This is a genomic window from Streptomyces sp. SID13726, assembly GCF_010548375.1.
In the GTDB taxonomy this organism is placed as follows: domain Bacteria; phylum Actinomycetota; class Actinomycetes; order Streptomycetales; family Streptomycetaceae; genus Streptomyces.
In genome coordinates this window covers 1-56,615 of sequence record NZ_JAAGLY010000037.1, presented here as the reverse complement: position 1 = coordinate 56,615, position 56,615 = coordinate 1, and the positions used below count along the sequence as shown (strand labels likewise).

At 69.5% G+C, this 56,615-nt stretch carries 54 protein-coding genes, 2 tRNA genes, 1 other RNA gene and 1 pseudogene (1 of these 58 running past the window's edge); 28 read left to right on the top strand and 30 right to left on the bottom strand.

Translation table 11 applies throughout. From position 1 onward, the window contains the following. The 4 genes and pseudogenes from G3I78_RS44355 to G3I78_RS44340 form a co-directional block, all read left to right on the top strand. Nucleotides 1-433: pseudogene (locus G3I78_RS44355) on the top strand (IS110 family transposase) (it extends 771 nt beyond the left edge of the window). 306 nt (nt 434-739) lie between these two features. Then, entirely contained in the window at nt 740-1,585 is an 846-nt protein-coding gene (locus G3I78_RS44350; protein ID WP_164435728.1) for an IS5 family transposase, read from the top strand. A 229-nt stretch (nt 1,586-1,814) separates the two neighbouring features. Beyond that, on the top strand, nt 1,815-2,654 hold the full coding sequence (locus tag G3I78_RS44345) for an IS5 family transposase (RefSeq protein ID WP_164435726.1): 840 nt from the start codon (nt 1,815-1,817) through the stop codon (nt 2,652-2,654). A gap of 289 nt (nt 2,655-2,943) precedes the next feature. Then, nucleotides 2,944-5,370, top strand: a complete 2,427-nt coding sequence (locus G3I78_RS44340; RefSeq protein WP_164435724.1) for a hypothetical protein — start codon at nt 2,944-2,946, stop codon at nt 5,368-5,370. A 139-nt stretch (nt 5,371-5,509) separates the two neighbouring features. Here G3I78_RS44340 and G3I78_RS44335 read toward each other — a convergent pair whose 3' ends face one another. The 4 genes from G3I78_RS44335 to G3I78_RS44320 all read right to left on the bottom strand — a co-directional run bounded on the left by G3I78_RS44335 (nt 5,510) and on the right by G3I78_RS44320 (nt 8,613). Continuing rightward, complete coding sequence (locus G3I78_RS44335) at nt 5,510-5,947, bottom strand: hypothetical protein (RefSeq protein WP_164435722.1); 438 nt, start codon at nt 5,945-5,947, stop codon at nt 5,510-5,512. 1,076 nt (nt 5,948-7,023) lie between these two features. Beyond that, nucleotides 7,024-7,626: a hypothetical protein gene (locus G3I78_RS44330; protein WP_164435720.1), complete on the bottom strand. Its 603-nt coding sequence runs from the start codon at nt 7,624-7,626 to the stop codon at nt 7,024-7,026. Nucleotides 7,627-7,860: 234 nt separating this feature from the next. Continuing rightward, nucleotides 7,861-8,211, bottom strand: coding sequence for a hypothetical protein (locus tag G3I78_RS44325; protein ID WP_164435718.1), 351 nt, complete (start codon nt 8,209-8,211; stop codon nt 7,861-7,863). Between the two features lie 219 nt (nt 8,212-8,430). Then, nucleotides 8,431-8,613 carry a hypothetical protein gene (locus G3I78_RS44320; protein ID WP_164435716.1) on the bottom strand — a complete coding sequence of 61 codons (183 nt, stop codon included), beginning with the start codon at nt 8,611-8,613 and terminating at the stop codon, nt 8,431-8,433. A gap of 309 nt (nt 8,614-8,922) precedes the next feature. On the opposite strand from G3I78_RS44320, the gene G3I78_RS44315 reads away from it, so the two are divergent. Next, nucleotides 8,923-9,288 carry an NUDIX domain-containing protein gene (locus G3I78_RS44315; protein WP_239158410.1) on the top strand — a complete coding sequence of 122 codons (366 nt, stop codon included), beginning with the start codon at nt 8,923-8,925 and terminating at the stop codon, nt 9,286-9,288. Between the two features lie 31 nt (nt 9,289-9,319). On the opposite strand, the gene G3I78_RS44310 is transcribed toward G3I78_RS44315, so the two are convergent. Beyond that, complete coding sequence (locus G3I78_RS44310) at nt 9,320-9,850, bottom strand: GtrA family protein (RefSeq protein ID WP_164435714.1); 531 nt, start codon at nt 9,848-9,850, stop codon at nt 9,320-9,322. Between the two features lie 128 nt (nt 9,851-9,978). After that, entirely contained in the window at nt 9,979-10,494 is a 516-nt protein-coding gene (locus G3I78_RS44305) for a MarR family transcriptional regulator (RefSeq protein WP_164435712.1), read from the bottom strand. Between the two features lie 82 nt (nt 10,495-10,576). Between G3I78_RS44305 and G3I78_RS52485 the strand changes: the two genes are divergently transcribed. From G3I78_RS52485 to G3I78_RS44265, 8 genes are all read left to right on the top strand, one after another. Continuing rightward, complete coding sequence (locus G3I78_RS52485) at nt 10,577-11,050, top strand: HGxxPAAW family protein (RefSeq protein WP_343243999.1); 474 nt, start codon at nt 10,577-10,579, stop codon at nt 11,048-11,050. Between the two features lie 124 nt (nt 11,051-11,174). Beyond that, nucleotides 11,175-12,050 carry a DUF2797 domain-containing protein gene (locus tag G3I78_RS44295; RefSeq protein WP_164435710.1) on the top strand — a complete coding sequence of 292 codons (876 nt, stop codon included), beginning with the start codon at nt 11,175-11,177 and terminating at the stop codon, nt 12,048-12,050. A 156-nt stretch (nt 12,051-12,206) separates the two neighbouring features. Continuing rightward, entirely contained in the window at nt 12,207-12,947 is a 741-nt protein-coding gene (locus tag G3I78_RS44290; protein WP_037711888.1) for a response regulator transcription factor, read from the top strand. Then, nucleotides 12,944-14,554, top strand: a complete 1,611-nt coding sequence (locus tag G3I78_RS44285) for a HAMP domain-containing sensor histidine kinase (protein ID WP_203616374.1) — start codon at nt 12,944-12,946, stop codon at nt 14,552-14,554. Before G3I78_RS44290 ends, G3I78_RS44285 begins: the two co-directional genes overlap by 4 nt. Nucleotides 14,555-14,568: 14 nt before the next feature. Further along, nucleotides 14,569-16,044, top strand: coding sequence for a bifunctional glycosyltransferase family 2/GtrA family protein (locus G3I78_RS44280; RefSeq protein ID WP_164435708.1), 1,476 nt, complete (start codon nt 14,569-14,571; stop codon nt 16,042-16,044). Next, nucleotides 16,041-18,338 (top strand): glycosyltransferase family 39 protein, encoded by a 2,298-nt coding sequence (locus G3I78_RS44275; protein ID WP_164435706.1) that lies wholly within the window; start codon nt 16,041-16,043, stop codon nt 18,336-18,338. Before G3I78_RS44280 ends, G3I78_RS44275 begins: the two co-directional genes overlap by 4 nt. 110 nt (nt 18,339-18,448) lie before the next feature. Beyond that, the gene (locus G3I78_RS44270) at nt 18,449-19,936 is read left to right on the top strand and encodes an MFS transporter (protein ID WP_164435704.1); all 1,488 of its coding nucleotides are present in this window, start codon (nt 18,449-18,451) and stop codon (nt 19,934-19,936) included. Between the two features lie 71 nt (nt 19,937-20,007). Beyond that, nucleotides 20,008-20,769, top strand: coding sequence for a TetR/AcrR family transcriptional regulator (locus G3I78_RS44265; RefSeq protein WP_164435702.1), 762 nt, complete (start codon nt 20,008-20,010; stop codon nt 20,767-20,769). Nucleotides 20,770-20,882: 113 nt separating this feature from the next. On the opposite strand, the gene G3I78_RS44260 is transcribed toward G3I78_RS44265, so the two are convergent. The 5 genes from G3I78_RS44260 to G3I78_RS44240 all read right to left on the bottom strand — a co-directional run bounded on the left by G3I78_RS44260 (nt 20,883) and on the right by G3I78_RS44240 (nt 25,822). Then, nucleotides 20,883-21,356, bottom strand: coding sequence for a PPOX class F420-dependent oxidoreductase (locus G3I78_RS44260; protein WP_164435700.1), 474 nt, complete (start codon nt 21,354-21,356; stop codon nt 20,883-20,885). 155 nt (nt 21,357-21,511) lie between these two features. Beyond that, complete coding sequence (locus G3I78_RS44255; RefSeq protein WP_164435698.1) at nt 21,512-21,889, bottom strand: methyltransferase domain-containing protein; 378 nt, start codon at nt 21,887-21,889, stop codon at nt 21,512-21,514. Then, nucleotides 21,849-22,670 (bottom strand): YceI family protein, encoded by an 822-nt coding sequence (locus G3I78_RS44250; RefSeq protein WP_164435697.1) that lies wholly within the window; start codon nt 22,668-22,670, stop codon nt 21,849-21,851. Before G3I78_RS44250 ends, G3I78_RS44255 begins: the two co-directional genes overlap by 41 nt. A gap of 97 nt (nt 22,671-22,767) precedes the next feature. After that, nucleotides 22,768-25,311, bottom strand: a complete 2,544-nt coding sequence (locus tag G3I78_RS44245; protein WP_203616373.1) for an MFS transporter — start codon at nt 25,309-25,311, stop codon at nt 22,768-22,770. 13 nt (nt 25,312-25,324) lie between these two features. Next, nucleotides 25,325-25,822, bottom strand: coding sequence for a MarR family transcriptional regulator (locus G3I78_RS44240; RefSeq protein WP_164435695.1), 498 nt, complete (start codon nt 25,820-25,822; stop codon nt 25,325-25,327). A gap of 196 nt (nt 25,823-26,018) precedes the next feature. Here G3I78_RS44240 and G3I78_RS44235 point away from each other — a divergent pair, with 196 nt between their 5' ends. Continuing rightward, nucleotides 26,019-26,222: a hypothetical protein gene (locus tag G3I78_RS44235; protein ID WP_164435693.1), complete on the top strand. Its 204-nt coding sequence runs from the start codon at nt 26,019-26,021 to the stop codon at nt 26,220-26,222. Nucleotides 26,223-26,665: 443 nt separating this feature from the next. On the opposite strand, the gene G3I78_RS44230 is transcribed toward G3I78_RS44235, so the two are convergent. The 8 genes from G3I78_RS44230 to G3I78_RS44200 form a co-directional block, all read right to left on the bottom strand. After that, on the bottom strand, nt 26,666-27,547 hold the full coding sequence (locus G3I78_RS44230; protein WP_164435691.1) for an RNA polymerase sigma factor SigF: 882 nt from the start codon (nt 27,545-27,547) through the stop codon (nt 26,666-26,668). A gap of 384 nt (nt 27,548-27,931) precedes the next feature. Then, a complete protein-coding gene (locus G3I78_RS44225) occupies nt 27,932-28,819 on the bottom strand; it encodes an RNA polymerase sigma factor SigF (protein WP_164435689.1) in 888 nt (295 codons plus the stop codon). 141 nt (nt 28,820-28,960) lie between these two features. Then, nucleotides 28,961-29,254, bottom strand: coding sequence for a Dabb family protein (locus G3I78_RS44220; protein ID WP_164435687.1), 294 nt, complete (start codon nt 29,252-29,254; stop codon nt 28,961-28,963). 16 nt (nt 29,255-29,270) lie between these two features. Further along, nucleotides 29,271-29,447, bottom strand: a complete 177-nt coding sequence (locus G3I78_RS51415; protein ID WP_280858763.1) for a hypothetical protein — start codon at nt 29,445-29,447, stop codon at nt 29,271-29,273. A 107-nt stretch (nt 29,448-29,554) separates the two neighbouring features. Further along, a tRNA-Ser gene (locus G3I78_RS44215) sits at nt 29,555-29,639 on the bottom strand. Nucleotides 29,640-29,684: 45 nt separating this feature from the next. Next, on the bottom strand, nt 29,685-30,110 hold the full coding sequence (gene tadA / locus G3I78_RS44210) for a tRNA adenosine(34) deaminase TadA (protein ID WP_239158409.1): 426 nt from the start codon (nt 30,108-30,110) through the stop codon (nt 29,685-29,687). A gap of 59 nt (nt 30,111-30,169) precedes the next feature. Continuing rightward, nucleotides 30,170-30,703 carry a hypothetical protein gene (locus G3I78_RS44205; RefSeq protein WP_164435748.1) on the bottom strand — a complete coding sequence of 178 codons (534 nt, stop codon included), beginning with the start codon at nt 30,701-30,703 and terminating at the stop codon, nt 30,170-30,172. A 314-nt stretch (nt 30,704-31,017) separates the two neighbouring features. Then, complete coding sequence (locus G3I78_RS44200) at nt 31,018-31,215, bottom strand: DUF4461 domain-containing protein (protein ID WP_164435746.1); 198 nt, start codon at nt 31,213-31,215, stop codon at nt 31,018-31,020. 129 nt (nt 31,216-31,344) lie between these two features. Between G3I78_RS44200 and upp the strand changes: the two genes are divergently transcribed. After that, on the top strand, nt 31,345-31,980 hold the full coding sequence (upp, locus tag G3I78_RS44195) for a uracil phosphoribosyltransferase (protein ID WP_164435685.1): 636 nt from the start codon (nt 31,345-31,347) through the stop codon (nt 31,978-31,980). 458 nt (nt 31,981-32,438) lie between these two features. Here the strand turns inward: upp and G3I78_RS44190 are convergent, their stop codons facing one another. Further along, the gene (locus tag G3I78_RS44190) at nt 32,439-33,053 is read right to left on the bottom strand and encodes a LytR C-terminal domain-containing protein (protein WP_164435743.1); all 615 of its coding nucleotides are present in this window, start codon (nt 33,051-33,053) and stop codon (nt 32,439-32,441) included. Nucleotides 33,054-33,176: 123 nt separating this feature from the next. Next, nucleotides 33,177-33,473 (bottom strand): type II toxin-antitoxin system VapB family antitoxin, encoded by a 297-nt coding sequence (locus G3I78_RS44185; RefSeq protein ID WP_003999914.1) that lies wholly within the window; start codon nt 33,471-33,473, stop codon nt 33,177-33,179. Nucleotides 33,474-33,643: 170 nt separating this feature from the next. Here G3I78_RS44185 and G3I78_RS44180 point away from each other — a divergent pair, with 170 nt between their 5' ends. Further along, on the top strand, nt 33,644-35,203 hold the full coding sequence (locus G3I78_RS44180) for a helicase HerA-like domain-containing protein (RefSeq protein WP_239158408.1): 1,560 nt from the start codon (nt 33,644-33,646) through the stop codon (nt 35,201-35,203). Between the two features lie 190 nt (nt 35,204-35,393). Here the strand turns inward: G3I78_RS44180 and G3I78_RS44175 are convergent, their stop codons facing one another. From G3I78_RS44175 to G3I78_RS44160, 4 genes are all read right to left on the bottom strand, one after another. Continuing rightward, nucleotides 35,394-35,714, bottom strand: a complete 321-nt coding sequence (locus G3I78_RS44175; RefSeq protein ID WP_164435681.1) for a hypothetical protein — start codon at nt 35,712-35,714, stop codon at nt 35,394-35,396. Nucleotides 35,715-36,204: 490 nt separating this feature from the next. After that, complete coding sequence (locus G3I78_RS44170) at nt 36,205-36,870, bottom strand: HdeD family acid-resistance protein (protein ID WP_164435679.1); 666 nt, start codon at nt 36,868-36,870, stop codon at nt 36,205-36,207. 110 nt (nt 36,871-36,980) lie between these two features. After that, complete coding sequence (locus G3I78_RS44165) at nt 36,981-37,568, bottom strand: HhH-GPD-type base excision DNA repair protein (protein WP_164435677.1); 588 nt, start codon at nt 37,566-37,568, stop codon at nt 36,981-36,983. A gap of 33 nt (nt 37,569-37,601) precedes the next feature. Next, nucleotides 37,602-38,339 carry a siderophore-interacting protein gene (locus G3I78_RS44160; protein WP_164435741.1) on the bottom strand — a complete coding sequence of 246 codons (738 nt, stop codon included), beginning with the start codon at nt 38,337-38,339 and terminating at the stop codon, nt 37,602-37,604. Between the two features lie 79 nt (nt 38,340-38,418). On the opposite strand from G3I78_RS44160, the gene G3I78_RS44155 reads away from it, so the two are divergent. The 5 genes from G3I78_RS44155 to G3I78_RS44135 all read left to right on the top strand — a co-directional run bounded on the left by G3I78_RS44155 (nt 38,419) and on the right by G3I78_RS44135 (nt 44,486). Next, entirely contained in the window at nt 38,419-40,626 is a 2,208-nt protein-coding gene (locus tag G3I78_RS44155; protein WP_164435675.1) for a penicillin acylase family protein, read from the top strand. Continuing rightward, nucleotides 40,626-41,240, top strand: a complete 615-nt coding sequence (locus tag G3I78_RS44150) for a GNAT family N-acetyltransferase (protein WP_164435673.1) — start codon at nt 40,626-40,628, stop codon at nt 41,238-41,240. The genes G3I78_RS44155 and G3I78_RS44150 overlap by 1 nt, the downstream gene beginning before the upstream one ends. Then, nucleotides 41,230-41,697: a cupin domain-containing protein gene (locus tag G3I78_RS44145; RefSeq protein WP_164435671.1), complete on the top strand. Its 468-nt coding sequence runs from the start codon at nt 41,230-41,232 to the stop codon at nt 41,695-41,697. Before G3I78_RS44150 ends, G3I78_RS44145 begins: the two co-directional genes overlap by 11 nt. After that, nucleotides 41,694-42,446, top strand: a complete 753-nt coding sequence (locus tag G3I78_RS44140) for a glucose 1-dehydrogenase (protein ID WP_164435669.1) — start codon at nt 41,694-41,696, stop codon at nt 42,444-42,446. The genes G3I78_RS44145 and G3I78_RS44140 overlap by 4 nt, the downstream gene beginning before the upstream one ends. 165 nt (nt 42,447-42,611) lie before the next feature. Beyond that, complete coding sequence (locus G3I78_RS44135) at nt 42,612-44,486, top strand: copper resistance protein CopC/CopD (protein ID WP_164435667.1); 1,875 nt, start codon at nt 42,612-42,614, stop codon at nt 44,484-44,486. Here G3I78_RS44135 and G3I78_RS44130 read toward each other — a convergent pair. After that, nucleotides 44,470-45,006 (bottom strand): DUF72 domain-containing protein, encoded by a 537-nt coding sequence (locus G3I78_RS44130; protein ID WP_164435665.1) that lies wholly within the window; start codon nt 45,004-45,006, stop codon nt 44,470-44,472. The two genes, G3I78_RS44135 and G3I78_RS44130, sit on opposite strands and share 17 nt — an antisense overlap. 30 nt (nt 45,007-45,036) lie before the next feature. Between G3I78_RS44130 and G3I78_RS44125 the strand changes: the two genes are divergently transcribed. After that, entirely contained in the window at nt 45,037-45,816 is a 780-nt protein-coding gene (locus G3I78_RS44125) for an SDR family oxidoreductase (protein WP_164435663.1), read from the top strand. Nucleotides 45,817-45,869: 53 nt separating this feature from the next. On the opposite strand, the gene G3I78_RS44120 is transcribed toward G3I78_RS44125, so the two are convergent. Next, complete coding sequence (locus tag G3I78_RS44120) at nt 45,870-46,601, bottom strand: DUF4232 domain-containing protein (protein ID WP_164435661.1); 732 nt, start codon at nt 46,599-46,601, stop codon at nt 45,870-45,872. 202 nt (nt 46,602-46,803) lie between these two features. On the opposite strand from G3I78_RS44120, the gene G3I78_RS44115 reads away from it, so the two are divergent. The 3 genes from G3I78_RS44115 to G3I78_RS44105 all read left to right on the top strand — a co-directional run bounded on the left by G3I78_RS44115 (nt 46,804) and on the right by G3I78_RS44105 (nt 50,949). Continuing rightward, complete coding sequence (locus G3I78_RS44115; RefSeq protein WP_164435739.1) at nt 46,804-48,561, top strand: alkaline phosphatase D family protein; 1,758 nt, start codon at nt 46,804-46,806, stop codon at nt 48,559-48,561. A 14-nt stretch (nt 48,562-48,575) separates the two neighbouring features. Then, nucleotides 48,576-50,228 carry a VCBS repeat-containing protein gene (locus G3I78_RS44110; RefSeq protein WP_164435659.1) on the top strand — a complete coding sequence of 551 codons (1,653 nt, stop codon included), beginning with the start codon at nt 48,576-48,578 and terminating at the stop codon, nt 50,226-50,228. Nucleotides 50,229-50,454: 226 nt separating this feature from the next. Beyond that, complete coding sequence (locus G3I78_RS44105; RefSeq protein ID WP_164435657.1) at nt 50,455-50,949, top strand: hypothetical protein; 495 nt, start codon at nt 50,455-50,457, stop codon at nt 50,947-50,949. Between the two features lie 26 nt (nt 50,950-50,975). Here G3I78_RS44105 and G3I78_RS44100 read toward each other — a convergent pair whose 3' ends face one another. Beyond that, complete coding sequence (locus tag G3I78_RS44100; protein ID WP_164435655.1) at nt 50,976-51,977, bottom strand: hypothetical protein; 1,002 nt, start codon at nt 51,975-51,977, stop codon at nt 50,976-50,978. A 524-nt stretch (nt 51,978-52,501) separates the two neighbouring features. Here G3I78_RS44100 and G3I78_RS44095 point away from each other — a divergent pair. After that, on the top strand, nt 52,502-53,029 hold the full coding sequence (locus G3I78_RS44095) for a hypothetical protein (protein ID WP_164435653.1): 528 nt from the start codon (nt 52,502-52,504) through the stop codon (nt 53,027-53,029). A gap of 160 nt (nt 53,030-53,189) precedes the next feature. Here G3I78_RS44095 and G3I78_RS44090 read toward each other — a convergent pair whose 3' ends face one another. Both G3I78_RS44090 and G3I78_RS44085 read right to left on the bottom strand, forming a co-directional pair. Continuing rightward, complete coding sequence (locus tag G3I78_RS44090) at nt 53,190-54,611, bottom strand: ATP-binding protein (protein WP_164435651.1); 1,422 nt, start codon at nt 54,609-54,611, stop codon at nt 53,190-53,192. Nucleotides 54,612-54,867: 256 nt separating this feature from the next. Continuing rightward, a tRNA-Ser gene (locus tag G3I78_RS44085) sits at nt 54,868-54,955 on the bottom strand. 72 nt (nt 54,956-55,027) lie between these two features. Between G3I78_RS44085 and ffs the strand changes: the two genes are divergently transcribed. Both ffs and G3I78_RS44075 read left to right on the top strand, forming a co-directional pair. Further along, nucleotides 55,028-55,126, top strand: an RNA gene (ffs, locus tag G3I78_RS44080) — signal recognition particle sRNA small type. Nucleotides 55,127-55,188: 62 nt separating this feature from the next. Beyond that, on the top strand, nt 55,189-56,615 hold a 1,427-nt coding region (locus G3I78_RS44075), incomplete at its 3' end, for a DNA polymerase III subunit gamma and tau (RefSeq protein WP_164435649.1).

Below are 56,615 nucleotides of genomic sequence, written 5' to 3'. Positions count from 1 at the left end.
CCGGCAGATCCGAGACACCTTCCGCCGCCACCCGCAAGCGGAGATCATCGAGTCAATGCCCGGTCTGGGCCCTGTACTTGGCGCCGAATTCGTTGTGGCGGCCGGCGACCTGGCGGCCTACGCCGACGCCGGCCATCTCGCTTCCGCGGCCGGGCTGGTACCCGTGCCCCGCGACTCGGGCCGCAGAACCGGCAACCTGCACCGGCCCAAGCGCTACAGCCGCCGCCTGCGACGGGTGTTCTACATGTCCGCGCAGACCAGCATCATCCGCGAAGGCCCGAACCGGGACTTCTACCTCAAGAAACGAGGCGAGGGCTGCAACCACGTCCAGGCCGTCATCGCCCTGGCCCGGCGGCGCACCAGCGTCCTGTGGGCACTACTACGCGACAACCGGGCCTTCACCAGCGCCGCGCCGACCACGCAAGCGCCTTGACTCCGTCATTGAGACTCGCTCCGCTCCCCGCGCGCGGCCCGGCCCCCGGCCGGGCCTGCGCTCCTGTCTCCGCCCCGCTCCAACCCGGCTGGCGCCCGTGCCGCGCTCCAAGCACGCAGCCGCCTGATGCCAGAGAAGGGGCACGTCGTGGCTGGGGCGGTCGGCTGCACGGCTTTAGCCACCTCCCCGGTCAGGGTCCCGCGTCGAGCAAGACCAGGGGGCCACTCGTGCTAGAGGGCGTCTGAAAAGCCGGTCAGCGGGCAAGTCACCTGGTAGCGGGGCGGTGACGTACTTTCGGGGGCTGGGGTGTGCGGGCTGCGTACCCGTTACCCGACGGATCTTTTCGATCTGGAGTGGGAGATCCTTCGTCCGCTGGTTCCGGCGGTCAAGCCCGGTGGGCGACCGGCGAAACACACGCGACGGGAGATCATCAACGCGTTGGCGTACTGGCTGCGGGCCGGCTGCGCCTGGAGGCTGCTGCCGCACGACCTGCCGCCGTGGCAGACCGTCTACCACTACTGGCGGCGATGGCAGCAAGAAGGCGTGTGGGAGCGGATGTTGACCATGCTGCGCGAACGCGAGCGGGTGCAACTCGGCCGGGATCCCACTCCCAGCGCGGCCATCGTGGACAGTCAGAGCGTGAGGGCCAGTGAGCGCGGCGGCCTGCACGGGTACGACGGCGGCAAGAAGGTCAGCGGCATCAAGCGCCACCTGCTCGTCGACACCCGCGGCACTGTCCTGGTCACCTGCGCGAGCCCGGCGAGTGTCGGTGACCGCGACGGAGCAGCAGTCCTGTTCGCCCAGGCTGCCGATGCCTTCCCGCGCCTTCGGCACGTGTGGGCGGACCAGGGCTACCGTGGCGCCGACTTTCATGCCTGGGCACGGGAAGCCACCGGCATCACCGTGCAGGTCGTACAGCGCCGCGACGGAGGGTTCCGCTCGACCTGGGCGAAGGTAGGCACACCGCCTCCGGAAGTGCCCCTCTTCGCGGTCGTCCCGCGCCGGTGGGTCGTAGAGCGGACGTTCGCCTGGCTGGGACGGTGCCGCCGCCTGTCGAAGGACTACGAGTACCTGCGCGTCTGCTCGGAGAACGCCATCTACCTCACCATGGCCATGCTCCTCGTGCGCCGCCTCGCAAGATCAACCCGCTGACCGGCTTTTCAGACGCCCTCTCACTGAGCGTTTGGTCCTGTCTCGGTCAAGTTGATGTCGTTTCCGGAGTCCTGCGACACCGGGACGGTTGGGGTTGACGGGGTAGTCGACCCGTCCGCGGCGCATGGGGATCGTTTCGCTCCGACTGCTCCTGTCTGCTCCCAACACGCCCCCGAGCGCCAGCCTTTGACCGCTGACGGGGTCAGCGTGCGTCGGCTAGTTCGCAAACATGACTGCGCACAGCCCCTATCCCAGCGACCTGTCGGACGCACGCTGGGCACTGATCGAGCCTGTCCTTACGTCCTGGCGCAACCAGCGCCGCGCCCGGGCGCTCGACATCGGCCGGCCCCCCGAACACGACCTGCGCCAGATCATGAACGCGATCCTGTACGTGGACCGCACCGGCATCCCCTGGCGTTACCTCCCACACGACTTCGCGCCGTGGGCCACGGTCTACGGGTACTTCGCCAAGTGGCAGCAGGACAACGTCTTCGAGCAGCTCACCGGCCTGCTGCGGCGACTGGTCCGCGAAGCCGAGGGCCGCGACACGGAGCCGTCTGCCTGCGTCCTGGACTCCCAGACCATCAAGACCTCTGCCAACGTGCACCTCACGGACCAGGGCACAGACGCCGGGAAACGGATCATCGGACGCAAGCGCCACCTCGGCTGCGACACCCTCGGCCTGCTTCTGACCGTGCTGGTCACCGCCGCCAACGTCTCCGACACCGCAGCCGGCGTAACCCTGCTCTCCCGCATCGCCACCGCCCACCCGCACATCACCAAGGCCTGGGTGGACGCCGGCTACCGCACCACCGCCATCGACCACGGCGCCAGCCTCGGCATCGACGTCCACCCCGTCCACCGCCCGCCCGGCACCCGCGGGTTCACCATCATCCCGAGACGGTGGACCATCGAGCGCAGCATCGGCTGGCTCATGCACCACCGACGCCTCGCCCGCGACTACGAACGCCACCCGCACCGCTCCGAAGCCATGATCCACCTCGCGATGATCGACCTCATGGCCCGCAGACTCACCGGCGAAGCCACCCCCAACTGGCGCGGAACCTGACCCGGGACCAAACACGAATCACCGGACCAAACGCTCAGTAATTGCGGTCAGGCCCAAAGCCTGCCCGAGTTGCTGGCCAGCGTACGGCCCCCTGATCATGCTCGACCCCAGACCGGGCAGGCCACCGGCCAAACCCGCTCCGCCAACCTCGTGAGGCGACTCAAGCAGCGTCGCCCCGCGCCAGGTTCAAGATCATTCTCATCAGCTGATCCGTCGTGGTTGGCATCCTTGACAACCGATACGCTTGTACAGCTAGCATCCATCCCTCCATAGTCAGGGCCGGTAAAAGTTGTCGAGCATTTATGATTCGGGTAAATCTGCTCTTGATGACCTAATTGAGTGGGCTGAAGCTAATGCAGTCGGCGATAAGCGCAACGAGGCAACCACTCGGCTCCACCTGATCGATAAGCTCCTTATCGACGTGCTTCGCTGGTCAAGGGCCAGTATCAGGGCAGAGGAGAAGGCTGGCACAGGTTGGATCGACTACGCCCTAGGTTCTCCTGCCACACAGCTCATTATCGAGGCCAAGCGCGAGGGGATTCATTTTGACCTGCCAGCAGGAGTCGGCACTGGCATTCATAAGATCGAAAATCTCATCATCGGGGACAAGGGGAAGTCCCTCAAGGATGCCCTGACGCAAGTTGCAGAGTATGCAGCGCGCAACGGTGTGGCACCAGCAGGTGTGACTAACGGACATCAGCTTGTTCTCTTCATTGCGGTCCGGATGGACGGCGTACCGCCTCTAAAGGGTAGAGCTTTGGTATTCCCTAGTCTTGCCGATATGCGAGCAGATTTTCGGCTCTTGTGGGATAACGCTTCCGCCAGCGGTGTCGATGCAAAGGTACTCCACAGTACGGTGAGCTTGCTGGAAGCGCCTCCCCCCGAGCCTCTTTCAATGCACTTGGTCAATTACCCGGGATCGAAGCGGAGAAATAGCCTGCAATCTGGGCTTGATATTTTGGGTGAACTTTTCCTGGAAGATGTCACTCGACTAGAAGAGCTACGCAAGGATTTCTTGCGCGAGTGCTATGCGTCGAGTGGTGCGCTATCTCAGTATGCTGAGGTAAGTAAGCAAATCCTCCGAACACGTTACGCCTTGCTGAGCGAAGAAGACGGGCCGGACGTATCTCCTATCGAGGGCAAGAAAGGCCTCAATCAGAACCTGACGCAAGACATGCTGGCAGCCGCAGCGGCGCGGAGGCCGATCGTGCTTCTGGGAGACGTTGGGGTGGGTAAGACAACATTCATTCAAAGGCTAGTGCACGTTGACGCTGAGGAGCTGTTCGATAAAGCGATCAGTCTCTACATTGATTTTGGCTCTTCTACAACACTCACCCGGATTGACTCACACGTAGTCGAAGAGTCCATTCGGCAATTGCGTGAAAACTATGATGCCGATATCGAAGATGCATCTTTCGTGGAAGCAGTGCATCATGGTGCGCTGAACCGGTTCGAACGGGGCGTGGTTGGACGCCTCAAAGAAATCGATCCTATCGCGTACGAGAAGGAAAAGATTAATCTTCTGCGGCGGGCGGTAGACGATCGCGCTGGCCACTTGAAGGCCAGCCTGGAGCACCTGCGATCCAATTGGCGCAGGCAGCTAGTAATCTTTCTGGACAATATCGACCAGCGGAGCAGTGAGGATCAGGAGCAGGTATTCCTCATCGCAAATGAGCTCGCGCAAACATGGCCAGCTACAGTCTTTGTCACCTTGCGGCCAGAGACTTTCTATCGATCCAGCCGAAGCGGCACTCTTTCTGGATACCAAGCGCGCGTTTTCACCATTGCTCCACCGCGAGCAGACGTAATGTTGCAGCGTCGAGTCGATTTCGCCTTGGGGCAGCTACGGGCGACGGGACGGCTGGGTTCGTTTCCAGCTAACGTGACTGTCGACAGCGAAAGCCTTAAAGTATTCCTCGAAATTCTGGCAGAGAATTTTCGATCGAACGATAACCTGCTTGCACTCATCGATAATCTCGCTGGAGGCAATATGCGCATGGCGCTGAGCTTCGTCACAGGGTTTATCGGAAGCGGGCACATTGACACCGCTAAGATGATCCGAATTTTTCAAGAGAGCGGGCGTTATACTGTACCGCTGCATGAGTTTCTTCGGGCCCTGCTCTTTGGTGACGGAGTCTACTACGACCCACAATCTTCTCCCATTGCGAATCTTTTCCGAATTACCCGGCCCGATGGTCGAGAACACTTCCTATTGCCGCTGCTTCTTAGCCAGACCCAGATTTTGGGTGAGCGAGTCGGGGATGAAGGGTATGTTTCGGCGGAAGCGCTCTTCGAGTTTGCACAGAACCTGGGCTTCGACGTCGAGCAGGTGACAAACGCGCTCGACTATGCGGTGGATAAAAGGCTTCTTGATACCGCTCCACGCCACTCAGGAGAGACTCCACGACTCCACTACAGGATCACTACCGTAGGCGCGTACACGACTCGGGTTCTGCTTGCTTATTTCGCGTATGTTGACGCGATGCTGGTTGACACGCCGATTGTTGACGAGCAGTACAGGAATCTAATCAAGGATGACCACACCTTGCCGGAGCGGGTCACTCGAAGTGAGTATTTTCGCCTCTACCTAGACAGGCAGTGGTCGAAAGTAAAGGACTCCGGATTGCCTTGGCGTTGGTCGGACACCAGCGAAAAGCTATCTGCGGATATTCGCCGAGTGGGCCGGAAGGCGGACCCGCAGGCTTGGAATTACTAAGTCAGATGATGCCGCAGCGAAACTCCGTCGTGGCATAGCCGGACAGTAGAGAGCGGGATTCAGTTTCACTGGATCCCGCTCCTTCTCGTTGTTTCACGCTGGTCGCGATAGACCTGCGATCGAGGCCATCGCCGCCCCGTCAAGACCAGGAGGGCGAGTCGTCCAGCCGCTCCAAGTTGAGCTGATAGGCATTCCTCAGCCGCGTGAAGTCGTAGAAGTCGCCCTGCGGCTCGCGCTTGACGGTCAGCAGACCCTGCGCTTCGAGCTCCTTGCGGCCCTTAGTCCATGTGTCCGACGACAGGCCGTATCGCTGACGCTTCGCCGTATGGATGTATTGCGGCTCCGAGTGTCCTCCGAGGGCATCTCTGAGGGCAAACAGTAGGGCTGTTGCCGTCGGCGACAGCTGCAAGAGCCAACCGCGCGTCCAGAACTCGACCGGCATGCCAACGTACCGGCCTTCCTCTCTGGGCTGTGTGTACACCCCTCCGTCGCCGGTGGCACTCATCAGCGTGATCGCTGAGGGCCGCCCCCACTGCGGCTGGAGGTCGATGAACTTGTTGTCCGCCAGCCACGTCAAGTTGCTGGCAACTCGCCGTGGTCCCGTTCTTGGGTCGAGTCCGAGCATCTGCGTCCAGCCGTTCGGGCCCGGCGGCCTCCGCAGGTCAAAAGGCTCTTTCGTGGCCATCATAGTGATGCACAGGTAAAGCCGGAGGCGCACCTTGCCCCCACGCCCGCCTTGGATGAGCCGAGCAAGAGGCGGAGGCCCGCCTTCACCCTCAGGCGCTATGACAAACGCCGGCGGGAACGGGATGTAGCCCCGTCTCTTCGCCCTGTCCGCCGCCCCCCGCAGGTAGCCGAGCGCCTCAGACCGACGTACACCAGGCGACACGTCTTTTGCCTTCCTGCAGGAGAAACCGGGATACCAGGGGTACCAGGGGTACCAGGGGGTTCAAGGCTTTTCTATAGATTCCGCCACAGCGGTCGGGAGACTACAGCAAGAGCGCATGACACTACAGCGCAAAGGGAAACAACCCCTTCACTACCGCAGATGTCTCCTTTACGAACGACATTCACCCCTTTTGACCTGCTGTTTTCCGCCTGCCAGCATCGTCGTCAGTCACGCAGGACATCGCAGAGCGGCCCGCCTAGATGCCGCCGCGATTCCACTGATGAGGGGATTGATACAGATTGTCCGATCACGACTCATCGCTTCGGGGCCTCTGGGCAGCGGTCATCATGCTCGGTGCGCTCGTCGTCGCAATGCTGAGCACGGCCGCTCTTTGGACGGTGGGAGCACCCGCGTACGCCTCGCTTGGGGCAGGGGGTGCCACCTTCATCGGTGTCGCCACTCTGGGATTCGCCCTCAGGAAGTTCTTGACTGAGTAACGCCCGATGGCGGCGAGGCTTTGAGCGGCCGAGGCGGGATGATGGGCATTGACGCCCGACAGCCCGCCTTCGGCTCCCCTCCTGAGGGGCCCGTGCCATTGGCGTGCCAGATTCTGCGGGAAACCACGGGGAGCAGCGGGGACTTGCCCCAGGTGCGCTCCGGGCCCTAACACCGCCCCACCACGGGTCAAGCGCAGCAATCGCCCCCAAGAAACCCAAGCTTCCCAAGCTGAGGGCCCCCGCCGCCAGCCCAGGCTCCTCGAAGAGTCAGAGAAGGTCCCGCCAGAAGGGGGCCGTCGCTCGCGGGTTCCAGCTGTCGTCGACCTCGCCCCGCGCCTCGTCGAACTCCTGGTGCATGTAGTCGGCCAGGTCCAGGCCGTAATAGATGATGTCGGTCTGCCACATCGAGAGCACCGGATGCCCGAAGCCTCCCCAGTCGGCAGGCAGGTATCGGTGGGCATACACGGGCACCATCACCGGCGCCTCCGCCAGATGACGCCGCGCCGTATCCAGTGCCGCCGTTGCGTCGGCTGGACGCTCACCCCGACCCTCGTACCAGAACGCGTTGTGCTCAACGTCGAGCAGAACACCCTCGACCGGCCAGTCGAGCTGTCGACGCAAGCTGTCCAAATCGCCGCCGCGCCACTCCGGCCAGGGCCTGGACCAGGTCTGCCCGTCCTCGGGAGGGACGTTGATCGGTAGCCCGGCCGCAAGGAATGCTCGGTGATCGTCCGCGAACTCGAAGCCGTACTCGCGCTCGATGCGCGTGAACTCGGCCTCCGTCAGCCCCGCCTCGAACTCATAGAGGCCTGTCTGCGCCAGGCGATGTGCGGCCTCCGCACCCAGCCGTACTCCCTCATTGCTGATCACCGCCGCACGCTAACGCCGACCGCAGCCAACCGTCACCAGAGTTATGCGCGGGCTCCGTCTCAGTTTCCGTCTCATTCAGCCCCGTTCACGGCCGTTCAGGCTCGACCACGAGTCGGCTGCAACCCACGAGCGGGCCGCCCATGAACGCAGGTGAACGCACCTGCACGCGCCCCAACACCCCACCACCACAGTTGGAAAGCGCGTTCGCGCCGCACGGCTCCAGCAGCTGTCTCGTTATGACGGGCCCGGTTGGGTCCGTCGGACGCCAGTGCATGCCACCAGCGCGCTGCTGTTCTCGTCGAGGAACAGCATGAAGATCCAAGATCCGTCGGCAGTGCGGATCCGGCCCAGGCGGATCGGTCGGCCATATAGGTCGAGGTGTTGTACGGCCTGGGCCAAGCCGGAGGTCTCGATGCCCTTACGAAGGGTGAGACGCAGTCGGCGCCCGTAGACCGTCGCGAGCGACTTGGATGACATCGTTCCGTCCCAGACGACGTACGAAGCGCCGGCGCAGAGTGCTGCCAGAGCCGCTGATGCCGTGTCGTCCCCACCGCTCAACAGCCGTTCGAGCTGTTCCCGTTCCATGAGCACACCCTCGGTCGGGATCCTGCTGAGCCACAACCGGTAGGGGCCGTCGCCGGACTCCAAGCCCCTCCCCATAGCCCGTATGACTTCCGATGACCGTTCTCTCCAGAGCCACGGATCAGAAGGTTGCAGCTTCGGATCCTGCCGAGTGCGCATAGACGAGAGGCCCCGGAATAGTGACTCCGGGGCCTCTCGCGGAAGTTGTGGGATCGGGACGCCTCATACCGCGCTCGCGGCCAGGCCCTGGAATGCCTGGGTCGTGCGGGGGTGGGCGATCTCGTCGAGGAGGTGGCGCCAGTCGGGGTCGGTGGTGGTGGGGTGGGCCAGGTCCCAGGCGGTGAGGAGGGGGGTGAGTTCGGTGTCGGTGGTGGTGTCGGCCGGGGTGGAGAGCAGGGGGCTCATGGGAGGTCCTTTCGGAGGGCGAGCCGGTGGGCTTGTGGCTTCTACGATCCCGCTGATCCCGGCACCGCGACATGGAGCCGTCCGGCCAATAGGGGGTGGGGCCAGCTGTACCTCCGGGGGGACGTCAGCCCTCTTGCCGTACCCCTCTGGGGCCGTGGGTGCCATGGGTGGCATGGGCGAACTGGTCGAGCGGGTGGGCGAGGACGGCCCGGTCGTCGGGGGCGTCGGGGGCGTGGAGGGGGTGAGGCCGTCGCGTGGGGCTGGTTGCATCGGGTCGCCGTCACGGTCTGCCGGGATTCCGGCAGGCGGATGCTCGTGCATCGGCGGGCGCAGGGCCTCTCGCGGTTTCCCGGGCGGTGCGACTGGCTCGTCGGCGGGGCTGTGGCGGTCGGGGAGTCGTACGAGGAGGCCGCGGTGCGGGAACTCGGTGAGGAGCGGGGGAGGGTGTTCGGGGTGCCGGTGCGGTTCCTGTTCAAGTTCCTGTGCCGGGGAGAGAGCGGTACTTACTGGCTCGGGGCGCATGAAGTCGTACTAGGCCGTGGGGTGTTCGTTCCCGATCCTGCCGAGATCGACTGGTGCGGCTGGGGCGAGGAGAGGGAGTTGGTGGCGGCTGTCGGGCATGGGGGCTTTGTGGGCGACGGGGGCGAGGCTCTTCGGCGGTATCCGGCCGGCTGAGGCGTGCCGCGGAGGACGTGCGCCCGCCGTGTCAGCAAGTGGCGCCCACGGCAACCTGGTTGAGCACCGGCCGCGGCAGGTTCAGCACCGCGACCTTCCTCGTGCCCGCACCCTTCCTCGCCCCCGCGAAGACGAACAGCCGCAGGACCAGGAAGCGGCCGATTCCCGCCAGGCCGGACGCGGTCAGGTACACCGCCTGTTCCGTGAGCATGCTCGGGGCGGACTGGACCGTGTGGAGCAGGAACATCGCGGCGCAGGTCACGACGTACGCGGCGACCGCCGAACCGGAGGACTGGAAGTGCTGGCGCCAGCCGGGGCGGCGGCCGGTGCCGAAGGTGAACAGGGCGTGCAACTCGGTGCACAGGAGTGTCGAGACCACCGTGATCAGCGCGTTCGCCACCGCCCAGGGCATCGTCATGGCCACTAGTGGCACCGCGAGGCTGGACAGCACGCCGATCCCGCCGCCGCAGACGACGAAGCGGACGAAGGAAGCGAACGGACCGGGGGCGGCCGGAGCGGACGGGGACTGAGACCGGGTCCTGTCGGTCGTCTGCGGCTCCATGGCGTGTCCTCCGGCTGGCGCGGGCTTCTGCGATCCGGCCGGACCCCGGTGGGGCGGCCGTGATCAACGATGCCGTCGCGCGCCTGGAAGAACGATGGAGTGTCCTCCCGAACCGAAGGTAGGGCTGGCTACACCCCCGGGCTACGGCGTTCCCTCCGCTCGGCCCCCTTGTCCTGCGTCCGCAGCTCCTCGATGTACGACAGCGCGAGCCCGGTCGTCCGTGTGAACCAGTCGTGCAGTACGGCGATCTCGTCCTCGGTGTAGCCCGCGAAGACGGCGTCGAGGCGGTCGTAGTACGGCTGGTACAGGGCGACGACCCGGGCGACCGCGTCGGGCACCGCGGCGGCCCGGACCCGGCGGCGGTCGGCGGGGTCGGGGACGCGGGTGACGTACCCGGCGCGTTCGAGGCGGTTGAGGATGCCGGTGACCGCGCCGGTCGTGACGTGGGCGTGCTCGGCGAGGTCGCCCGCGGTGAGGAGGTCCTCGCCGGCCTTCAGGACACAGGCGAAGCTCAGCAGGTCGGTGACGTTCAGGCCCAGCCGCTGGGCCATCTCCTGCTGGCCGAGGTGGGCGGTGGCGATGAAGAAGTCCATCGCCTCCAGTGCCTGGGCCGGAGTGGCGGCGGGGCGGGGCTCGGCGTGCATCGGAATCCTGATTTCCCTTAGCTTGTGAGAGGTTTCTGCGCTAAATTTCTTAGGACGTGAGAGACCTGGCGGAGGAGGAACTGTGAGCGCACACCAGTATGACGAGGGGCATACGGTCGCGGGCTGGACCGGTTTCGGCATCGCGGCCGTCGGGAGCGCCGTGGCGGGACTGGGCGTGTGCCTGGTGTCCGCCCCGCTGATCGCCGGCGGTCTCGCCGTCACCGCGGTGAGCGTCCTGGTGACCTGGGCCCTGCACCTGACCGGCTGGGGCAAGCCGCCGGGCCGCCGCCCCCGCGCGGAATGGGGCATGCGCGTACGGGACTCGGGCGCCCGCCAGGGCCACCCCGGGTGTGTCGGGTGCCGCCTCGCGGGGCGGGGAGCGGGGGGTTCTGGTTCTACGGCGGTGGAGGCGATGTCCGCCACGGCGCTGCCCGGCAGGACGGCGCCGGACCCGGCGGCGCCCGGCACGGCGGCGCCCGAGACGGCCGTGCCCGGCACGGCGGTGCCCGGCACGGCGGTGCAGGGGGAGCCGGTGCCCGCGGAGTCCCAGGGCTGAGCCCACCCCGCCCCGCTAGCCCGCCCCGCCCCGCCTCACCCCGTCCCGCCCCGTTGGCCCACCCCACCCCACCCCACCCACACCCCACCCCCATTGTCAGTGCCGCCCCCTAACCTCATGAGGGATGGCACAGGCATGGAAGTGCTCGGGGCTGCGGTGGTCGGCGGACGGTCCCGTGCTGCGGTGGGAAGGCGGGCGGCGCAGTGGGCTGGCCCGGGGGAAGCGCGTGGCCTTCGGGGTCGTGGAGGGGGGTGTGCGGACATGTGTGGGAGCGCGAGGGCACCCGTGCCCGGTGCGGGCCGCGGTGTCGGGGCGGAGCACGGGGGCGCGGTGCGAGGAGTGCGCGCGGCTGGACCGGGCGCACTCGGTGGCCGCCGACACCCTCGCCGACGACCCCAGGCCGTACCGGGTATATCTGGCGTGGTTCGGCCCCGGCATGGTCAAGGTCGGCATCACGGCGTATGAGCGGGGCTCGGCGCGGCTGCTGGAGCAGGGTGCCGTCTGCTTCAGCTGGCTCGGCACCGGCCCGCTGATGGCGGCCCGGCGCACCGAGGAGCTGCTGCGGGCCGCGCTCTCGGTCCCGGACCGCATCCCCTACGGCGCCAAGCGGGCCGTACGGTCCGCACTGCCGGAGTCCGCCGCCGAGCGGGCCGCCGAGATCGCCGCGCTGCACCGGCGGGCCGTGGCGCTGGCCGGCTGGCCGGAGTCCCTGGAGCGCGCGCCGTACGAACCGGTGGACCACGTCGGGGTGTTCGGCCTCGCCGGCCTGACCGCCGCCGCCGGTGAGGTGAGCGAGCTCGCCGCGGGCGGCACCGTCGGCGGCAGGCTGGTCGCGGCCGCCGGGCCCGACCTGCACCTGGAGACGGAGGGGGCGGGGATCGTCGTACTGGACACGCGGTTGATGACGGGGTGGGAGCTGGTCCCGGCCGACGGTGGGCGCACCACCGTTCCTGTGCGGGGGTTCAAGGAGGCGACGGGGGTTCAGGACGGGTTGTTCTAGGGAGCGTCGTACCAGGCGGGCGGGTTGTCCGTCCCGTCGGACAAGGACCGGACAAGGAATCGCCCAGGCGTTCCCTGAGAGGTGCCTGTGGGTTTCTCAGGAAAATCACAGACTTCCGCAAGGGTGTTCTCAGGGGGCCCCGACATGGTGTTCACCATGACCACGACCTCGCCCCAGGGGCGCACCGAACTGCTGAGGCCGGACGGGAGCCCCGTCCGAGTGCTTGTGGTGGACGACGAGCTGTCGATCACCGAACTGCTGTCCATGGCCCTGCGCTATGAGGGATGGCAGATCCGGAGTGCGGGAGACGGCACGGGTGCCGTCCAGACCGCGCGGGAGTTCCGGCCCGACGCCGTCGTCCTCGACATGATGCTGCCGGACATGGACGGGCTGACCGTCCTCGGGCGGCTGCGGCGTGAGCTGCCGGACGTGCCGGTGCTGTTCCTGACGGCGAAGGACGCCGTCGAGGACCGGATCGCCGGGCTCACCGCCGGTGGGGACGACTACGTCACCAAGCCGTTCAGCCTCGAAGAGGTCGTGGCCCGGCTGCGGGGGCTCATCCGCCGCTCCGGTGCGGCCGACCGCCGCAGCGACTCCGTGCTGGTCGTCGGTGACCTCACGCTCGACGAGGACAGCCACGAGGTCTCGCGGGCCGGGGAGAACATCCACCTCACCGCGACCGAGTTCGAACTGCTGCGGTTCCTCATGCGCAATCCCCGGCGGGTGCTCAGCAAGGCGCAGATCCTGGACCGGGTGTGGTCGTACGACTTCGGCGGCCAGGCCAACGTCGTCGAGCTCTACATCTCCTACCTGCGCCGCAAGATAGACGCGGGGCGTGAGCCGATGATCCACACCCGGCGCGGTGCCGGCTACCTGATCAAGCCCGCCGCCTCATGAGCGGGCGACGACGGCCGCGGGCGCAGAAGCGGGCAGGCAAGCAGCGCACGCTCAGGACGCGGCTCGTCGTCGCATCCGTGGTGCTGATCGCGGTGGTCTGCTCGGTGATCGGGACGGTGACCACGCTGGCGCTGCGCTCGCATCTGTACGACCAGCTCAACGGACAGGCCATCGAGGCCGGGAAGCGGCTCTCGGGCCCACCGATCGGGAAGCCGGGGAACGACGTCAACTCCTCGGCGCAGACGGACGACCGGATCGTCAGTTTCGTCAAGAACGGCCCGACCCAGCTGAAGACCGTGGCCGTGGAGCTCGCGGCGGACGGCACGGTCGCGGGGGCGGTCGTCGCCGAGCAGGAGTCCGACGACTCCAACAACTTCAAGCAGATGAAGGCCACCGAGCTGAGCGATGCCCAGCGGGCCGTGTTCACGAACCTGTCCAAGTCGGACCGGGCCACCGTGACCATCCCCGGTCTCGGCGAGTACCTCGTGAAGTACGTCCAGGGCAACAACGGCATCAACTACTACGTCGCCCTGCCCGCCGACACCGTCAACAGCACCATCAACACCCTGATCCTCGTGGAGATCAGCGTCACCGCCGCCGGCCTCGGCGCCGCCGTCATCGCCGGATACGTGCTCGTCGGACTCGCCACCCGCCCCCTGCGCAGGGTCGCCAACACCGCGACCCGGGTCTCCGAACTGCCGTTGCACACCGGCGAGGTGAACCTGAGCGAGCGGGTGCCCGAGTCGGAGTGCGATCCGCACACCGAGGTGGGACAGGTCGGGTCGGCGCTCAATCGCATGCTCGACCACGTCCACGGCGCCCTGCACGCACGGCAGCAGAGCGAGATGCGGGTACGGCAGTTCGTCGCCGACGCCAGTCACGAGCTCAGGACCCCGCTCGCCTCCATCCGCGGGTACGCCGAGCTGACCAGACGCGGCAGGGAAGAGGTCGGCCCCGACACCCGGCACGCCCTCGGCCGTATCGAGTCCGAGGCGGGCCGGATGACGCTGCTCGTGGAGGACCTGCTGCTGCTCGCGCGTCTGGACGCCGGACGGCCGCTCCAGTTCGAGCAGACCGACCTGATCCCGCTCGTCGTGGACACCATCAGCGACGCCCGCGCGGCCGGCATGGACCACAACTGGCGCCTGGACCTGCCCGACGAACCCGCCCTCGTCTCCGGTGACGCGGCCCGTCTCCAGCAGGTGCTCATCAACCTGCTCGGCAACGCCCGCAAACACACCCCGGAGGGTACGACCGTCACCGCCAGGATCCAGCGGCGCGGCCCCTGGATGTGCGTGGACGTCGAGGACAACGGCCAGGGCATCCCGTCCGAGCTGCTTCCGCACGTCTTCGAGCGGTTCGCGCGCGGTGACTCCTCGCGCTCCCGTGCCTCAGGGTCGACCGGCCTCGGCCTCGCCATCGTGCAGGCCGTCGCGACCGCGCACGGCGGCGCCGTGACCGTGGACAGCGTTCCCGGGCGCACCGTGTTCACCATGCACCTGCCCGCTCTCGGTCCCGTGACGCCGCGTCCGGCGCCCGAAACGAACTGGCAATCGCACTCACAGGCACAGCACAGCGCCGCCATATGGGTGCAACAGGGCGCTTGACCAGAGTCGTTCCCATGCGAACCGACTCTTCTCCCGGCACCCTGCCGGCGCGGGAGCACCTCCCGGCCGGCGACGCCGGTACGCCTGTCCTGGACGTAGTGATCCCCGTCTACAACGAGGAGAAGGACCTCCAGCCGTGTGTGCTGAGACTGCACGAGCACCTCAAGCGCACGTTCCCGTACGCGTTCCGCATCACCATCGCGGACAACGCGTCGACGGACACCACTCCCCTGGTGTCGCAGCGGCTGGAGGCGGAGATCCCGGAGGTCAAGGCCTTCCGGCTGGAGCAGAAGGGCCGTGGCCGGGCCCTTCGGACCGTCTGGTCCGCCTCGGACGCCCCGGTCCTCGCCTACATGGACGTGGACCTGTCCACCGACCTCAACGCCCTGCTGCCGCTGGTGGCCCCGCTCATCTCGGGCCACTCCGACCTGGCGATCGGCTCCCGGCTCGCCCGCAGCTCGCGGGTCGTACGCGGACCGAAGCGGGAGTTCATCAGCCGCGCCTACAACCTCATCCTGCGCGGCTCGCTCCAGGCCCGCTTCTCCGACGCGCAGTGCGGCTTCAAGGCCATCCGGCGTGACGTGGCGCAGGTCCTGCTGCCGCTGGTCGAGGACACCGGCTGGTTCTTCGACACCGAGATGCTGGTCATCGCCGAGCGCGCGGGCCTCCGTATCCACGAGGTGCCCGTCGACTGGGTCGACGACCCGGACTCCACCGTCCACATCGTGAAGACCGCGACCGAGGACCTGAAGGGGGTGTGGCGCGTGGGCAAGGCCCTGGCGAGCGGATCGCTGCCGCTGGACCGGATCACCCGGCCGTTCGGCGACGACCCGCGCGACCGCGAGATCCAGGACGTGCCGAAGGGGCTGGCCCGCCAGCTCGTCGGGTTCTGTGTCGTCGGCGGTCTGTCGACCCTCTTCTACCTGCTGCTCTACAGCGTCTTCCGGCAGTTCGGCGGCTCGCAGGTCGCCAACGCGCTGGCCCTGCTGGTCTCCGCGGTCGCCAACACCGCCGCCAACCGGCGGCTGACCTTCGGGGTGCGCGGCAAGGGCGGCGCGGTCCGCCACCAGGCGCAGGGCCTGGTCGTCTTCGGCATCGGCCTCGCGCTGACGTCCGGCTCGCTCGCCGCGCTCAACGCGGCCAGCAGCGACCCGGCGCACTCCACCGAACTGGCGGTCCTGGTCGCCGCCAACCTCGCGGCGACCGTGCTGCGCTTCCTGCTCTTCCGGGCCTGGGTGTTCCCCGACCGCGAGGACGACCGGCCCCGGTCGACCGTCGTCGCCACCCACACCCCGGCCGCACCGCACCAGTCGTACGGGCCGCTGCCCCAGCGTCCGACGGCGCACCAGTACGCCACGGCGCCGCAGTCGCCGTACGAGACGACCGAGTTCCGCGCCGGTGAAGCCGCGGAGCAGCGCTCCTGGAAGGACGCCACCATGCAGTTGCAGCCGGTGCGTCCGACCGACACCGACCCGAGGAACTCCCGATGACCACGCAGACCGAGCATCCGACCCAGCAGGGTCCCGGGTGGGGTCCGGCGGTGACCGTGACGGACGTGCAGGAACCCGTCGCGCCCCCGGCCCCCGAGTCCGGTGAACCCCAGCAGCCCTTCGTGCGCAGACTGTGGCGCGGCCGTCCCGAGGACCCGCGCTGGGTGCGCCCGGCGTTCTGGGGCCTGCTGGTGGCCACCGCGGCGCTCTACTTCTACAACCTGAGCGCCTCCGGGTACGCCAACTCCTTCTACTCGGCGGCCGTCCAGGCCGGCACCAAGAGCTGGAAGGCGATGTTCTTCGGCTCGCTGGACGCGGGCAACGCCATCACCGTCGACAAGCCCTCGGCGTTCCTGTGGCCGATGGAGATCGCGGCCCGGATCTTCGGCCTGAACTCCTGGACGATCCTCGGCCCCGAGGTCCTCATGGGCGTCGGCACCGTCGCGGTCGTGTACGCCTCCGTACGGCGTCGGTTCAGCCCCGGGGCCGGACTGATCGCGGGTGCGGTGCTCGCGCTCACCCCCGTCGCGGCGCTGATGTTCCGGTTCAACAACCCGGACGCGATGCTGGCCCTGCTGATGGCGCTGGCCTGCTACTTCGTCGTACGGGCCGTCGAGGACGGCAAGACGAAGTGGCTGGTGTGGGCGGGCGTCGCGATCGGCTTCGCCTTCCTCGCCAAGACCCTCCAGGCCTTCCTGATCCTGCCGGCGCTGGCCTTCGTGTACGCGGCGGTCGGCCCGCACAGGCTGAAGAAGCGGATCGGGCAACTGGCGCTCGCGACGGTCGCGTTGATCGTCTCCGGCGGCTGGTGGGTCGCGATCGTCGAGCTGTGGCCCGCCTCCTCCCGCCCCTACATCGGCGGCTCCCAGAACAACTCCTTCCTTGAACTGACCTTCGGCTACAACGGACTCGGCCGTCTCAACGGCGAGGAGACCGGCAGCGTCGGCGGCGGTGGCGGCGGGGGCGGCACCGGCCAGTGGGGCGAGACCGGCTGGAACCGGATGTTCAACTCCGAGATCGGCAGCCAGATCTCGTGGCTGCTGCCCGCCGCGCTGATCCTCCTGGTCGCGGGCCTGGTGGCCACGCGCAGGCTCAAGAGGACGTCCGTCACCCGCGGTTCGTTCCTGGTCTGGGGCGGCTCGCTGCTGATCACCCTGGTGGTGTTCAGCTTCATGGCCGGCATCTTCCACCAGTACTACACGATCGCCCTGGCCCCCTACATCGCCGCCGTGGTCGGCATGGGCGCCGGAATCCTGTGGGAGAAGCGCGCCGAGACCTGGGCCTCGCTCACCCTCGCGGCGGCGGTCGTGGCGGGCAGCGCCTGGGGGTACGTCCTCCTCAACCGCACCTCCGACTACCTGCCCTGGCTGAAGTGGCTGGTCCTCATCGGCGGCCTGGTCTCCGCGCTCGGCCTGGTCTTCGTGGCCCGGCTCGGCCGGCAGCTCGCGCTCGGCGCGGCGGCCCTGGGCATCGTGGCGGCGCTGGCCGGCCCGACGGCGTACACCCTGAGCACGGTGGACTCCGCGCACACCGGCTCGATCCCGACGGCCGGTCCGGCGGGCGCGAGCATGATGGGCGGCGGTCCCGGTGGCGGCGGCGGTCGCGGCGGCTTCGGCGGTGGCAACGGGGGTGGCAACGGCGCCGGCCCGGGCGGTCAGACGCAGCAGAACGGCAACGGGAACACGCAGGGCCAGGGCCAGCAGGGTCAGGGTCAGGGTCAGCAGGGCCAGGGCTTCCCGGGCGGCGGTGGCACGGGCGGAACCGGTGGCACCGGCGGAACTGGCGGAACCGGCGGCTTCGGAATGCCGGGCCAGAACGGCAACACCCAGGGCAACGGCAACGGCACCACCCAGAACCAGCAGGGCGGCATGCCCGGCGGCACGGGTGAGGGCGGCGGCATGGGCGGTGGCGGCGGAGTCGGCGGCCTGCTCAACGGCGCGACCGTCACCTCCGAGGCCAAGAAGCTGCTCCAGGCCGACGCGGACAAGTACACCTGGGCGGCGGCCGCGATCGGCGCCCAGAACGCGGCGAGCTACCAGCTGGCCTCCGACGAGTCCGTGATGGCGATCGGCGGCTTCAACGGCACCGACCCGTCCCCGACGCTGGCCCAGTTCAAGGAGTACGTGGCGGACGGCAAGATCCACTACTTCATCTCCAGCGGCTCGGGCGGCGGCATGGGCGGCAGCAGCAGCGGTACGTCGTCGCAGATCAGCTCGTGGGTCGAGGCCAACTTCAAGAAGGTGACGGTCGGTTCGGCCACCTTCTACGACCTCACCCAGAAGACGAGCGGCTGAGTCGGGACCGACAGGGAGGGGCGGCGACCGTCAGGGTCGCCGCCCCTCCGGCGTTCCTACGGCCGCAATGTCGTTGTACACCGTATAGGAACTGCTCTACGGTGTACGTCATGCCCGCTCCCGCACCCACAGCCGCACCCGTCTCCCAGGGCCACCCCCAGCGCTGGCTGATCCTCGGTGTCATCTGCCTCGCCCAGCTCACCGTGCTGCTCGACAACACCGTCCTGAACGTCGCCATCCCCTCGCTCACCCGCGAAGTGGGCGCCTCCACCTCCGACATCCAGTGGATGATCAACGCCTACTCACTGGTGCAGTCCGGCCTCCTGCTCACCGCGGGCAGCGCGGCCGACCGCTACGGCCGCAAGAAGCTGCTGATGGCGGGCCTGGCCCTGTTCGGCATCGGCTCCCTGGTGGCCGGCCTCGCCACCACCAGCGCCCAACTCATCGCGGCCCGCGCGGGGATGGGCGTCGGCGGCGCGCTCCTGATCACCACCACGCTCGCGGTCGTCGTCCAGATCTTCGACGACAGCGAGCGCGTGAAGGCGATCGGCCTGTGGTCGACGGTCAACTCGCTCGGTTTCGCCGTAGGACCACTGCTCGGCGGCTTCATGCTCGACCACTTCTGGTGGGGCGCGATCTTCCTCATCAACATCCCGGTCGCGCTGATCGGCCTGATCGCCGTCCTGACCCTGGTCCCCGAGTCCAAGAACCCCCAGGGCGACCGCCCCGACCTGCTCGGCGCCCTGCTCTCCACGATCGGCATGACGAGCATCGTCTACGCCATCATCTCCGGCCCGGACCACGGCTGGACCTCCTCCACCACTCTCACCTCCGCCGCGATCGGAGTCGTGGTGATGGCCGGGTTCGCGGTCTGGGAACTGCGCGTCCCGTACCCGATGCTCGACCTGCACTTCTTCCGCAACCAGCGCTTCACCGGCGCCGTCGCGGGCGCGATCCTCGTCGCCTTCGGCATGGCGGGCTCGCTCTTCCTGCTCACGCAGCACCTCCAATTCGTCCTGGGCTACGACCCGTTGGAGGCCGGACTGCGCACGGCACCCTTCGCCCTGACCATCGTCGCCCTCAACCTCACCGGGATCAGCGCGAAGCTCCTGCCCCGGGCCGGCACCCCGCTCACCATCGCCCTCGGCATGTCCTGCCTCGCGGTGGGCCTCGCCGCGATCGCCGTGCTCGGCCGGCACGGGTACGGCGGGATGCTGGCCGGCCTGGTCGTCATGGGCGCGGGCGTGGCCTTCGCGATGCCGGCCATGGCGAACGCCGTCATGAGCGCGATCCCTCCGGAGAAGGCGGGCGTGGGAGCCGGCATCAACGGCACGCTCGCGGAGTTCGGGCAGGGGCTGGGCGTTGCGGTCCTGGGCGCGGTCCTCAACTCCCGCTTCGCGGCACTGGTCTCGGTGGCGGCGGCGTCCTTGCCGGCGGCGCTGGCGGAGGCGGGGTCGGCGCAGGAACGGGCACGGATCACCGAGGCGTTCGCCTCCGGCCTGGAGACGAGCCAGTTGGTGGGGGCGGGTGCGGTGTTGCTGGGCGGGGTGGCCGCGGCGGTGCTGCTGCGGCGGGCCGAGCGGGTCGAGGGCGCCTAGAGGGTGGGGGCTTCCGCCCCTGAAGGTCCTAGCATCTGTGCTAGTGAACGGACGTTTCGGAAAGGTGCGCCATGGCTGAGGCGGGACAGCGGGGGGCTGGCCGGACCAGTGTCTGGCTGGAAGGCAAGGTGCGCCGGGGCGGGCGGAGCGGGGGACAGCCCTCCGGCCTCGACCGGGACCGCATCACTCAGGTCACCGTCCGTCTCCTGGACGCCGAGGGGCTGGCCAAGTTCTCGATGCGGCGGCTGGCAGCCGAGCTGAACGTGACCGCGATGTCCGTCTACTGGTACGTCGACACCAAGGACGACCTCCTCGAACTCGCCCTGGACGCGGCCTTCGGCGGGCTGGATCTGCCGGACCCGGAGACCGACGAGGACTGGCGGGACCAGTTGCGCACGGTGGCCGGGGAGTACCGACGCCTGCTGGTGCGGCACCCCTGGGTCTCCCCACTGGCCGGCACGTTCCTCAACATCGGCCCCAACTCCCTGGCCCTGTCCCGGATCGTGCATCGGGTCATCCGCAAGACCGGCCTGCCCGCCCACGGCATCACCGGCGCCATCTCCGCCGTCTTCCAGTTCGTCTACGGCTTCGGCACCATCGAGGGCCACTTCATCGCCCGCGCCACCCAGGCCGGCCTGACCCAGGAGTCCTACTTCCGCCACGCCATGACGACCGCGGCCCAGGCCCCCGACGCCGCCGAGATCCTCAAGGAGAACGAGGAGATCATGACGGCGAGGGGAGGCGACACGGTGGAGGAGATGCGGGACAGGGACTTCACGTTCGCGCTGGAGCTCTTGATCAAGGGAATCGAGGCGATGGTCGAACGCCCTTAGGTGCGCCCCCAGGGGCGCGAGGCTGTGCCGATATGCGGCTCCGCCGCGCGGGCGCGACCAGCCACAAAGCACCCGCACTCGCCGACGAACGAACAGCCCCCACCCCTTGGGCGTCACGCGCCCGGCGAAGCCAGCCGAGCCGGGAACCCACCGGTGGCAACCGGCCCCCACCGCTCCGGCGTGACCCGAATGATCGACTTCCCCTGCTTCACCATCGCCGCCCGGTACTCGTCCCAGTCCGGATGCTCGCCCGAGATGTTCCGGAAGTACTCCACGAGCGGCTCCACCGACTCCGGCGAGTCAATGACCTCCGCGGTCCCGTCCACCTGCACCCACGGCCCGTCCCAGTCATCGCTCAGCACGACAAGACTCACCTGAGCGTCCCGCTTCGCGTTCCGCGTCTTGGCCCGCTCCGGATACGTGGACACAACAATCCGCCCCGAGTCATCCACCCCACACGTCAACGGCGAGGCCTGCGGCGACCCGTCCCCCCGCCGCGTGAGCAGAATCGCCCGATGCCGGGGCCGCACGAAGTCCAACAACTCGTCGAGGGAAACAGCCGTATTGCTCGCGATGTTCGGTGCCATGGAATCAGCCTAGTTGGAGCGCCACGGAGTTCCACCGCACTGCGTGCACGGTCCCCAGCAGCCTCAGCCCCACCTCCGCCGCCTGCCCGACGACCTCCTCGAGAGGCACATCGAACACCGAAGGTCCGCCATCGGTTCACCGCGCCGCAGCGTGATCAGCAGGAGCCCGCCCGACCAGGCACCGCATCGCGAGATACCGCTCCGCTGGCCGCAGGTCCATCCACACCGCGGAGAGCAGAAGGACGTTGTACGGTCCCCCTCACACCGGGTATCTCCGGCAGCGAGGCCGTCCGCCAAGCCACCCCACTGCGGAGATGCGGCCGCTCCGCCACCGGCTCCACCGCATCGACTGCGAACCCCCGCCCGGCCAGCGCCGCCGCGTCCCGCCCGGTCCCCGCGCCCACGTCCAGCACCCGAGCGGGCGGATCCGGCAACAGGTCCAGCAGCGCCTCGTGCACGGTCTCGAACGAGACTGACAACGCCCTCACGCGCTCAGCCCTGCGGCAGCGATTCCCCCTGCACCGCCTGCACATCCAGCTCCACCTTGAGCGTGGTCCCGATCGCCGCGATGCCTGCCTGTACGACCTGGTTGTAGTTCATGGCGAAGTCCTCGCGCCGCAACTGCGTGGTCGCCCGGAAGGCGGCGCGGGTTCCGCCCCAGGGGTCGGCGCCGGTGCCGAGGTAGGCGAGGTCCAGGTCGACCGGTCGTACGACACCGCGCATGGACAGTTCGCCGCGCACGGTCCAGCGATCCGTGCCGGCGACCGTCAGGCCCGTGGACCGGTAGGTGATCTCCGGGTACCGCTCGACGTCCAGGAAGTCGGCGGAGCGCAGGTGCTCGTCGCGCATGGCGTTCCCCGTGTCGATGGAGGCCGCCCGGATCACCGCCTCCACGCGGGACTTGGTGACGTCGTCCGGGGCGACCTCGACGGCCGCGGTGAAGTCCGTGAAGCGGCCGTGGACGCTGGAGATGCCCAGGTGCTGGGCGACCGCGCCGACGCTGGAGTGGGCCGGGTCGACGGTCCACGGGCCGGGCGGCGGGAGTTCCGCGCCGCCGATGCGGGCCAGCGTCACCATGCCGACCTCGGCGCGCCCGCTCGCGGTGACGATCGCGCTGGACGCGGCGGGCGCGTACCCGACGGCCGTGACGATCACGGTGTACGGCCCCGGCTCCAGGAACGTGCCGTCCCGTACGGCGCCCTCCGCGTCCGCCTCGGCGCGCAGCACCTGCGTGCCGGTCATGTCGGTCACCGTGACGACCGCGTGCGACACGGCCCATCCGTCCCGGGTTCGGATCCTCGCGGTCAGTCCCATTTCACATAACTCCTCGGCTGCGAAACTGCGACCGGCCCGTGGCGGGCACACGCCTCCGCTCAGAGCGCGTGCTCCCACCACGGGCCGGGGTTCTCAACTACTCGCCGGGGTGGGCGAGTTCGATGTCGTGGCCGTCGACCGCGGGGCCGTTCACCGTCAGGGCCGTGGCCTGCGGCGGGTAGCCCGTGGCGATGACCGTGTACTCGCCGCCGTCCAGGTCGGTGAAGGCGTACGCCCCGTCCGTCCCGGTGGTGGCGGTGCCGACCACATTGCCCGCCGCGTCCACGAGGGTGACCCGCGCGTCGGCCAGCGGACCGTGCGGCGCCCGTACGACACCCTGGAGGCGGGCGCCCGAGTCGAGGTCGACCTCGATCCGGGTGACGCCGGTGCCGCCGACCTCGACGGGCAGGGCGCGCGGCCGGAACCCGGCGGCGTTCACCGCGACGGTCACCGCCCCCGGCACCAGCTCGCCGAAGGCGAACTCGCCCTGCTCACCGGTGGTCCCGGTGGCCAGCAGATCGCCCCGCACATCGGTGACGATCACCATTGCGTCCTTGACCGGCTCCCCGCTCTGCGCGGCCCGCACGAGCCCGTTCAGCCCGCTGGTACCGCTCAGGAGGACGTCGTACGCCACCGGCTCGCCGTTGACGAGCACCGTCGACGCCTGCGGCTGGAAGCCGTCCGCGGAGGCGATCAGGACGTACGACCCGACGCTGGGCGCCTCGACGGCGTAGGAGCCGTCGGCCCGCGTGACCGACCGGCCCAGCTGCCGTCCCGCGAGCGAGATCAGCGTGACCGCGGCCTGCGGCACCGGCGCGCTCTCGTTGCCGCGCACGAAGCCGCGGACCGGGATGCCGCCGGAGCCCTCACCGGACTCCTCCGGACGGGCCAGGGTGGCCACGGCGGACAGCCGCTGCGTACCCGTGCCGTCGGGAGCGACCTCGGTGTCGGAGGAGGCCGAAGCCGCCGCCCGGCTCGGAACCGTCTCGGTGACCGCTGCCTCCGCAGGGGCCTCCGCGGGGACCTCGGCCGGAGCCTCGGTCGTGGCCGCCTGCGCCAGCGCGCCCTTGGTCCTCAACGGGACCTCCTTGATGAACAGGGTGATCAGGAACGCGACGGCCGCGAGGGCACCGGCGATGAGGAACACGTCCGCGATGCCGTGGCCGTAGGAGCTCTCCATGAGGGTGCGCAGCGGCGCCGGGAGCTTGCTCAGGTCCGGGATGCTGTCGGTGGAGGAGCCGGAACCGGCCAGCGCGGCCTGGTACTTGGGGTCGAGCGCGGCGGCGCCGTCCGTGACGTAGTGCGTGATCCGGTGGGCCATGACCGCGCCGAGCGCGGAGACACCGACCGCACCGCCCAGGGACCGGAAGAAGGTGACCGTGGAGCTGGCGGAGCCGAGGTCGCTCGGGTCGACCTGGTTCTGCGTGCACAGCACCAGGTTCTGCATCATCATGCCGATGCCGAGACCCAGCAGGGCCATGAAGACGGCCATCTTCCAGTAGTCCGTGTCGTACCGGATGGTGCCCAGCAGCCCCAGCCCGGCCGTGACGAGCACGCCTCCACTCACCAGCCACGCCTTCCAGCGCCCGGTGCGGGTGATGAACTGCCCGGAGACGGTGGAGGAGACGAACAGCCCGCCGATCATCGGGATCGTCATGACGCCCGACATGGTGGGGGACTTGTCGCGGGCCAGCTGGAAGTACTGGCTGAAGAAGACCGTGCCGGTGAACATCGCGACACCGACGAACATCGAGGCCAGCGACGCCAGCGTGATGGTGCGGTTCCTGAACAGCCGCAGTGGGATGATCGGTTCGCGCGCCTTGGACTCCACGAGCACGAAGATCAGCCCGAGGGCGATCGAACCACCGACCATCGTGTACGTCTGCCACGACAGCCAGTCGTACTTGTCACCGGCGAAGGTGACCCAGACCAGCAGCAGCGAGACGGCCGCGGCGATGAAGGTCGCGCCGGCCCAGTCGACCTTGACGTCCCGCTTCACGACGGGCAGGTGCAGGGTCTTCTGGAGCACGATCAGCGCGATGACGGCGAACGGCACACCGACGTAGAAGCACCAGCGCCAGCCCAGCCAGCTGGTGTCGGTGATGACACCGCCGAGCAGCGGGCCGCCGACGGTGGCGACGGCGAAGGTCGCACCCAGGTAGCCGGAGTAACGCCCGCGCTCACGCGGGGAGATCATCGCCGCCATCACGATCTGCGCGAGGGCGGACAGACCGCCGACGCCGATGCCCTGGACGACACGGCAGGCGATCAGCATGCCCGGGTTCTGCGACAGCCCGGCGGCCATCGAACCCAGCACATAGATGACGAGGGCTATCTGGACGAGCGCCTTCTTGCTGTACAGGTCGGCGAGCTTGCCCCACAGGGGCGTGGCCGCGGTCATGGACAGCAGGGCGGCGGTGACGACCCAGGTGTAGGCGGACTGGCCGCCGCCGAGGTCGCTGATGATGTGCGGGAGCGCGTTGGTGACGATCGTGGACGACAGGATCGCCACGAACATGCCGAGCAGCAGGCCGGAGATGGCCTCCATGATCTGCCGGTGCGTCATCGGGGCGTACTCGGCGGCGGGGCCTCCCCCGTGCTTGGCGTGGGCCCGCACACCGGCTGGTGTGGTGGTTGCCATGGGCTTCCTTCTCTTACTTGGTGATCGCGGGTGTACGGGTGGTCTGTTCGAGTACCGGGGGCGGCGGCCGGTGCGGCGCGGCCCGGGAGTCGTCGAAGCTCGCCCTGAGACGGGCCATCAGCCGCGTGAGCTGGGCGACCTCTTCGTCGCTCCAGTCGGCGAGGCACTCGGCGAGCAGCTGAGTGGTCCGTCGGGACAGCTCGTCGATCTGGGCCCGGCCCGCGGGCGTCAGGCGCAGGATGCGCGAGCGCTTGTCCGCGGGGTCGGGGGAGCGCTCGATCCAGCCGCGCTCGACGACGTGGGCGACATGGCGGCTGGTGACCGACATGTCCACGGCCAGCAGCTCGGCGAGGTTGCTCATGCGCATGTCCCCGTGGCGGTCGAGCAGCGTCAGTACGGCGGCGGATCCGCTGGGGCACTCCGACGGCATCAACCGCCCGATCTCCCGCTTCACGGCGCCGAAGGCGCTGAACTGGCGGATCAGCTCCTCGTACTGCGCCTGGTCGGCCATCACACCTCCCGGTATTCGTTGCTTGGGGCAACCATGACAGAGTTTGGTTGCTACAGGCAAATAAAAAGCCGGGACCCGCGCCCAAAAACTTGGCAAAGACAAGTATTGCGAACGTAAACCCCCACGTGGGGTCCGCTGCCCCCACCGTCAGCCCCACACTTGGGCCCCGCTCCCCGATTCGCTAGGGTCTCTGGGCATGGCTGACAACCAGGGCCCCCAGGGCAACTACGACCCCGCCGGCAGCACTCAGATGTTCCGCGCGTTCGTCGACGAGGGCCCCCAGGCCCGACAGCAGCAGTCCACCCCGGCCGCGTCGAGCGGCCCCCGCATCGGCCTCATCATCGGCATCGTGGTCGCGGTGGCGATCGTGGCGGCGGTGGGTTGGCTGGCACTGAAGTAATCGAACCGGGCGCCTATGGGGGTGCCGGGTTCGGTTGTGGGGCGGGTGCGGGTGCGTTGTGGCTGGTCGCGCAGTTCCCCGCGCCCCTGGGGAGTTGCAGCTGGCCTGCGCCGATACACGCTCCCCTCGACCGCGACGCCCCACGCGCGCCGCGACGGGCCGTCAGCCGCGTACGGCGCGCAGGGGACGGGGTGGGGGGTGTCCGCCCGCAGCGGCCGGCGTCCATAACCGAGCACCTCTTCAAGAGACCGAGCCGCCGGACCGAGGACGGATACCCCCCACCCCGGCCCCGACTCACCCACTACGAGTTCGCGCTACACACGCCCCCACCGGAGCCGAGCGGGCCGCCGCAGGCATCCAGGGGCGCGGGGAACTGCGCAACAACGCCCACCCCCACCCAACCGGCACCCGCAGACGACCCCCGACCGGCAACCAGTCAACGCTCAGTCCGAGATGAGCCCTTCCCGCAACTGCGCCAACGTCCGGGTGAGCAACCGCGAGACGTGCATCTGGGAGATGCCCACCTCCTCCCCGATCTGCGACTGCGTCATGTTCGCGAAGAACCGCAACATGATGATCTGCCGCTCCCGAGGAGGCAGTTTCGCCAACAGCGGCTTCAGGGACTCCCGGTACTCCACACCCTCCAGCGCACTGTCCTCGTACCCGAGGCGGTCCGCCAGCGACCCCTCACCCCCGTCGTCCTCCGGCGCAGGCGAGTCCAGCGAAGACGCGGTGTACGCGTTCCCCACCGCCAGCCCGTCGACGACGTCCTCCTCGGACACCCCGAGCACGGACGCGAGTTCAGCCACCGTCGGCGACCGGTCCAGCTTCTGCGAGAGCTCGTCGCTGGCCTTGGTCAGCGCCAGCCGCAGCTCCTGAAGCCGCCGAGGCACCCGCACCGACCACGAGGTGTCCCGGAAGAACCGCTTGATCTCACCGACCACCGTCGGCATCGCGAACGTCGGGAACTCCACCCCCCGTTCACAGTCGAAGCGGTCGATCGCCTTGATCAGCCCGATCGTGCCGACCTGGACGATGTCCTCCATCGGCTCGTTGCGCGACCGGAACCGCGCCGCCGCGTACCGCACGAGCGGGAGGTTGAGCTCGATCAGCGTGTCCCGGACGTACGCACGCTCGGGGCTGTTCTCGTCGAGTGCGGCGAGCCGCAGGAAGAGGGAGCGGGACAGGGTGCGGGTGTCGATGGCCCCCGTGCTGGGAAGGGCCGGGGCCGGCGGGGCCTCGACAGCAGGGACGTCGACGAGCGCGGGCGCAGCCTCGCTCTTCGTGAGCGTGAGCACCTTCGAGCTGCCCTGGTCTGCGGACATGCCACCCCCTTTGGGTCGCGGGACGGTCGTGGCGAACGCTCCGTGGCGGAACGTCAGCCTTCACCTGAATACCGGAGCCGAAGGCCCGGCAAACGCGCTTCCCGCAGAATGTCACATGTCGGCAACACGCTGTAGTGACATGTCGACATGTGAGACCCGAATCCGCCCTGGATAAAGGGGGTCTGACGGTTTTTCGGCAGAGAAGTGTCGGGAACGGCGCTGGTGAGCGATTCGCTCGTGCCGGTTACTTCTCGACAGTGCTTGCGAACTGCGGTGTTCCGGAACGTGCGACCGTGCGCCCCTTATGCATCAGCCATGCCCCCGACTGCGCGACCGACTATGCGCCCGGCTATGCCCTCAGCCATGCCCCCGACTATGCCCCGACTATGCGTCGATCCGATTGGCCGACCGCAGCCGCTGGAAGCTACGCGCGAGTAGCCTCGAAACGTGCATCTGCGAGACACCGAGTTCCGCGCTGATTTGCGACTGGGTGAGATTGCTGTAGTAGCGCAGCAGCAGGATTCGCTGTTCGCGTTCGGGGAGTTGGACCAGCAGATGCCGGACCAGATCGCGGTGCTCCACGCCGTCCAGCGCCGGGTCCTCGTAGCCGAGCCGGTCGAGCAGCCCCGGCAGCCCGTCGCCCTCCTGGGCCGCCTCCAGCGAGGTGGCGTGGTACGACCGCCCGGCCTCGATGCAGGACAGCACCTCGTCCTCGCCGATGCGCAGCCGCTCGGCGATCTCGGCGGTCGTGGGGGTGCGTCCGAAGGCGGTCGTCAGGTCCTCGGTCGCGCCGTTGACCTGCACCCACAGCTCGTGCAGCCGGCGCGGTACGTGCACGGTCCGCACGTTGTCCCGGAAGTACCGCTTGATCTCGCCGACGACGGTCGGCATCGCGAACGTCGGGAACTGCACGCCCCGGTCCGGGTCGAACCGGTCGATGGCGTTGATGAGCCCGATCGTGCCGACCTGGATCACGTCCTCCATCGGCTCGTTGCGGGAGCGGAAGCGGGCGGCCGCGTAGCGCACGAGCGGGAGGTTGGCCTCGATGAGCGCCGCCCGCACCCGGTTGTGCTCCGGCGTGCCGGGCTGGAGCACCTTCAACTGGCCGAAGAGCACCTGGGTGAGCGCCCGGGTGTCGGCGCCGCGGCTGCGCGGGGCGGTGGTCGCGGGTTCGGTGGCTTCCTCGGAGGCTTCCCTGGCGGCTTCCTGGGGAGGCGCAGTACTGGCCGTCACGGTCAACGCCACCTCTTCATCGGTCAACTCATCCGTCAAAAGCGGTCATAGCATCACAAGACATGTGCACTGTGTGCAAGCACCGCATAACGTTGTGTTACACCGTGTTGAGGGGCAACTCAGGCCATAAGACGCGAAGAAGCCCCGCACCGGTTGCGGTGCGGGGCCGGTCCGTACGGCTCAGTACTCGTAGTCCGCGATCACCCAGCGGGCGAACTCCTTCCACAGCGCCACGCCCGCCTGGTGCTCCGGGTGCTCGACGTACGTCCGCAGCGCTGCCGTGTCCTCGAAGCCGGAGTTGATGGCGAAGTCGTAGGCGATGGGGCGGTCGCTGAGGTTCCAGCCGAGCTCCCAGAAGCGGATCTCGGGGATCTTGCCCTCCAGTGCGCGGAAGGCCGCGACGCCCTCCACGACACGTGGGTCGTCGCGCTCGACACCCTCGTCGAGCTTGAAGAGGACGAGATGGCGGATCATGGCGCTCCTCGGTCGGTCAGTGCGCCCCGTCGGCCAGCCAGGTGAAGAAGTCGCCCACGGCCTTGGCGGCGTCCGATATGCCCTCGAACCCTATCTGGACGTAGTCGGCGGCCTTGGCCGGGTCCGTGATGATCACGTAGAGCACGAAGACCACGAGTACATAGACGGCGATCTTCTTTCCGTTCACCGCCACCGCGGCCTCCCCCGCTTCTGGTGCTGCTGTTCCTTCTGGGGCGCGAGTGTAACGGCAGTGATCAGTACGCACGAAGGGCCCCGTCTCTCGACGGGGCCCTTCTCAAGCGGTAGCGGAGGGATTTGAACCCTCGGTGACTTGCGCCACACTCGCTTTCGAGGCGAGCTCCTTCGGCCGCTCGGACACGCTACCGAGGGAGACCTTACAGCAAGGTGGGGCGTGCTTTGAAATCGGTATTCAGCGGTCCCGGAAGAACTCCGTGAGCAGGTGGGCGCATTCGTCGGCGAGGACGCCCTCGACGACTTCGGGGCGGTGGTTGAGGCGCCGGTCGCGGACGACGTCCCAGAGGGAGCCGGCCGCGCCCGCCTTCTCGTCGCGGGCGCCGTAGACGACCCGGTCCACCCGGGACTGCACGATCGCGCCCGCGCACATCGTGCAGGGCTCCAGCGTGACGACGAGCGTGCAGCCGGTCAGCCGCCACTCGCCGAGCCGCTCCGCCGCCCTCCTGATCGCGAGGACCTCCGCGTGCGCGGTCGGATCGCCGCCGGCCTCACGTTCGTTGTGGCCGGCCGCGAGCACGGTCGTACCGTCCGGGGCCAGGACGACGGCGCCCACCGGCACGTCCGCGCCCGCCCCGGCTGCCTCGTCGAGGGCGAGCCGCATCGCGGCCCGCCAGCGGTCCCGGACCGGGTCCGGGGCGCCGTCCTGGGCGGTCGGTGCGGTCAGCGGACGGTCTCCAGGACCTCCGAGGCGCCGAGGGCCTCGGCGATCTCGCTGAGCGCGTCCTCCGACAGGGACTTCAGCTCCTTCTCGCTGACACCCAGGTCGTCGAGGACCTGCGCGTCACCGACCGGACCGTGCGGCACGGCCTCGGCGGAGCCGCCGTCCTCGGCGTCGTCGTCCCCGTCCTCGTCCTCACCGTCCTCGGTGCCGTCGAGGTCGAGGGCGTCCAGGTCGCTGTCGTCGTCGCCGGGCTCCCTTCCGAGCAGTTCGTCGGTGAGCAGGATCTCGCCGTACGAGCTGCGGGCAGCGGCGGCGGCGTCGGAGACATAGATGCGAGGGTCTTCCTCGCCGTCGATGCGGACGACGCCGAACCAGGCGTCCTCCTGCTCGATCAGTACGAGCACCGTGTCGTCCTCGGTCGAGGCTTCCCGGGCGAGGTCGGCCAGATCCGACAGGCTCTCCACATCGTCGAGCTCTGTGTCGCTCGCTTCCCACCCGTCTTCGGTGCGCGCGAGCAGTGCGGCGAAGTACACCGTGACTCTCCCACTGGTCATAGGCGTGCCGGTTGGGGGTCCCCCCGGCGGAGGTTGCGGGCGGGGAGAGCTCGGCTCCGAGCCCCACCCACTCGGAATCGTGGCAGAAACAAGGCGTTCAGGGGACGTCTTCGGCACCCTGTGTCCGGTGGTTTTGATCGCACGCGCATCAGCACGTCGACGGAGGACTCACCAGCGCACTCGTTGCCGCCACGAGCGGGATCGTACGCGGCTTTTCCAAGGGCCCACGCACGGCCACCTGTTCAGGGTGCCGGGGGTGCGGTGTCCGCGGGGCCCGCGGTGCGTGATCTTCCTTACCAACGGAAGGTGCGCATACGCATCGCGTGCCGCAGCCGGGCCACCTTGGCGCGGCGCGGCTGGACCCGGTCGCGCAGTTCACGGGCCTCCGCGAGGTCGCGCAGGAACTGGGCGCGACGGCGGCGGCGCTCGGCGTCGGTCTCTCGCGCGGGCGGCTTGTGCTCGGGAGGGTCGGGCATGTGCTGGTCGGGCATGTGCTGGTCGGGCGGGTCGGGAAGTTGCGGCATCGGTTCACCACCTCAGTCCGTCTTTCCCACTTTCCCCCGGTCGGGCGGTTTGACGCCAGCGCGAGCGGTTCGGTGGACCCGGCTACTGTTGTGGACATGCGTCTCCACGTCGTCGACCACCCACTGGTCGCCCACAAGCTCACCACGCTGCGCGACCAGCGCACCGACTCCGCGACCTTCCGTCGTCTCGCCGACGAGCTGGTCACCCTGCTCGCCTACGAGGCCACGCGCGACGTGCGCACGGAGGCGGTCGACATCCGTACGCCGGTCGCCTCGACGACCGGTGTGAAGCTTTCTTACCCTCGGCCGCTGGTGGTGCCGATCCTGCGGGCCGGGCTCGGCATGCTGGACGGCATGATGCGGCTGCTGCCGACCGCCGAGGTGGGGTTCCTCGGGATGATCCGCAACGAGGAGACGCTGGAGGCGTCCACGTATGCGACCCGGATGCCCGAGGATCTGTCGGAGCGGCAGGTGTACGTCCTCGACCCGATGCTGGCGACGGGCGGGACGCTGGTCGCGGCGATCCGTGAGCTGATCCGGCGCGGTGCGGACGATGTGACGGCCGTGGTTCTTCTGGCGGCGCCTGAAGGTGTCGAGATCATGGAGCGGGAGCTGGCGGGGACGCCGGTGACCGTGGTGACGGCGGCGGTTGACGATCACCTCAACGAGCACGGGTACATCGTGCCGGGGCTGGGGGATGCGGGGGATCGGCTGTACGGGGCGGCGGAGTAGCTGCGGATTCGTTCGTCTGCGGGTGTGTGGGGGCGGGCGTTTTGCGCAGTTCCCCGCGCCCCTGGATGCCTGCGGCGGCCCGCTCGGCCCCGGTGGGGGCGTGTGTAGCGCGTCCTCGTGGTGGTGGGGTCGGGGCCGGGGTGGGGGGTATCCGTCCTCGGTCCGGCGGCTCGGTCCATCAAAAGGGGGCTCTGTAACGGACGCCGGCCGCTGCGGGCGGACACCCCCCACCCCGTCCCCTGCGCGCCGTCGGCGGCTGACGGCCCATCGTGGCGCGCGTGGGGCGCCGTGGTCGAGGGGGGTCGGGTATCGGCGCAGGGTAGGTGTAGCTCGTCAGGGGCGCGGGGAACTGCGCGACCAGCCACGACGCACCCGCACCCGCCCGACCACACCACGAGGCACCCCCAATAGGCGCCCGGCTCAAGCCCAGCGTAGCTGCCCGCGCCTCTACGACGAACTCAGCAGCCCCCAGAAGTCGCAGAAGCCGTAGGTCGAGGCGCGCCCAGGGCGGAGAGGGCCTTGTCCGCCGCAGGCCTGGCCGTGAGGTTTTTGAAGGCTGTGCCGATGATCAGGTCGATCTCGGCGCCCTTGCGGGTGTCCGTGCGGGTCTCCGCAGAGGCGAGCTGGGTGCTCAGGACGGGGAGGGAGGTCTTGAGGGCGGAGGCGGAGCCGAGCAGTATTCCGGCGCCCTTGACCTTCTTGTCGTACGTGGCCGTCGCGTTGCCCACGTCGCCGATCTTGAAGCCGCGCTTCTTGAGTTCGTCCGCCGTCTTCTTGGCGAGGCCGCCTCTGGGTGTGGCGTTCAGGACGTTGACGGTGATCTGGGCCGGCTTGGGGAGGGCGGCGAGGGACGGCGTGGGGGACGGCGTCGCCTTGGTCGCGCAGTCGGACTTGGGGCCGGCCGCCGAGGCCTTGTCGCCGCCCGTGAAGACGTCGATGAGCTGTAGCGTGCCCCAGCCGACCAGGCTCAGCGCGGCCACGGAGGCCACCACCCCGAACACCAGCCGGCCACGTCGTCGAGGCCGACGCATCCGGGGGTACTTGTCTCCCGTGATCCGGTACTTACCGCCCATGCCGGGGGGAGTCAGCATGCTCATGGGCGCAGCGTAGTGCGCTCGGGCGGCGATGCCTACTAGATGATCATTGACCACCGCGCAGGAGAACCCGAAAGGGCCAAACCTTTACAGGGCGGTCACTCAGTCCAGCTCGAGCACACGCGCGTGCAGCACCTGGCGCTGCTGGAGTGCCGCCCGCACCGCGCGGTGCAGACCGTCCTCCAGATAGAGGTCGCCCTGCCACTTCACGACATGCGCGAACAGGTCGCCGTAGAACGTCGAGTCCTCGGCGAGCAGGGTCTCCAGGTCGAGCTGCCCCTTGGTCGTCACGAGCTGATCGAGGCGGACCGGGCGCGGCGCGACGTCCGCCCACTGCCGGGTGCTTTCCCGGCCGTGGTCGGGGTACGGCCGGCCGTTTCCGATGCGCTTGAAGATCACACGGAAAGCCTACCGGTCAAGACCTTCCGGGCGCAGCCATGGCGACCGAGTGCGACGCTGGAAAAAGAGCAATAAAACGTGCATAACGGGAGCAGGGGTCTGCCATGAGTGAGCGAGAAGGCGGGGCTGGGGGCGTGTCGAGGGGTCCCGCGGGAACTGCCGACCGTTCCATGCCGGAGGCAAAACCCGGCTCGGCGGCCCTGCCGCGCGAGGCCCTGGAGATCGCCTCGGGCTACGCCTTCACCGGACCCGCGCTCGATCTGGGCGCGCTCCTGTGGGACGGCGCCTGTCTGCCGGACGTTCAGGTCAGGATCCCCCTGCCGATGCTCAACCGGCACGGGCTCGTCGCCGGCGCCACCGGTACCGGCAAGACCAAGACCCTCCAGCTCATCGCCGAGCAGCTCTCCGCCCAGGGCGTTCCGGTCTTCCTCGCGGACATCAAGGGGGATGTGTCGGGGGTCGCCGCGCCCGGTACGGAGAACGAGAAAGTGCAGGCCAGGGCTGCCGACGTACAGCAGCAGTGGGTGGCCACCGGGTTCCCCGCCGAGTTCTACGCCCTCGGTGGGATCGGGCACGGCATTCCCGTGCGGGCCACCGTCACCAGCTTCGGGCCCGTGCTGCTGTCGAAGGTGCTCCAGCTCAACCAGACCCAGGAGCAGTCCCTCGGGCTGATCTTCCACTACGCCGATCAGAAAGGGCTGGAACTCGTCGATCTCAAGGACCTCCGGGCGGTCGTCGCCTTCCTGACCTCCGACGAGGGCAAGGCCGAGCTGAAGAACATCGGCGGCCTCTCCACCGCCACGGCCGGGGTGATCCTGCGGTCCCTCACCGCCTTCGAGGCGCAGGGCATGGCCGGCTTCTTCGGGGAGCCGGAGTTCGACACCGGTGAGCTGCTGCGGACGGCGGAGGACGGGCGCGGGCTCGTCTCCGTCCTCGAACTGGCCGCCGTACAGGACCGGCCGCAGCTCTTCTCGACCTTCCTGATGTGGCTGCTCGCCGACCTGTTCCACGATCTGCCGGAGGTCGGGGACGCCGACAAGCCGAAGCTCGTCTTCTTCTTCGACGAGGCGCATCTGCTCTTCAACGACGCCTCGAAGGCGTTCCTCGACGCCATCACGCAGACCGTCCGGCTGATTCGCTCGAAAGGGGTCGGCGTCTTCTTCGTCACGCAGACCCCGAAGGACGTACCCGGCGACGTGCTCGCCCAGCTCGGCAACCGGGTCCAGCACGCGCTGCGGGCCTTCACGCCCGACGACCAGAAGGCGTTGAAGGCCACGGTCAAGACCTTCCCCAACTCCGCCTACGACCTGGAGGAGCTGCTCACCGGGCTCGGGACGGGCGAGGCGGTCGTCACCGTGCTGAGCGAGAAGGGCGCCCCGACACCGGTCGCCGCGACCCGCTTGCGGGCGCCCGAGTCCCTCATGGGGCCGATCGACGCCGCCGCCCTCGACTCCGCGGTCGAGTCCTCTTCGCTGTACGGGCGTTACGCACAGGCTGTGGACAGAGAGTCGGCCTACGAGAAGCTCAACGCCAGGCCCTCGCGGGAGGCGCCCCCGCCGGCAAAGGAACAGCAGGCTCCCAGGGCGCAGAAAGCTCCCAAGGGGGATCCCTCCGTGGTCGAACAGGTCGTGGGCAGCGGCATGTTCAAGTCCCTCGCGCGCTCACTCGGCACGCAGATCGGGCGGGAGATCACCCGCTCGGTCTTCGGTACGGCCCGGAGGAGGCGGTAGGCCCGCCCCCTCCGGTGGATCAGCCGCGCTTCGGTTCCTTCACCGGCGACTTCCGGTCCTGGTGCTGCGGTTTCGGTGTGCTGCGTGCCGCCTCCGCGCGCAGCAGGGCGCGCAGGACCGCGTACGGGTCGATGGGCATGACGGTGTTCCTTGCCTCGTGCTGGGTGACTGGCCTCGGAAGCGGGCTCCGTCAGCAGCGCAGGACCACGGAACGCAGGGCGGGCAGCGCGTACGGCTGCCGCGGCGGCGCGGGATGAGGGCGGGCCTCAGGGGCGGCGGGCGGTGCCGTGTCCCGTCGTGGGGCGGGGCGCGACGGTACGGCCGTCCGGTGTGCGGCACGGGCCGGTGGCCGCAGCGCCGTGTCCAGGACGTCGTACTCGACGATCTCGCCGGCCGCGACGGGCGGCGCCGCGTGCGTATGGACGGGCGCGCCCGGTACCAGGAGGGCCAGGAGCAGCACGACCGCACGCAGCCACGCGTGGCTGCGAGAAAGGCGTCGTACGGTGCTCACCCAGGTCGTCTCCCCGTCCGACGCGCCTGGTTCATCACTTCGGCCGTGGGATTCACCCGGTCGTAGCAGCGATTGCCGAGAGCGGGTGGAGCCGGCGGCGGGTGCTCTTCGGAGCGCGAGAGACGGCTCAGCGGGTCCACGGACAGCCGCAGCGCCGTCGGCCGGGCGCGGCTGCCGTGCGAATACTGCTACGACCGCGCCCGCACGGAGGTCGTACGGCGCGGCGAACACGATCGCGTTCACCCCGCGTGGAGGACCCGGGGACGCTCGTGCCGTAGCAGGAAGCCGCTCGCTCTCACACTGCCCGCTGACCCACACGCATTGCTCGCCGAACACCGGCGCCCTCACGCTGCCTCGTGAACCCGGGCAGCCCTAATGCGCGGCGATCACCGGCCCGCTCGCCCCCACGGCACGAGCCCGACTCCCTCTACGGCGTCTGCTGAGCACGGCCGTCCCACAACGCCCGCCAACCCGCGCCCCCCCATGGCCCTCACACCTCCCGCGGCACCCCGTCGGCCCGCCCCCTGATACTCAGCGCCGTGACGATCTCGACCACCCCCACCACGACCAGCCAGATGCCCCCGACCAGCGTCAGGACGGCCACCGACTCGAAGGGGGAGTCGATCAGGACGATGCCGGCGATGAAGGTGAGGGCGCCGAGGAAGATCTGCCAGCCTCGGGCCGGCATGGAGTGGTCGGACGCGGCGGCGAGGGTCTGGGTGATGCCGCGGATCAGCCAGCCGATGCCGATCCACAGGGCGAGCAGGAGGATCGAGCGCATGGGGCCGCGCAGGCAGAACAGGCCCAGCAGGATCGACAGCGCGCCACTGATGAAGGCGAGGACGCGCAATGCCGTGGACTTGTGGGTGCCGAAGGCCGCGATCAGCTGGAAGACGCCGCTGATCAGGAGGTAGACGCCGAAGAGGACACCCGCCGCGAGGAGGGACGCGCCGGGCCAGACCAGGACCAGGACGCCCAGGATCAGGGAGGCGACACCGGTGAGCAGGACGACCTGCCAGGCGGCCCGGGCGAGGGTGTGCAGGGGACCCTCGAAGGGCGGTTCGGGAGCGGCGGGCGGGGACGTGCCCGGCGGGTGGCCCGCGTGGGCCCTGCGGTCGTCGGTACGGTCGTCGAAGCGGTCGTCGAACTCGGTCATGATCCATGCTGCGACCGGCGTCCGCGCCCCTGCCACCCGGGGCGGGCCACCCGGCTGACCACGGTCACACGGTCACATGGCCACCCGGCCGACCAGGACTCCTCAGCCCGCTACGACTTCCCCGCCGCCTTCGCCGCCGCCTTCATCTCCTGCTTGTGTGCGCGGACCTTGGTCAGTGACTCGGGGCCGGTGATGTCGGCGACGGAGCGGAAGGACTTCGGTTCGCCGTAGGCGCCCGCGGCCTCTCGCCAGCCCTTCGGCTGCACGCCGAGCTGCTTGCCGAGCAGGGCCAGGAAGATCTGGGCCTTCTGCTTGCCGAAGCCCGGCAGTTCCTGGAGGCGGCGCAGCAGTTCGCGGCCGTCCTCGACGCCCTTCCAGACCAGTTCGGCCCGGCCGTCGTAGTGCTCGACGAGGTACTGGCACAGCTGCTGGATCCGCTTGGCCATCGAGCCGGGGTAGCGGTGCACGGCCGGCTTCTCGGAGAGCAGCGCGGCGAAGGCCTCCGGGTCCTGCGCGGCGATCTCGTGCGCGTCGAGGTCGTCGGCGCCGAGCCGGTCCGCGATGGTGCGGGGTCCCTTGAACGCCCACTCCATCGGAACCTGCTGGTCCAGCAGCATCCCGACCAGCGCGGCGAGCGGGGAGCGGCCGAGGAGCTCGTCGGCCTCGGGGTCCTGGGCGAGGTGCAGGGTGACGTCCATGACCCCGATCATGCCCCCGTCGGCGGCACCCCTCTACCGGGAGCCCGTGGGCTGGTCCCTCCAGTAGCCGAGCGCGTTCACCCGCTCCTTGGGGACACCGAGGTCCTTGCGGACGTACGACGAGAGGGTGCGGGTCGTCCTCGTGTCGCAGGCGATCCAGACGTACGCGTCCGGGTGGGCCCTGAGCAACTCCGGCAGGTCCGCCTTCGCCTGGGCGACCAGATGCGCGCCGGAGTCGAGCCGCAGGACCCGGCGGACCTCGTGGCGGGACGGGTCGGTGCGGAAGGGGAGGTCCTCGCCGCCGCCCTCGAACCAGACGGTCGCCGGGGACGAGTCCAGGGCGCCGAGGAGGGAGTTGAGGGCGGGCAGGGAGGCCGGGTCGCCGAAGGCGAGGACGTGGGAGGGCTCGGGGTCGGGGCGGTCGAAGCCGGTGCCGTGGACCGTGGCCTCGATGGTGTCGCCGGGCTTCGCCGTGCGGGCCCAGTCGCTGGCCACGCCGTCGTGCAGCGCGAACTCCAGGGTGAAGGTGCCCGCCTCGGGGTCCGGGTCGACCAGGGTGTAGGCGCGCTGGTGGGGCTTGCCCGCGGCGGCGAACCAGAGGCGGACCCACATGGTCGGGTGGACGCCGGTGACGGCCAGCATCCCGCCGTCGGTGAAGCGCACCCGGCGGTACTCGTCGGTGACGTCCTCGCCGCCCGTCACCGTGAACTCGAAGTCCTTCGCCCGCAGCAGTCGGAGGACCGCGCCCTCCCAGCCGTGCCCCTGCCCCATGGTCTCTTCACCCTTCACGTACGATTCCCACACCAAGCGAACTTAGGTAAGCCTAACTTAAATGGAAGCGGGTCCGAGGGTGAGCATCGAGATCTACCGCGACGCCTGGGGGATACCCCACCTCCGCGCGGACGGCGCTCGTGAACTCGCCCGTGCCCAGGGCCGGGTCACCGCCCGCGACCGGGCCTGGCAGCTGGAGGTCGAACGGCACCGCGCGCAGGGCACCTCGGCCGCGTTCCTCGGCGCCGGGGCGCTGTCCTGGGACACCCTCGCGAGACGGGTCCGCCTCGACGACACCGCGAGACGGTGCTTCCGAGCGCTGGAGAGACGGGACCCGGAGACGGCCGACTGGGTCCGGGCGTACGTCGACGGGGTCAACGACGAGCTGCCGGGCACCGAGGCCCCCGAGTTCGCGCGGGCCGGTCTCGCCCCCGGGCGCTGGGAGCCCTGGACCCCGCTCGGCGTCTGGCTCGCCGTCCACCTCCTCTTCGCGGGCTTCCCGGCCAAGCTCTGGCGGGAGGAGGCGATACGGCACCTGGGCCCGGAGTCGGTCGGCCTGTTCGCCACCGACGGCCCCGGCACCTCCGGCAGCAACGGCTGGCTGCTCGCCGGCGCCCGCACCACCAGCGGCCACGCCCTGCTCGCCGGCGACCCGCACCGCTACATCGAGGACCCCGGCGTCTACCAGCAGATCCGCCTGTCCTGCCCCGAGTTCGACGTCGTCGGCCTCGCCGTCCCCGGCATCCCCGGCATCGCCCACTTCGGCCACACCGGCGCGGTCGCCTGGTCCATCACCAACGCCATGGCCGACTACCAGGACCTCTACCGCGAACGCCTGCGCCGCACGGGCGCCGGGGTGGAGGCCCTGGGCCCGGACGGCCTCTGGCACCGGGCCACCCGCCACACGGAGACGATCGAGATCGCGGGCGAGCCCCCGGTCGAGGTCGAGATCATCGAGACCGAGCGCGGCCCGGTGATCGTGGGCGGACCCGAGGGACTGGACGGGGGAGTGCTGCTGGAGGAGGGGACTGCCGGGGCGGGGGCGGCCAGGACGGGAACCGCCCGGACGCAGACGGCCAGAACCAGGACTCCCGACGACACCTCGCCGGACACCCGCACCACCGCACACCCCGCCCCCGACACCCCCCTCCCCTTCCGCCTTGCCCTCTCCCTCCGCCACCCGCCCCGAGTCACCGAAGACCTCGGCTTCAGTGCCCTCCTCCCCCTGCTGCGCGCCCGCGAAGTCGCCGACGTGGACCGGGCGTTCGAGCTGTGGGCCGAGCCCGTGAACGTCGTGCAGGCCGCCGACACGGAGGGCGGGCTGCTGCACCGGGTCGCGGGGTACGTGCCGGTGCGGGACGAGGCCAACCGGACGCGGCTCGTGCCCGCCTGGGAGCCCGGGCACGAGTGGCGGGGGCGGCACACGACCCCGCGGGCCGGGCTCGTCGACGGTGTCGCCGTGATGGCGAACCAGCGCGGCCCCGCCACCCCGCTCGGCGTCGAGTTCGCCCCGCCGCACCGGGCGGACCGTATCGCCGGACTGCTGGCGGAGAAGGAGCGCTGGTCGCCCGCCGACATGCCGTCGATCCACACGGACACCCATCTCGCCTCCGCCCAGCCCCTGTTGGACCGGGCCACGGCCCTGGACGACCTGAGCCCCGGGGCCGCCGCCGTCAGGGACACCCTTCGGCACTGGGACCGCCGCATGGACGCGAGCAGTCACGAGGCCGCGCTCTACGCCGCGGTACGCGGTGCGGTCGTACGGCGGCTCGCAGCGCACCCCGCGTTCGCCGCGCTGGCCGACCCGCCCGCCTACCCCGATGTCCTGCTCCCCTGGCTCGGCCTGGTCCCCCGTATCGCCTTCGCGCTCGAACACCTGCTGCGCGCCGAGGAGTTGTACGGCATCGACCGGGACGGGACCGTGCGGGAGGCGCTGGAGGAGGTCGCCGCCGAGCCGCCGCGAGGTGTCTGGGGGGACACCCATCGCCTCGCCGCCTGGCGGGCGTTGCCCGACGCGGACCGTGAACTCCCCGCCCTCTCCGGCGATCACGACTGCGTCCTGTGCACCTCCGCCGTGCCCGGACTCACCGATCTCGCCGCGCGCGGCCCGGCCGCCCGTTACGTCTGGGACCTGGCCCGCCGCGAGGACAGCCTCTGGGTGGTCCCGATGGGCGCCTCGGGCCTGCCCGGCTCCGCCCACCACCACGACCAACTCCCCCTGTGGCTCAGGGGAGAGCTCGCCCCGGTCGTCACCGACTGGCGGCAACTGACCAAGGAAGGAATCTGATGCCCGGCAGCACCACCACCCGCGAAGCCGTCCACACCCAGACCGTCCACGGCTTCGGCACCGTCCGCGTCCTGCGCCTCGACCCGCACGCCGACGCCGCCACCGTGCACGCCTGGGTGAGTGAGGAACGGGCCGCCTTCTGGGGCATGAACGGCCTCACCGAGGACCAAGTCACCGAGGTCTACGCCCACTTGGACACCCTCGACACCCACCACGCCTACCTGCTGGAGAAGGACGGCGAACCGGTCGGGCTGCTCCAGACCTACGACCCGGAGGCCGACCGGGTCAGCGAGTGCTACGAGGTCCGCCCCGGCGACATCGGCGTCCACCTGCTGCTCGCCCCCACCGCTCCCGGCGCCGCGCGTCCCGGCTGGTCGTCGGCGCTGCTGGGCGCGGTGGCCTCGTACGTCCTGCTCGGCCTGGACCGCCGACGGGTCGTGGTCGATCCCGACGTGCGCAACGACAGGGCGGTGGCCCGTTTCCTCAAGCAGGGCTTCACGGCCGGGCCCCGGGTGGTCCTGCCGGAGATCGACCTGCCGGACGTCCGGCTGCCCGAGAAACACGCCCAACTGGCCTTTCTCACCCGGGAGGTAGCCTTCCCGGGTGACGCCTGACGACCTCGTCGCCCACTACGGACTGGAACCGATCCCGCGTGAGGGCGGGCTGTTCCGGCAGACCTGGGCGGGTCCGGAGCGGGCCGACGGCAGACCGCACGGCACGGCGATCGTCGCGCTCCTGACCGCGGACGACTACTCCGCCCTGCACCGCCTCCCCAGCGACGAGATCTGGCACCACTACCTCGGCGACCCCCTGGACCTGCTGCTCCTCGCCCCGGACGGCACCGCGACGGCCGCCGTCCTGGGCCCGGACATACGCGGTGGCCAGCACCCCCAGTTCACCGTGCCGGCGGGCACCTGGATGGGGGCCAGGACCCGGGGCGCGTGGACCTTCTTCGGCTGCACCATGGCGCCCGGCTTCACCTACGCGGACTACGAGCACGGGGACGCGCGCACGCTGACGGCGCGTTATCCGGCCGAGGCCGACCGGATCGCGGGACTGTGCCGCCCATGAGACTCCTGGAGGGCCGGGTCGCCCTGGTCACGGGCGCGGGCGGCGGCATCGGGCGGGGGATCGCGCTGCGGTTCGCCGAGGAGGGCGCCGCGGTCGCGCTGCACTGCCGTACGGCGGTGGCGGCGGCGCGCGAGACGGCGGCCCGGATCGAGGAGACGGGCGCCCGGGCCGTCGTACTGGAAGCGGATCTGCGGGACGAGGAGCAGTGCCGGCGGCTGGTCCGTGCGGCCGCCGAGTGGGGCGGCGGGCTGACCGCGCTGGTCAACAACGCGGGGGTGCAGCCCGTGCGGCCGCTGCCCGGGATGCCGGCGGCCGAGTGGCGGGCGGTCGTGGACACCAACCTGACCGCTGTCTTCGCGTGCACCCAGGCGGCGGCCGAGCTCATGGCGCCGGGCGGTTCCGTGACGCACATCGCGTCGATCGAGGCGGGGCATCCCGCGCCCGGGCACGCCCACTACTCGGCGTCCAAGGCCGCCGTGGTGGCGCACGCGCGGGCGGCGGCCCTGGAGTACGGCGACCGGGGCATCCGCGTGAACACGGTCTCACCAGGGCTGATCGACCGGGAGGGCCTGGCGCGGGACTGGCCGGAGGGCGTGGCGCGGTGGACCGGCGCGGCGCCCCTGGGGCGGCTCGGCAGCCCGCAGGACGTGGCCGACGCCTGTGTGTTCCTGGCCTCGCCGCTCGCGTCCTGGATCACCGGGCACGACCTGGTGGTGGACGGCGGGGTGTCCGCCCGGCCCACGTGGTGAGCGCCGCGGGGCCCGCGTCCGTACCTATCGGGAAGACTGCTCGGAAAGACCGGTCGGAGGCAGACCGCTCGGGAAGACCGCGAACCCCAGGTACGGAGTAGCGACGTGAGGTGTCAGCGTGCAGGCAGCAGCACAGGCCGGCGAAGGCGAGGACTTCAAGGGCTGGTGCTGCTGGGCACCATGCTGGTCCTGCTCGTCCTCGGCTCGGGAACGGCGTCGGCCCACGCGGCCCTCCGCGCCACCGACCCCGAGGACGGCAGCGTCCTCAAGTCCGCCCCCCGCGCCGTCACCCTGACCTTCACCGAGTCCGTCGGCCTGCTCGACGACTCCTTCCGGATCCTGGACCCGGACGGCAAACGCCTGAAGATCGGCGACGCCGGACACGGCGCGGGCGGTTCCGACACGGCCAGCGTCGCCCTGCCGGCCAAGCTCGCGCAGGGCACCTACACCGTGGCCTGGCGGGTCGTCTCGGCCGACAGCCACCCGGTCTCCGGCGCCTTCACCTTCTCGGTCGGCAAACCTTCCCCGGCCCCGGTCGCCGTGAACACCGGCCCCACCGAGGACCCGGCCACCGAGAGCCTCTACAACATGGGCCGCTACCTGGCCTATCTCTCCGCGGCCCTGCTCATCGGCGCCGCCGTCTTCCTCACCGTCTGCCGCCCCCCGGAACCCGGCCGGCTGCGCAGGCTCCTGTGGACCGGCTGGGGCGTCCTGCTCGGCTCGACCCTGTTCCTGCTGGTGCTGCGCGCGCCCTACGAGGCGGGGACGGGCCCCGGTGACGCCTTCTCGGCGAGCGGCTTCCAGCGCACCCTGACGACCCGCCCGGGCGAGGCGCTCCTGGTCCGGGCCGCGCTGCTGCTGGCCGGGTACTTCTTCGTCGTACGACTGCTGCGGCTCGGCGAGTCCCGGCTGTCCCGCGCGTGGCAGGCGGCGGGCGGGGTGCTCGCCGTGGGTCTCGCGCTGACCTGGGCCGCCGCCGAGCACGCCTCCGCCGGTATCCAGGTGCCGGTGGCGATGACGTCCGCGGTGCTGCACGTGCTGTCCATGGCGGTCTGGCTGGGCGGCCTCGCGGCCCTGCTCACCACGTTGTTCCGGGCCTCGGCGGAGATCCCGGCCACCGTCGTCACCCGCTTCTCCCGGCTGGCCTTCGCCTCCGTGACCGTCCTCGTCGTCACCGGCGTCTACCAGTCCTGGCGCGGCCTCGGCTCCTGGAGCGGCCTGACCGGCACGACGTACGGCCGCCTGCTGATCCTCAAGCTGTTCGCGGTGACCCTGCTGCTCGTGGCGGCGGGGCTGTCGCGACAGTGGACGGCTCGGCTGGCGGGGAGGGGGACGGCCGCTGCGGGAACGGCCGGAGCGGGAATCTCCGGTGCGGGAATTTCCGGTGCGGGAATTTCCGGTGCGGAGAAGGTCGTGCAGGGGACGGCCGTACGGGAGAAGGTGCGGGAGTCGGTCGGGGGGCCTCCGGCCGCCTCGGCATCGGCACCGGACCCGGAGCCGAACCCGGACCCGGACCCGGAACCCGTCGTGTCGGCGAGCGGACCCGAGGACCCCGGCGCGTACCGGCGTGGTCTGCGGCGGTCCGTTCTCGCCGAGGTGGGGATCGGGGTCGTGGTGCTGGTGATCAGCACCGTGCTCAGCGGCACGCTGCCCGGGCGGGCGGCCGCGCAGGCGGTCGAGGCGGGGTCGACGGGCGGTGTCCAGACCGCCTCCGTGACCAACGTGCCCTTCGCGGTGGGGTCGGCGCAGGGCCGGGTACAGATCACCATCGACCCGGCGCGCACCGGCGAGAACTCGATCCAGGCCATCGTCTTCGCCGCCGACGGCGGTCTCGCCACGGTCCCCGAACTGAAGATGTCCTTCACCCTCCCGGCCAAGGACATCGGCCCGATCGACGCCGAGGTGAAGAACCAGGGCGGCTACTGGGGCACCAGTTCGCTGACCCTGCCCCTCGCGGGCGACTGGCAGATGAAGACGACCATCAGGGTGTCGGACGTCGACCAGGTCAGCGTGACGAAGACGGTCACGATCGTGGGCTGAGCAGGCAGGACATGGTCTCGGCGGCCGTCCCGCAGCAGTTGTCGAACAGGACGTGCACCTCGTCGACCCGCTCGGCCAGGGTCCGCAACCGCGGTACCCACTCGGCGAGTTCGGCCCGCCGGTAGCCGTACCGGAAGCGCTGGACCATGTCGACGGCCACGGCGGCGAGACCGTGCCTGCCCAGCAGCGCCCCGGTGTGGTCCCGCCGGGGCCCCTCCCACCAGGACCCAGGACGGGTGCCGGAACTCCACCTGGACCGGCCGGCCGCCGTGCGCTCCGCGGTCTCCGCGGTCTCCGCCAGGAACCGTTCCGCCCGCGCCCCCGGCCGGAACCACGGCGGGAACTGGAACAGCACCCCGCCGAGCCGCCCGGCCGCCCGCAGGGACTCGATCCCGGCGGCGAACCGCTCCGCGTAGTACCTGAGCCGCCCCTCCGCGTCCCGCCGCCCGTGCGGGTACCAGCCGCTGCGGACGAGCGCGGGATCGGTCCAGGAGCAGGTGCCGACGAGGATCGAGGTCATGGCGTCCGGGTACCGACTTAGGGTGCGGACATGACCTCGCGGGCGTATCTCTCCGAACTGTTCTCGCTGGACGGGCGCGTGGCCCTGGTGACCGGGGGCAGTTCCGGCATCGGCAGGGCCGTCGCGGGGGCGCTGGCCCGGGCCGGGGCGAGCGTGGTGGTCGTGGCCCGCAGGGAGGCGGAACTCACCGACACCGTCGACGAGTTGACGGCCGCCGGGTGCCGGGCGGCCTGGGTGAGCGGGGACTTGGGCAGCCGGGACGGGGTGCGGGCGGCGGCGGAGGCGGCGGCCGCGGTGTTCGGCGAGCCCGACATCCTGGTCAACTCCGCGGGGATCAACCTGCGTCCGCCGATGGGCGAGCTGACCGACGAGGTGTGGGACACCACCATGGCGGTCAACCTGGAGGCCCCCTTCCTGCTCGGCCGGCGCTTCGGACCCGGCATGGCCGAGCGCGGCTTCGGGCGGATCATCCACATCAGCTCCCAGCAGGCCCACCGCGCCTTCGTGCAGAGCGGGGCCTACGGCGTCTCCAAGGGCGGCCTGGAGTCCCTCGCGCGGTCACAGGCCGAGGCCTGGTCGCCGTACGGCGTCACCTGCAACACGCTGGTGCCGGGTTTCGTGATGACCCCGCTGAACGCCCGGCTCGCCTCCGACCCGGAGAAGGTGGCCGCCCTCGCCGCCCGCACCCTGACCGGGCGCAACGGTCTCGCCGAGGACTTCGCGGGGGCCGCGGTCTTCCTGGCGAGCGGGGCGTCGGGCTATGTCACGGGGCAGTCGGTCTTCGTGGACGGGGGGTTGTCGGTGCACTGATGTCTCCGCGCACCGCCTGCGCACCGTCGCCTGCGCACCTCCCGCGCACTTGCCTACGCGCGGGCGAACTCCGTCACCTTGACCCCGGTGTCGCAGATGTGGACCGCCCGCTTCTCGCCGCCGCTCGTGAAGGCGGGCGTCAGCGGCCGGGACTCGCCGGGCGGGACGACGTCGAGGCCGGAGATCGGGTCGCACTCGTCGAGGCTCGTGAAGGTGAGGACGGCGGAAGCGGAGGCTCCGGGGGCGAGGGTCACCTTCGCCGCGTCGTCGGCCGAACCGTCCCAGGTGACCGGGAGTTCGACCCGGCCGCTCTCGCCGAGGAAGAGCAGCGAGGGGAAGCCGCGGACCGTGCAGGAACCGCTCCCCTTGTTGGTCAGCACGACCGTGGCCCTGCCCGTCCCGGTGCCGACCGCCTTGGCCGTCAGGTTCTTCGTACGGCAGCGGTCGGCGGCGGGGGTGGGGAGGTCACCGGCCCCGAACAGCACGCCGGGCGACGAGGAGGACGTACCGCTGCCGCTCCCGCCGTCGGTCCCGCCGGTGGTCGAGGAACCACCGTTGTCCGAGGCACCGCCGGACACCTCTCCGTCCTGGGAGCCGTCGGTCTCGAAGCCGCCCGCGGCCGTCGCGCCCGAAGAGGAGGCGGACGTATCGCCGGACGAGGAAGCGGAAGCGGAACCGGTCGTGCGCCCCGAACCGCCCTCGGCGTCGGAGGACGACGACGAGGAGCACGCGGCCGCTCCGGTGAGCAGCAGGACCGCGACTACGGACATCAGTGGTCGGCGCATGGCTCCTGCCGGTTGTTCGAACGAATTGACGGACCGAGTCCCGTAACTGTGAGGGTATTGCATAGACTCCTCGCCGATCACGTTCACCGGCGCTGCGCAGCGCACCGCTTTTGGGGGGAAGGGCAGGCCTGTGCACCCGAGCGACGACCAGACCGGCACGGCCGGTACCACCGGTACTACCGACACCGGAGGCACCACCGGCATCCGCCGTAGACGGTTCCTCGGCGCGGGCGCGGCCACCCTCGGAGCGGCCGGCGCGGTCACGGCCGGACAGCTGCTGAGCGGCAACGCCTCCGCCTCGGTGGGCCCCTCCACCGCCACGGCCGGACCGGGCACCGCGGTCAGCGGCACGGTCTTCAAGCTGGGCGTGGCCTCCGGCGACCCGCTGCCCACCGCGATCGTGCTGTGGACCCGGGTCACCCCCTCGAACCCCGGCAGCTCCGGCATCCTGCCGCCCACCGTCCCGGTGAGCTGGGAGCTTGCCTCGGACAGCGGCTTCACCAAGGTCCTCAAGAGCGGCACCGTCAACGCGAGCGCCACTCTCGGCTACAGCGTCCACGTGGACGTCACGGGCCTGACCGCGGCCACCGACTACTGGTACCGGTTCAAGGCGCTGGGCCGCACCTCCCGCACCGGCCGCACCCGCACCGCCCCGGCCGCCGGAAGCAGCCCGGAGAAGGTGCGGATCGCCCTCGCGTCCTGCCAGAACTACGCGCACGGCTACTTCACCGTCTACCAGGACATGGTCAAGCAGAAGCCGGACCTGGTGCTGTTCGTCGGCGACTACATCTACGAGAGCCCCGCGTACTCCTACCGCGTCCGCCGCCACGAGGGCTCCGGCTCGCCGGTCACGCTCGCCCAGTACCGGGCCCGCCACGAGCAGTACGGCTCCGACCCCGACCTCCAGGCGATGCGCGCCGCGGCCCCCTTCGTCGTGGTCTACGACGACCACGAGGTCGAGCAGGACTGGGCGGGCGACACCGCCAACGACCCGGTGGCCTGGCCCAGGGACAAGTTCCTGGCCCGCCGCGCGGCCGCCTTCCAGGCGTACTACGAGCACATGCCGATCCGCACCGCGCAGAAGCCCAGCGGCCCGGACGTGCGCATGTACCGCTCGCTCGACTTCGGCACCCTGGCCCGGCTGCACGTCCTGGACACCCGGCAGTACCGCGACGACCAGGCGACCACGCAGGCGGGCGCCCTGGAGACCGGCCGGGTCATCATGGGCGACACCCAGAGGAACTGGCTGGTCAACAGCGCGCGCACGTCGGGCAGACGGTGGAACCTCGTCGCCTCCCAGGTGATGATGGCCGAGACCGACGTCCTGGCAGGCGAGGGCAAGGAGTGGTTCTACGACGCCTGGGACGGCTACCAGGTCGAACGCAACTCCCTGCTCGCGGAGTTCCAGGACGTCCGCAACCCGGTGGTGCTCTCCGGCGACCGGCACCGCACCATCGTCAGCGACCTCAAGCTGGACTTCGACGACCCCGACTCGGCCGTCGTCGGCGCGGAGTTCGTCGGCACCTCCATCTCCAGCAACGGCGACGAGGACCTGGAGGCCTTCGCCGCCGAATGGGCGCCCAAGCTGGCGGACAACCCGCACTGGAAGATGATCGACGCCCGCCGCGGCTATCTGCTCCTCGACATCAGCTCGGGCGGTATAGACGCGCAGTTGCGGACCATCTCCACGGTGTCGACGAGGACCGGCACGACCGGCGTCGCCGCGACCTTCCGGGTCGAGGACGGAGTGCCCGGCGTGCACCAGGTGGGCGTGGAGACGACGGCGACGGCCACGGAGCCGACCGGGAGCGAGAGCCCCACGAGTCCGAGCACGAGCACGAGCCCGGCTTCCGATGAGAGCACCGAGCCGTCCGCGACCCCGACCCCGACGGACGCGGCCACCACCACGGAGGCCCCCTCCGCCACCGAGCCGGTGACCGACGTCACCGCCACCCCCTGACCCCGGGAGAGAACGTGTTCACCACCCGATCCCGGCGCGAGGGGAGCCACAGACACCGGCGCCCCCTCGCCGTGAAGGTGTCCGCGCTGGCCGGCGCGGCCGCGGTGGTCGCGGCGGGCGTCTTCGTGGCCCTGCCCGGCGACGCGGACGCGATCGCCCCGGCCCGCGGCGACTTCGACGGCGACGGCACCTCCGACCTCGTCTACCGCAATGTCGCGGGGCAGTTGTACGTCAACACCGGCTCGGCCGAGACGATGGCCCTCGACTCGGACGTGGCCAAGGTCAAGGACGTCCTCACCCCGGGCGACCTCGACGGCGACGGCGTCCAGGACATCCTCACCCTCAGCCCGAGCGGGGTGCTCTCCTTCCACCCCGGCATCTACGCGCGCGTGCCCAGCGGCCTGGGTTCCCGCCGTACGGTCGCCACCGGCTGGCAGTCCTACAACAAGGTGGCCGCGCCGGGCGACATGAACGCCGACGGCAAGGCCGACCTGCTGGCCCGCACCCCGACCGGCACCCTCTACTACTACCCGGGCAAGGGCGACGGCTCCTTCGGCGGCCGCGTGAAGATCGGCACCGGCTGGCAGCAGTACGACGAACTCATCGGCGCCGGCGACCTCAACGGCGACGGCATCGGCGACCTGCTGGCCCGCACCCCGGCCGGCGCGCTCTACCGCTACTTCGGCAAGAAGGGCGGCACCTTCGGCGCCAAGGCCAAGAACTCCAGGACGGAGTGGGCCTCGTACAACCAGATCATCGGCGGCGGCGACTGGGACGGCAACGGCAAGGCCGACCTGCTGGCCCGGGACTTCTCCGGCAACCTGTGGTTCTACGCGGGCAACGGCAGCGGCGACTTCGCGTCCCGCTCCGCCCGCAGCAAGGGCTGGGGGAAGGCCACCCAGTTCGCGGGCGCGGGCAACAACCCGCAGTTCGGCAAGTTCGGGATCATGGCCCGCACCTCCGCCGGGAACGTCTACAGCTACGAGGTCACCGGCACCGGCACCCTCACCAACAAGCTCCTGGTCGGCGGCGCCTGGCCGTCCTCCAGTACCCGGCTCGCCTACGCCTCCGCGCTGCGCGAGAACGGCCTGGCCGACCTCGTCGTCCACTCGGTCAGCGGCGGCAAGCTGACCAACCCGGCGTTCTACGCCCTCTCCGACCCGCTGCTCGCCGCCGGCTCCACCACCTACAACCGGATCGTCGGCCCCGGTGACGTGACCGGCGACGGCAAGGGCGACCTGCTCGCCGTGACCAGTTCCGGCACGCTCTATCTCTACGCGGGCACCGGCTCCGGCATGTCCGTCGCGGGGCGCGTCAAGCTCGGCACCGGCTGGCAGCAGTACAACGCCCTGGTCGGCGCGGGTGACTACACCGGCGACGGCCGCCCCGACCTGCTGGCCCGCGACAAGTCCGGCACCCTGTGGCGCTACGCGGGCACCGGCACCGCCTCCAAGCCCTTCGGCGCCCGCGTGAAGATCGGCACCGGCTGGCAGCAGTACAACAAGCTGTTCTCCCCCGGCGACGCCAACGGCGACGGCAAGGCCGACCTGATGACCACGAACTCCTCCGGCGCCCTGTACTTCTACGCGGGCACCGGCACCGGCACCTTCAAGGCCCGCTCAGCGAAGGCGACCAGCGGCTGGACGGGGTGGGCGGACCTGCTCTGACGGGGGTTTGTGAAGCGGTGAGTGGAGCGAGTGACGGTTCCGCACGTATGACGCGTCGTCGTCGGCCCGCCTCTGAAACCAAGGCGCCCGGAGCAGCGTCTTGAGGTACAAGACCGGGAGAACGTACTCGAGTTGCGCCATCTCGGCCCTGTCTGGACGTAACCAGAGAGGACGACCCGAAGTGGCACACCGAAACGGCTCCCGTTCCCGAGGCGCGGCCCCGCTGATGATCGCGGCGGCGCTTGCCCTCCTGACGAGCTGCACTGCACTGAACGCGGCTCAAACACCCTCTTCGTCTGCGTCGGCATCGCCGGGACACACTACGGCCGGAGCCCCCGTCAGGCCCGCCGCCTGCCGGTCTCTGCCGGTATCCCCCACCACCAAGTCGAACGTCACAGCCGCCTACCGCACCGAGGCCCAACCACCCCTCACCCACATCACCCCGGTCAAGGGCACGTTCTACTACGGCAGTTGCGATGGCACCTTCTATGCCGGAACCCGCTTCCAACTCACCCCGGGCAGCACGCCGGCGGAACAGGTCGCCCTCCAGGACGACGGGGCGGCGATGAAGTACTTCGTCGAACGCCCCGGGTCTGCTTGGAGCTACCTGGCCAGCGACGGCTTCCCGGCCGACCCCCAGGGCTGCGCCGCGATCCCTCAGATCCCAGCCCGCCTGGCGGTCCTGTGGGACGACTGTCGGTCTTCCGTGGCACAACAGTGACTTCGCCTGTTGTTGGCAGCAGCGCCCTACTGGCCGTCCCGTTTTCCGCCGACGTGAGATGCGCCATTTTCTACGTCATCGGGGTGCACGATGGAGTCGTGGATTCCCAAGGCGTGCATGAGAGATTTGACTGACACCACCCTGCTGTTGCCGCTCCAGAGCACCCCGAATGGCAATGTTCCCTTTTGAGTCATCTTTGAAACTTGTGACTCCGAAAGATCAAAGATTCTGGCAGCATCGCTGAAGCCGATGTACTGCGGAAGAATTTCTGAGATTCGATAGTAGAGATTCTTCCCGTCCACCCATACTCGCCCCATCTGTGAAGGAGTGATGACGGGAGAAGGCTTCTCATTCCGGCGGCCACTGCGAATTTTTTCGTGATGGGCTTCGACGTGACTCATGACCCCCATTCGTTGCAGCAGGGCTCCTAGGCATTCCCCTCGAATCCTCTCATTGGCGTCCGGATCCCGCACCGAACTGGCGTCAATGATCGACGAGGCGCATAGAGCAGAGCCCTCCTCGTGCGTGGCATTGGCAACCAAATCCGCCGCGTTCGTCCCACATGTCTCCGCACTCGGTGCCTCCACCAGGGCGCGTGCAGCGGTAAACGCGCGATCCAGCATGACGTCCAGGAGCTTCTTGGCTGGCATGCCGCCCGCCAGAGAGAACCACGTCTCAAGAGCGGATTCCATCATCGTGGACCTGATGTCGGAGACATCGTAACGCCATTTTCGCGCCAGATCCTTCGGCCACCCCCGAAAGTAAGGGGTGAGAAGATCCAGCAGAACCATCAACCATTTTTCCCGCTCCCGTTGATTTCCCTCTCTTGCCAATGTTCCGACCGACTCCCACAGTCGCAGGCTGGCGACAGATTTCGATCGTCCGAGTCGGACTTTTTTCCGCAGAACCTGATATGTTGGATGGCTCTTGATGGCGCACACTTGAACATCGCCGACATGCGTACAGACAGGCTCCTCGCCGCAGTCGCGGAGAAATCGTTCAGTGATGAGAGCGAAGACGTCAAGCATGGTTTTCCTCTCGCGCCACCGGATTCGACACGGGAAAAATCATGAGCCATGTGGTCGCGCTTCGGGGATTTCCGCAGGAATCCATCCCTCATCGAGTGAAATATGTTTGGTGACGCGCGATATAAGGCATGTGCGCAGCTGCTTCTGATCTGTCGGGTCGGCACAGGGCCCGTGTCATCGCCGAGGCATGATCCGGTCCGAAGCCCACCGGCCTCCGGCCCAGCCGAAGACAAGGACGAGGGCCTACCTCGCCCTGTCCACCTAGGTAGACAGGGAGTGGACGGCGAACGCCGCTCAGCGGTGCTGAGTGAGGGACTGTACGGACTGAAATGAACTCGGCTTGTCGGCATTGGAGAAGGAGCCGGAATGGCAACGCCGCACCCGTCGCCTCCTCCGCCCGTGCCGGACTCGTCGAGTCCGGCTGCCGAGCCGCTACTGAGCCTGCGCGCTGTTGAGGTGGCCGGTGTGCATGGCAGGATCCTTGGATGAATCATTCACCCAGCTCTGGCGAGGTCGTATCGACGGTGGCCACCAGCGCCGGAATGCTTGCCCTTTGGGACCCGCAACGTTTCACCGGCATCGTTGACTACGACACCTGGGACACGCAGCTCGGGGAGGACGAGGACGTCGAGCGACATATCCAGGCTGGTGCTTTGGTCCCCATCAATATCCGGAGTGACGGGTGTTTTGGAGTGGTGGTCCGCATGGGGCGGGTCGATCAGCCTGCCCTACTGACCGAACGGGAGAGCAGACACTGCCTCGTCGCTTCGGATGCCTATCTTCTTCGTTCCTCGGGGCAGGTGTGCCTCAGTGGCATCGAGGCTGTGCAGGGCGAAGCTTGGCCTGAGACCGTCCGGTTCGACCTGCCGGTAGGCCGCCACTCGGTGTTCATTCACCTGATCGCGTGGCAAGACGAGCCCGGCAGCGCCAACGAAGACGGGGCTCCATCCGAGAGAGCTCTCTCCGACTTCGTGGTCGTCGTCAACCCCGTTGTCCCCGGACAGGACATGTTCCGCTCCGCAGTGGAGACTTTCGTCCGTCCCGGAGACTGACCGTTGTCAAGGTCAACTAACAACCGGACCTAGGGAGCGCCGGTCTGAGGAGCGGACGCTGCGGGTCACTCGGCACCCACGAGTGCTCCTTTTGTCGCCTACAACGTCCGAGCGATCCCGAACCAAGTGGGCCCGGACCCCGAGCTGTCCGACACCTCCCTCATGCCCTGCGCCAAGCGCTGATCAGTTCCTCGGGCCCATACGCCGCCTGAAGGCCGGAGCAGTCGACCCCGCTGCGGGACACGGCCACGAGGGGTACGGGTGCGTCGGTGATCGCCGCCCGGTGTTTCTGCAGTGCGGCCAGGTCGTGGTTGTCGAAGGCGGAATTCTCCAGCCACTTGATCGAGCCGACGAAGAGCAACTCCTTGGCCACCGGCTGCCGGTCGGCGCCCACCAGGTCGATCTCGACGTCGTTGCTGCGAGTCCAGTACCCGCCGATCGCCGGGGCGGCGGGCAGGAGACCGTCCGGGAGGAGACGGGCGAGGGATTCCCGGACCAGAGGCTCGATCGCGCGGCCACGCCAGCTCGTCCAGCGCTCCTTGATCCGGCCCAGCGTGAGATCTCCCCGCATCCGCTCGATCTCCGCCATGTGCGGGCCCAGGAAAGCGAGCCAGAACCGCAGGTAGGGGTCGGCGACCCGGTAACGCCGTTCCTTGGACGGCCGTAGCGAGAGCGGCAGTTCGGCCGCCACCACCCTCTTCTCCGTCAGGACGTCGGTGGCCCGGGTGAGAGTGGTGTGGGCGATGCCGCCGGCCGCCCGGGCGATGTTGGTGAAGGTCCGCTCCCCGGCCCCGATGGCCCGCAGGACCTCCCTGCTCATCGCCTGCGGCGGGAACTCCGCGGCCAGCGAACGCTCGGCGGAGACCAGCAGCGCCGAGATCGGGTTGTCCAGCGAATCACGGAGGAACTCCCAGACATCCGCACCGGCCCGCCACTCGGCACAGATGAGAGGGAGTCCTCCCGTGATCAGAGCGGCATCGAACGCAGCCGTCGGCGACAGCCCGAGCATCTCGCCGATGTCGGCCGGATTCAGGGGCCCCACGACCATTTCCCGCCCGCGCTGATGGAAGGGCCGGTCGTAGCTGTCCAACGCCTCCATCATCGACAGGTCGGACCCGACCAGCAGGAACAGCACCGGCTTACGACTGAGCAGCCGGTCCCAGGCCCTCTGGAGCATGCCCTCGAAGGCGTCGATACGGTCCATGAGATACGGAACCTCATCGATGACGACCACGCTCGGCCTGTCGTCGGGAAGAACTTCGGCGAGCAGCCTGAACGCCGCGTTCCACTGCCCGGGGGCCTCCTCGGAGAACAACTCCCGTCCCGGCAGAGACGACGTGGCGACGGCATCGAGCAACTCCTCCAGCTCCTCCTCCGCCGTGCCACCCGCCGCTGTGAAGAAGACGTACGGCACCTCGGACCGCCCCAGGAACTCCTCGACAAGACTGGACTTACCAACCCGCCGCCGCCCCCGCATCAGAACGCACTGCCCCGGCTTCACCGCCCCGACGGCATCACCGACAGCCTGCAAGGCGTTGCCGAGCACGGCCAGCTCGCGGTCCCGGCCGATGAAGCGGCGCATGTAAGCCTCCCGGTGGCAATGGTATCGCTACCGATACTATTGCCACCGATACCATCTGTCCCGACGGACGGCACGTGCACAGCAGGCTCCGGAGCGCGGCGGCGCGCATCGAGCACGGCCCGGAACATCGCCGTAGTCCTCCGGGAATCCTGGAACCACCCGTTGTGGACAAGAACCAGGACAACGAGATCTGAGGACAACGTCGAACGGCCCCACCTTGCGGTGGGGCCCTTCGACATCGTGCCCGGTGAGGCACTGGCGGAGGATACGAGATTCGAACTCGTGAGGGGTTGCCCCCAACACGCTTTCCAAGCGTGCGCCCTAGGCCTCTAGGCGAATCCTCCGCCGCAAACAATACAAGACGTTGAGGAGTGCTCGCGAACTCGTTCCCGCCCCCTGGCATCGGGTACTGTTTGGGCAGCCCCTCACGCGGCGCTATCTGACTGAACTCCCCCAGGGCCGGAAGGCAGCAAGGGTAGGTTGGCTCTGGCGGGTGCGTGGGGGGCGTTTGCGTTCCCGGCCCTGGCGGAGGGCTCGCGGGGCCTGGTTGTCAGTGGGCGCCTATAACCTCGTATGCGTGTCGTCTCTCGCGCTGTACCGCCGTTATCGCCCGGAGTCGTTCGCCGAGGTCATCGGGCAGGAGCATGTCACCGACCCGTTGCAGCAGGCGCTGCGCAACAACCGGGTCAATCACGCGTACCTGTTCAGCGGTCCGCGCGGGTGTGGCAAGACGACCAGCGCGCGGATCCTGGCCCGGTGCCTGAACTGCGAGCAGGGGCCCACGCCCACGCCGTGCGGGGAGTGCCTGTCCTGTCGGGACCTCGCGCGCAACGGGCCGGGTTCCATCGACGTCATCGAGATCGACGCCGCTTCCCACGGTGGTGTGGACGACGCCCGTGAGCTGCGTGAGAAGGCCTTCTTCGGGCCCGCGAGCAGTCGCTACAAGATCTACATCATCGACGAGGCCCACATGGTCACGTCGGCCGGGTTCAACGCGCTGCTGAAGGTCGTCGAGGAGCCCCCGGAGCACCTCAAGTTCATCTTCGCCACCACCGAGCCCGAGAAGGTCATCGGGACCATCCGGTCGCGGACCCACCACTACCCCTTCCGGCTCGTGCCGCCCGGCACCCTGCGCGAGTACCTCGGCGAGGTGTGCGGCAAGGAGAACATCCCCGTCGAGGACGGCGTGCTGCCGCTCGTCGTGCGGTCCGGTCAGGGCTCCGTGCGTGACTCCATGTCCGTCATGGACCAGCTCCTCGCCGGCGCGCGTGAGGAGGGTGTGACCTATGCCATGGCCACCTCCCTCCTCGGCTACACCGACGGGTCGCTGCTCGACTCCGTCGTCGAGGCCTTCGCCACCGGTGACGGCGCCGCCGCGTTCGAGGTCGTCGACCGTGTCATCGAGGGCGGCAACGACCCGCGCCGCTTCGTCGCCGACCTGCTGGAGCGGCTGCGGGATCTCGTCATCCTGGCTGCCGTTCCCGACGCCGCCGAGAAGGGGCTCATCGACGCCCCCGCCGACGTCATCGAGCGCATGCAGGCCCAGGCCGGCACCTTCGGCGCCGCCGAGCTCAGCCGCGCCGCCGACCTCGTCAACGAAGGCCTCACCGAGATGCGCGGCGCCACCTCGCCCCGTCTCCAGCTGGAGCTCATCTGCGCGCGCGTGATGCTCCCCGCCGCCTATGGCGACGAGCGCTCAGTGATGGCCCGCCTCGACCGCATCGAGCGGGGCGTGAACTTCTCGGCCGACGGCGGCGCCCCCGCGATGGGGTACGTGCCCGGGCCGGAGACCGCGGCGCACGGCGGAGCCGCCCTGCCGTCCGGGCCGGGCGCGCCCATGTCCGCCCCACCCGGCCTCGCCTCGCCCCCGGTCCCGCCCGGCGGCGGCCCGGCTGCGGCGTGCGCGGCGGTCCGGGCCTCGGGCGGGGGCGCACCGAGCAACGCCGGTCCCGGTAGCGCTGGCCCCGGCGGATTCCCCGGCGCTACGACCACCTCGGCGCCGCC

Coding starts and splice junctions, on each gene's coding strand:
- G3I78_RS44280 (WP_164435708.1), top strand. CDS start 14,569: ATGCGAACCGACTCTTCTCCCGGCACCCTGCCGGCGCGGGAGCACCTC.
- G3I78_RS44140 (WP_164435669.1), top strand. CDS start 41,694: ATGAGACTCCTGGAGGGCCGGGTCGCCCTGGTCACGGGCGCGGGCGGC.
- G3I78_RS44130 (WP_164435665.1), bottom strand. CDS start 45,006: ATGACCTCGATCCTCGTCGGCACCTGCTCCTGGACCGATCCCGCGCTC.
- G3I78_RS44255 (WP_164435698.1), bottom strand. CDS start 21,889: ATGTGCAGGCGGTGCAGGGGGAATCGCTGCCGCAGGGCTGAGCGCGTG.
- tadA (WP_239158409.1), bottom strand. CDS start 30,110: ATGCGGCTCGCCCTCGACGAGGCAGCCGGGGCGGGCGCGGACGTGCCG.
- G3I78_RS44235 (WP_164435693.1), top strand. CDS start 26,019: ATGGCTGACAACCAGGGCCCCCAGGGCAACTACGACCCCGCCGGCAGC.
- G3I78_RS44310 (WP_164435714.1), bottom strand. CDS start 9,850: ATGGAGCCGCAGACGACCGACAGGACCCGGTCTCAGTCCCCGTCCGCT.
- G3I78_RS44100 (WP_164435655.1), bottom strand. CDS start 51,977: ATGCTTGACGTCTTCGCTCTCATCACTGAACGATTTCTCCGCGACTGC.
- upp (WP_164435685.1), top strand. CDS start 31,345: ATGCGTCTCCACGTCGTCGACCACCCACTGGTCGCCCACAAGCTCACC.
- G3I78_RS44230 (WP_164435691.1), bottom strand. CDS start 27,547: ATGTCCGCAGACCAGGGCAGCTCGAAGGTGCTCACGCTCACGAAGAGC.
- G3I78_RS44305 (WP_164435712.1), bottom strand. CDS start 10,494: ATGCACGCCGAGCCCCGCCCCGCCGCCACTCCGGCCCAGGCACTGGAG.
- G3I78_RS44150 (WP_164435673.1), top strand. CDS start 40,626: ATGCCCGGCAGCACCACCACCCGCGAAGCCGTCCACACCCAGACCGTC.
- G3I78_RS44265 (WP_164435702.1), top strand. CDS start 20,008: ATGGCTGAGGCGGGACAGCGGGGGGCTGGCCGGACCAGTGTCTGGCTG.
- G3I78_RS44090 (WP_164435651.1), bottom strand. CDS start 54,611: ATGCGCCGCTTCATCGGCCGGGACCGCGAGCTGGCCGTGCTCGGCAAC.
- G3I78_RS44125 (WP_164435663.1), top strand. CDS start 45,037: ATGACCTCGCGGGCGTATCTCTCCGAACTGTTCTCGCTGGACGGGCGC.
- G3I78_RS44260 (WP_164435700.1), bottom strand. CDS start 21,356: ATGGCACCGAACATCGCGAGCAATACGGCTGTTTCCCTCGACGAGTTG.
- G3I78_RS44170 (WP_164435679.1), bottom strand. CDS start 36,870: ATGACCGAGTTCGACGACCGCTTCGACGACCGTACCGACGACCGCAGG.
- G3I78_RS44165 (WP_164435677.1), bottom strand. CDS start 37,568: ATGGACGTCACCCTGCACCTCGCCCAGGACCCCGAGGCCGACGAGCTC.
- G3I78_RS44120 (WP_164435661.1), bottom strand. CDS start 46,601: ATGCGCCGACCACTGATGTCCGTAGTCGCGGTCCTGCTGCTCACCGGA.
- G3I78_RS44190 (WP_164435743.1), bottom strand. CDS start 33,053: ATGGGCGGTAAGTACCGGATCACGGGAGACAAGTACCCCCGGATGCGT.
- G3I78_RS44295 (WP_164435710.1), top strand. CDS start 11,175: ATGGCACAGGCATGGAAGTGCTCGGGGCTGCGGTGGTCGGCGGACGGT.
- G3I78_RS44275 (WP_164435706.1), top strand. CDS start 16,041: ATGACCACGCAGACCGAGCATCCGACCCAGCAGGGTCCCGGGTGGGGT.
- G3I78_RS44320 (WP_164435716.1), bottom strand. CDS start 8,613: ATGAGCCCCCTGCTCTCCACCCCGGCCGACACCACCACCGACACCGAA.
- G3I78_RS44345 (WP_164435726.1), top strand. CDS start 1,815: ATGACTGCGCACAGCCCCTATCCCAGCGACCTGTCGGACGCACGCTGG.
- G3I78_RS44290 (WP_037711888.1), top strand. CDS start 12,207: ATGACCACGACCTCGCCCCAGGGGCGCACCGAACTGCTGAGGCCGGAC.
- G3I78_RS44285 (WP_203616374.1), top strand. CDS start 12,944: ATGAGCGGGCGACGACGGCCGCGGGCGCAGAAGCGGGCAGGCAAGCAG.
- G3I78_RS44250 (WP_164435697.1), bottom strand. CDS start 22,670: ATGGGACTGACCGCGAGGATCCGAACCCGGGACGGATGGGCCGTGTCG.
- G3I78_RS44220 (WP_164435687.1), bottom strand. CDS start 29,254: ATGATCCGCCATCTCGTCCTCTTCAAGCTCGACGAGGGTGTCGAGCGC.
- G3I78_RS44270 (WP_164435704.1), top strand. CDS start 18,449: ATGCCCGCTCCCGCACCCACAGCCGCACCCGTCTCCCAGGGCCACCCC.
- G3I78_RS44240 (WP_164435695.1), bottom strand. CDS start 25,822: ATGGCCGACCAGGCGCAGTACGAGGAGCTGATCCGCCAGTTCAGCGCC.
- G3I78_RS44315 (WP_239158410.1), top strand. CDS start 8,923: ATGCTCGTGCATCGGCGGGCGCAGGGCCTCTCGCGGTTTCCCGGGCGG.
- G3I78_RS44200 (WP_164435746.1), bottom strand. CDS start 31,215: ATGCCCGACCAGCACATGCCCGACCCTCCCGAGCACAAGCCGCCCGCG.
- G3I78_RS44325 (WP_164435718.1), bottom strand. CDS start 8,211: ATGGAACGGGAACAGCTCGAACGGCTGTTGAGCGGTGGGGACGACACG.
- G3I78_RS44105 (WP_164435657.1), top strand. CDS start 50,455: ATGATCGCGGCGGCGCTTGCCCTCCTGACGAGCTGCACTGCACTGAAC.
- G3I78_RS44180 (WP_239158408.1), top strand. CDS start 33,644: ATGCCGGAGGCAAAACCCGGCTCGGCGGCCCTGCCGCGCGAGGCCCTG.
- G3I78_RS44160 (WP_164435741.1), bottom strand. CDS start 38,339: ATGGGGCAGGGGCACGGCTGGGAGGGCGCGGTCCTCCGACTGCTGCGG.
- G3I78_RS44245 (WP_203616373.1), bottom strand. CDS start 25,311: ATGGCAACCACCACACCAGCCGGTGTGCGGGCCCACGCCAAGCACGGG.